At 63.1% G+C, this 56626-nt stretch carries 55 protein-coding genes, 1 tRNA gene and 1 pseudogene (1 of these 57 cut by a window edge); 21 read left to right on the forward strand and 36 right to left on the reverse strand.

Going from position 1 to position 56626, the window contains the following annotated elements:
• Positions 1 to 388: UDP binding domain-containing protein (locus tag ASE85_RS00005; protein WP_327196601.1), on the forward strand; the 388-nt coding region annotated here is incomplete at its 5' end.
• Entirely contained in the window at positions 385 to 513 is a 129-nt protein-coding gene (locus ASE85_RS24165) for a hypothetical protein (protein ID WP_268795109.1), read from the forward strand. The genes ASE85_RS00005 and ASE85_RS24165, both read left to right, overlap by 4 nt.
• Before the next feature lie 39 nt (positions 514 to 552).
• On the opposite strand, the gene ASE85_RS00010 is transcribed toward ASE85_RS24165, so the two are convergent.
• Positions 553 to 1413 (reverse strand): ABC transporter permease, encoded by an 861-nt coding sequence (locus ASE85_RS00010; protein WP_056681656.1) that lies wholly within the window; start codon positions 1411 to 1413, stop codon positions 553 to 555.
• 117 nt (positions 1414 to 1530) lie between these two features.
• On the opposite strand from ASE85_RS00010, the gene ASE85_RS00015 reads away from it, so the two are divergent.
• Positions 1531 to 2223 (forward strand): GcrA family cell cycle regulator, encoded by a 693-nt coding sequence (locus ASE85_RS00015; protein ID WP_056681659.1) that lies wholly within the window; start codon positions 1531 to 1533, stop codon positions 2221 to 2223.
• Between the two features lie 68 nt (positions 2224 to 2291).
• Here the strand turns inward: ASE85_RS00015 and ASE85_RS00020 are convergent, their stop codons facing one another.
• Positions 2292 to 3131: an outer membrane protein gene (locus ASE85_RS00020; RefSeq protein ID WP_056681662.1), complete on the reverse strand. Its 840-nt coding sequence runs from the start codon at positions 3129 to 3131 to the stop codon at positions 2292 to 2294.
• A 159-nt stretch (positions 3132 to 3290) separates the two neighbouring features.
• Between ASE85_RS00020 and parE the strand changes: the two genes are divergently transcribed.
• Together parE and ASE85_RS00030 are read left to right on the forward strand one after the other, a co-directional pair.
• Positions 3291 to 5267, forward strand: a complete 1977-nt coding sequence (gene parE, locus ASE85_RS00025; protein ID WP_056681665.1) for a DNA topoisomerase IV subunit B — start codon at positions 3291 to 3293, stop codon at positions 5265 to 5267.
• 25 nt (positions 5268 to 5292) lie between these two features.
• Complete coding sequence (locus tag ASE85_RS00030; protein WP_056681667.1) at positions 5293 to 6567, forward strand: serine hydrolase; 1275 nt, start codon at positions 5293 to 5295, stop codon at positions 6565 to 6567.
• Here the strand turns inward: ASE85_RS00030 and ASE85_RS00035 are convergent.
• The 9 genes from ASE85_RS00035 to ASE85_RS00075 form a co-directional block, all read right to left on the reverse strand.
• Complete coding sequence (locus ASE85_RS00035; protein ID WP_056681670.1) at positions 6548 to 6937, reverse strand: hypothetical protein; 390 nt, start codon at positions 6935 to 6937, stop codon at positions 6548 to 6550. The two genes, ASE85_RS00030 and ASE85_RS00035, sit on opposite strands and share 20 nt — an antisense overlap.
• 53 nt (positions 6938 to 6990) lie before the next feature.
• Entirely contained in the window at positions 6991 to 7782 is a 792-nt protein-coding gene (locus ASE85_RS00040) for a LysR family transcriptional regulator (protein ID WP_056681673.1), read from the reverse strand.
• Complete coding sequence (apaG, locus tag ASE85_RS00045) at positions 7779 to 8177, reverse strand: Co2+/Mg2+ efflux protein ApaG (protein WP_056684077.1); 399 nt, start codon at positions 8175 to 8177, stop codon at positions 7779 to 7781. Before apaG ends, ASE85_RS00040 begins: the two co-directional genes overlap by 4 nt.
• A 38-nt stretch (positions 8178 to 8215) precedes the next feature.
• The gene (locus ASE85_RS00050) at positions 8216 to 9424 is read right to left on the reverse strand and encodes a trans-sulfuration enzyme family protein (RefSeq protein ID WP_056681675.1); all 1209 of its coding nucleotides are present in this window, start codon (positions 9422 to 9424) and stop codon (positions 8216 to 8218) included.
• A complete protein-coding gene (locus tag ASE85_RS00055) occupies positions 9421 to 10413 on the reverse strand; it encodes a threonine dehydratase (protein ID WP_056681677.1) in 993 nt (330 codons plus the stop codon). Before ASE85_RS00055 ends, ASE85_RS00050 begins: the two co-directional genes overlap by 4 nt.
• Before the next feature lie 61 nt (positions 10414 to 10474).
• Entirely contained in the window at positions 10475 to 10894 is a 420-nt protein-coding gene (locus ASE85_RS00060; protein ID WP_056681680.1) for a hypothetical protein, read from the reverse strand.
• Positions 10895 to 10977: 83 nt separating this feature from the next.
• Positions 10978 to 12021, reverse strand: coding sequence for a 3-isopropylmalate dehydrogenase (gene leuB / locus ASE85_RS00065; protein ID WP_056681683.1), 1044 nt, complete (start codon positions 12019 to 12021; stop codon positions 10978 to 10980).
• 49 nt (positions 12022 to 12070) lie between these two features.
• Complete coding sequence (gene recO / locus ASE85_RS00070; RefSeq protein ID WP_056681685.1) at positions 12071 to 12805, reverse strand: DNA repair protein RecO; 735 nt, start codon at positions 12803 to 12805, stop codon at positions 12071 to 12073.
• Positions 12806 to 12966: 161 nt separating this feature from the next.
• Positions 12967 to 14328 (reverse strand): NAD-dependent succinate-semialdehyde dehydrogenase, encoded by a 1362-nt coding sequence (locus tag ASE85_RS00075; protein WP_156358194.1) that lies wholly within the window; start codon positions 14326 to 14328, stop codon positions 12967 to 12969.
• Positions 14329 to 14851: 523 nt separating this feature from the next.
• Here ASE85_RS00075 and ASE85_RS00080 point away from each other — a divergent pair.
• Positions 14852 to 15598, forward strand: coding sequence for a Bax inhibitor-1/YccA family protein (locus tag ASE85_RS00080; RefSeq protein WP_056684084.1), 747 nt, complete (start codon positions 14852 to 14854; stop codon positions 15596 to 15598).
• 124 nt (positions 15599 to 15722) lie between these two features.
• On the opposite strand, the gene ASE85_RS00085 is transcribed toward ASE85_RS00080, so the two are convergent.
• The 4 genes from ASE85_RS00085 to uvrC all read right to left on the reverse strand — a co-directional run bounded on the left by ASE85_RS00085 (position 15723) and on the right by uvrC (position 20571).
• A complete protein-coding gene (locus tag ASE85_RS00085; protein WP_056681689.1) occupies positions 15723 to 16355 on the reverse strand; it encodes a glutathione S-transferase family protein in 633 nt (210 codons plus the stop codon).
• 187 nt (positions 16356 to 16542) lie between these two features.
• The gene (locus tag ASE85_RS00090) at positions 16543 to 17781 is read right to left on the reverse strand and encodes a hypothetical protein (protein WP_056681693.1); all 1239 of its coding nucleotides are present in this window, start codon (positions 17779 to 17781) and stop codon (positions 16543 to 16545) included.
• Positions 17782 to 17850: 69 nt separating this feature from the next.
• Positions 17851 to 18513, reverse strand: a complete 663-nt coding sequence (locus ASE85_RS00095) for an alpha/beta fold hydrolase (protein WP_056684087.1) — start codon at positions 18511 to 18513, stop codon at positions 17851 to 17853.
• Positions 18514 to 18657: 144 nt separating this feature from the next.
• Complete coding sequence (uvrC, locus tag ASE85_RS00100; RefSeq protein WP_056681696.1) at positions 18658 to 20571, reverse strand: excinuclease ABC subunit UvrC; 1914 nt, start codon at positions 20569 to 20571, stop codon at positions 18658 to 18660.
• A gap of 141 nt (positions 20572 to 20712) precedes the next feature.
• Between uvrC and ASE85_RS00105 the strand changes: the two genes are divergently transcribed.
• A complete protein-coding gene (locus ASE85_RS00105) occupies positions 20713 to 21765 on the forward strand; it encodes an NAD(P)-dependent alcohol dehydrogenase (protein WP_056681698.1) in 1053 nt (350 codons plus the stop codon).
• A 205-nt stretch (positions 21766 to 21970) separates the two neighbouring features.
• On the opposite strand, the gene ASE85_RS00110 is transcribed toward ASE85_RS00105, so the two are convergent.
• From ASE85_RS00110 to ASE85_RS00130, 5 genes are all read right to left on the reverse strand, one after another.
• On the reverse strand, positions 21971 to 22582 hold the full coding sequence (locus ASE85_RS00110) for a F0F1 ATP synthase subunit B family protein (RefSeq protein ID WP_056681701.1): 612 nt from the start codon (positions 22580 to 22582) through the stop codon (positions 21971 to 21973).
• Positions 22575 to 23069 carry a F0F1 ATP synthase subunit B family protein gene (locus tag ASE85_RS00115; protein WP_056681704.1) on the reverse strand — a complete coding sequence of 165 codons (495 nt, stop codon included), beginning with the start codon at positions 23067 to 23069 and terminating at the stop codon, positions 22575 to 22577. The genes ASE85_RS00110 and ASE85_RS00115 overlap by 8 nt, the downstream gene beginning before the upstream one ends.
• Positions 23070 to 23159: 90 nt before the next feature.
• Positions 23160 to 23387 carry a F0F1 ATP synthase subunit C gene (locus ASE85_RS00120; protein WP_006961951.1) on the reverse strand — a complete coding sequence of 76 codons (228 nt, stop codon included), beginning with the start codon at positions 23385 to 23387 and terminating at the stop codon, positions 23160 to 23162.
• A gap of 53 nt (positions 23388 to 23440) precedes the next feature.
• Positions 23441 to 24226 (reverse strand): F0F1 ATP synthase subunit A, encoded by a 786-nt coding sequence (locus tag ASE85_RS00125; protein ID WP_056681706.1) that lies wholly within the window; start codon positions 24224 to 24226, stop codon positions 23441 to 23443.
• Between the two features lie 59 nt (positions 24227 to 24285).
• The gene (locus ASE85_RS00130) at positions 24286 to 24609 is read right to left on the reverse strand and encodes an AtpZ/AtpI family protein (RefSeq protein ID WP_056681709.1); all 324 of its coding nucleotides are present in this window, start codon (positions 24607 to 24609) and stop codon (positions 24286 to 24288) included.
• A gap of 191 nt (positions 24610 to 24800) precedes the next feature.
• On the opposite strand from ASE85_RS00130, the gene ASE85_RS00135 reads away from it, so the two are divergent.
• On the forward strand, positions 24801 to 25106 hold the full coding sequence (locus tag ASE85_RS00135) for a metalloregulator ArsR/SmtB family transcription factor (protein ID WP_056681712.1): 306 nt from the start codon (positions 24801 to 24803) through the stop codon (positions 25104 to 25106).
• Positions 25107 to 25378: 272 nt separating this feature from the next.
• On the opposite strand, the gene ASE85_RS00140 is transcribed toward ASE85_RS00135, so the two are convergent.
• Genes ASE85_RS00140 through ASE85_RS00150 form a run of 3 tightly spaced genes read right to left on the reverse strand, consistent with a single transcriptional unit; the run spans position 25379 to position 29192 of the window.
• Positions 25379 to 25780 (reverse strand): YdbL family protein, encoded by a 402-nt coding sequence (locus ASE85_RS00140; RefSeq protein ID WP_056681716.1) that lies wholly within the window; start codon positions 25778 to 25780, stop codon positions 25379 to 25381.
• The gene (locus ASE85_RS00145; protein ID WP_056681718.1) at positions 25777 to 25965 is read right to left on the reverse strand and encodes a YnbE family lipoprotein; all 189 of its coding nucleotides are present in this window, start codon (positions 25963 to 25965) and stop codon (positions 25777 to 25779) included. Before ASE85_RS00145 ends, ASE85_RS00140 begins: the two co-directional genes overlap by 4 nt.
• Entirely contained in the window at positions 25962 to 29192 is a 3231-nt protein-coding gene (locus tag ASE85_RS00150; protein WP_056681721.1) for an intermembrane phospholipid transport protein YdbH family protein, read from the reverse strand. Before ASE85_RS00150 ends, ASE85_RS00145 begins: the two co-directional genes overlap by 4 nt.
• 132 nt (positions 29193 to 29324) lie before the next feature.
• Here ASE85_RS00150 and radC point away from each other — a divergent pair, with 132 nt between their 5' ends.
• Positions 29325 to 30020, forward strand: a complete 696-nt coding sequence (radC, locus tag ASE85_RS00155; RefSeq protein ID WP_056681724.1) for a RadC family protein — start codon at positions 29325 to 29327, stop codon at positions 30018 to 30020.
• Between the two features lie 164 nt (positions 30021 to 30184).
• Here the strand turns inward: radC and ASE85_RS00160 are convergent, their stop codons facing one another.
• Together ASE85_RS00160 and ASE85_RS00165 are read right to left on the reverse strand one after the other, a co-directional pair.
• Positions 30185 to 31705 (reverse strand): DEAD/DEAH box helicase, encoded by a 1521-nt coding sequence (locus ASE85_RS00160; protein WP_056681728.1) that lies wholly within the window; start codon positions 31703 to 31705, stop codon positions 30185 to 30187.
• A gap of 124 nt (positions 31706 to 31829) precedes the next feature.
• Positions 31830 to 32264 (reverse strand): hypothetical protein, encoded by a 435-nt coding sequence (locus ASE85_RS00165; protein WP_056681731.1) that lies wholly within the window; start codon positions 32262 to 32264, stop codon positions 31830 to 31832.
• A gap of 79 nt (positions 32265 to 32343) precedes the next feature.
• On the opposite strand from ASE85_RS00165, the gene ASE85_RS00170 reads away from it, so the two are divergent.
• The 3 genes from ASE85_RS00170 to ASE85_RS00180 all read left to right on the forward strand — a co-directional run bounded on the left by ASE85_RS00170 (position 32344) and on the right by ASE85_RS00180 (position 35070).
• The gene (locus ASE85_RS00170) at positions 32344 to 33783 is read left to right on the forward strand and encodes an FAD-binding oxidoreductase (protein WP_056681732.1); all 1440 of its coding nucleotides are present in this window, start codon (positions 32344 to 32346) and stop codon (positions 33781 to 33783) included.
• A gap of 117 nt (positions 33784 to 33900) precedes the next feature.
• Positions 33901 to 34701: a SapC family protein gene (locus tag ASE85_RS00175; RefSeq protein WP_056681736.1), complete on the forward strand. Its 801-nt coding sequence runs from the start codon at positions 33901 to 33903 to the stop codon at positions 34699 to 34701.
• A 294-nt stretch (positions 34702 to 34995) separates the two neighbouring features.
• Positions 34996 to 35070: transfer RNA gene (locus tag ASE85_RS00180), tRNA-Glu, on the forward strand.
• 212 nt (positions 35071 to 35282) lie between these two features.
• On the opposite strand, the gene ASE85_RS22750 is transcribed toward ASE85_RS00180, so the two are convergent.
• Positions 35283 to 35429, reverse strand: coding sequence for a hypothetical protein (locus ASE85_RS22750; protein ID WP_156358143.1), 147 nt, complete (start codon positions 35427 to 35429; stop codon positions 35283 to 35285).
• A gap of 185 nt (positions 35430 to 35614) precedes the next feature.
• On the opposite strand from ASE85_RS22750, the gene ASE85_RS00185 reads away from it, so the two are divergent.
• Positions 35615 to 37492, forward strand: a complete 1878-nt coding sequence (locus ASE85_RS00185; protein WP_056681739.1) for a potassium transporter Kup — start codon at positions 35615 to 35617, stop codon at positions 37490 to 37492.
• A gap of 165 nt (positions 37493 to 37657) precedes the next feature.
• Here the strand turns inward: ASE85_RS00185 and ASE85_RS00190 are convergent, their stop codons facing one another.
• The 7 genes from ASE85_RS00190 to nhaA all read right to left on the reverse strand — a co-directional run bounded on the left by ASE85_RS00190 (position 37658) and on the right by nhaA (position 47366).
• Positions 37658 to 38383 (reverse strand): response regulator, encoded by a 726-nt coding sequence (locus ASE85_RS00190; RefSeq protein ID WP_056681742.1) that lies wholly within the window; start codon positions 38381 to 38383, stop codon positions 37658 to 37660.
• Positions 38380 to 41049: a sensor histidine kinase gene (locus ASE85_RS00195; RefSeq protein WP_056681745.1), complete on the reverse strand. Its 2670-nt coding sequence runs from the start codon at positions 41047 to 41049 to the stop codon at positions 38380 to 38382. The genes ASE85_RS00190 and ASE85_RS00195 overlap by 4 nt, the downstream gene beginning before the upstream one ends.
• Positions 41046 to 41636, reverse strand: coding sequence for a potassium-transporting ATPase subunit KdpC (kdpC, locus tag ASE85_RS00200; RefSeq protein WP_056681748.1), 591 nt, complete (start codon positions 41634 to 41636; stop codon positions 41046 to 41048). The genes ASE85_RS00195 and kdpC overlap by 4 nt, the downstream gene beginning before the upstream one ends.
• An 11-nt stretch (positions 41637 to 41647) precedes the next feature.
• Positions 41648 to 43684: a potassium-transporting ATPase subunit KdpB gene (gene kdpB / locus ASE85_RS00205; protein WP_056681751.1), complete on the reverse strand. Its 2037-nt coding sequence runs from the start codon at positions 43682 to 43684 to the stop codon at positions 41648 to 41650.
• Between the two features lie 16 nt (positions 43685 to 43700).
• Positions 43701 to 45404, reverse strand: coding sequence for a potassium-transporting ATPase subunit KdpA (gene kdpA / locus ASE85_RS00210; protein WP_056681754.1), 1704 nt, complete (start codon positions 45402 to 45404; stop codon positions 43701 to 43703).
• A 13-nt stretch (positions 45405 to 45417) separates the two neighbouring features.
• Positions 45418 to 45507: a potassium-transporting ATPase subunit F gene (locus ASE85_RS00215; protein ID WP_056681757.1), complete on the reverse strand. Its 90-nt coding sequence runs from the start codon at positions 45505 to 45507 to the stop codon at positions 45418 to 45420.
• Positions 45508 to 45908: 401 nt separating this feature from the next.
• Positions 45909 to 47366 (reverse strand): Na+/H+ antiporter NhaA, encoded by a 1458-nt coding sequence (gene nhaA, locus ASE85_RS00220; RefSeq protein WP_327196602.1) that lies wholly within the window; start codon positions 47364 to 47366, stop codon positions 45909 to 45911.
• Between the two features lie 532 nt (positions 47367 to 47898).
• On the opposite strand from nhaA, the pseudogene ASE85_RS00230 reads away from it, so the two are divergent.
• A pseudogene (locus tag ASE85_RS00230) lies at positions 47899 to 48321 on the forward strand (transposase); the annotation flags it as partial.
• Positions 48322 to 48389: 68 nt separating this feature from the next.
• On the opposite strand, the gene ASE85_RS00235 reads toward ASE85_RS00230, so the two are convergent.
• Positions 48390 to 49961, reverse strand: coding sequence for a DHA2 family efflux MFS transporter permease subunit (locus tag ASE85_RS00235; protein WP_056681763.1), 1572 nt, complete (start codon positions 49959 to 49961; stop codon positions 48390 to 48392).
• Between ASE85_RS00235 and ASE85_RS00240 the strand changes: the two genes are divergently transcribed.
• The gene (locus tag ASE85_RS00240; protein WP_235523112.1) at positions 49925 to 51142 is read left to right on the forward strand and encodes a type III polyketide synthase; all 1218 of its coding nucleotides are present in this window, start codon (positions 49925 to 49927) and stop codon (positions 51140 to 51142) included. The two genes, ASE85_RS00235 and ASE85_RS00240, sit on opposite strands and share 37 nt — an antisense overlap.
• Positions 51139 to 51639 (forward strand): isoprenylcysteine carboxyl methyltransferase family protein, encoded by a 501-nt coding sequence (locus tag ASE85_RS00245; RefSeq protein WP_200928271.1) that lies wholly within the window; start codon positions 51139 to 51141, stop codon positions 51637 to 51639. The genes ASE85_RS00240 and ASE85_RS00245 overlap by 4 nt, the downstream gene beginning before the upstream one ends.
• Here ASE85_RS00245 and ASE85_RS00250 read toward each other — a convergent pair.
• The gene (locus ASE85_RS00250; protein ID WP_056681769.1) at positions 51636 to 51902 is read right to left on the reverse strand and encodes a hypothetical protein; all 267 of its coding nucleotides are present in this window, start codon (positions 51900 to 51902) and stop codon (positions 51636 to 51638) included. The two genes, ASE85_RS00245 and ASE85_RS00250, sit on opposite strands and share 4 nt — an antisense overlap.
• 621 nt (positions 51903 to 52523) lie before the next feature.
• Positions 52524 to 53012: a MarR family winged helix-turn-helix transcriptional regulator gene (locus tag ASE85_RS00255; protein ID WP_056681772.1), complete on the reverse strand. Its 489-nt coding sequence runs from the start codon at positions 53010 to 53012 to the stop codon at positions 52524 to 52526.
• 268 nt (positions 53013 to 53280) lie between these two features.
• Here ASE85_RS00255 and ectA point away from each other — a divergent pair, with 268 nt between their 5' ends.
• The 5 genes in view from ectA to ASE85_RS00280 are tightly spaced (at most 30 nt apart) and all read left to right on the forward strand, a layout consistent with a single transcriptional unit that may run on beyond the window.
• Positions 53281 to 53769, forward strand: a complete 489-nt coding sequence (gene ectA / locus ASE85_RS00260; protein WP_056681775.1) for a diaminobutyrate acetyltransferase — start codon at positions 53281 to 53283, stop codon at positions 53767 to 53769.
• A gap of 10 nt (positions 53770 to 53779) precedes the next feature.
• The gene (gene ectB, locus ASE85_RS00265) at positions 53780 to 55090 is read left to right on the forward strand and encodes a diaminobutyrate--2-oxoglutarate transaminase (RefSeq protein WP_056681778.1); all 1311 of its coding nucleotides are present in this window, start codon (positions 53780 to 53782) and stop codon (positions 55088 to 55090) included.
• A 13-nt stretch (positions 55091 to 55103) separates the two neighbouring features.
• Positions 55104 to 55532 carry an ectoine synthase gene (locus ASE85_RS00270; protein ID WP_056684099.1) on the forward strand — a complete coding sequence of 143 codons (429 nt, stop codon included), beginning with the start codon at positions 55104 to 55106 and terminating at the stop codon, positions 55530 to 55532.
• 30 nt (positions 55533 to 55562) lie between these two features.
• On the forward strand, positions 55563 to 56483 hold the full coding sequence (thpD, locus tag ASE85_RS00275) for an ectoine hydroxylase (RefSeq protein WP_056681781.1): 921 nt from the start codon (positions 55563 to 55565) through the stop codon (positions 56481 to 56483).
• Positions 56480 to 56626: the 5' end (the start) of an aspartate kinase gene (locus tag ASE85_RS00280; protein ID WP_056681784.1), read on the forward strand. It continues 1293 nt past the right edge of the window; the window shows 147 of its 1440 coding nt (coding positions 1-147); its start codon is at positions 56480 to 56482; its stop codon lies beyond the right edge, outside the window. Before thpD ends, ASE85_RS00280 begins: the two co-directional genes overlap by 4 nt.

The raw sequence follows: 56626 nt of genomic DNA on the forward strand, positions 1-56626 counted from the left end.
CGGCGACGCGCGCGGCAAGACGGTCGCGCTGCTGGGCCTGACCTTCAAGCCCAATACCGACGACATGCGCGATGCGCCGAGCCTTGCCATCGTGCAGGCGCTGGAGGATGCCGGCGCGAAGGTCGTCGCCTATGACCCCGAAGGCGCGGAAGTGGCGGCCCCGCTGATGCCCAAAGTCGTGATGGCCAAGGATGCCTATGAAGCCGCCGACGGCGCCGACGCGCTGGTRCTGGTCACCGAATGGGATATCTTCCGCGCCCTCGACCTCAAGCGCATCGCCGACAGCATGAACGGCAAGGCGCTCGTCGACCTGCGCAACATCTATCCCGTCGATGAGGCGCAGGCCGCTGGCTTCTCCATCTCCCGCGTCGGCGGAAAGGCCGATTGAGCGACACGCAAAAGCAGGAAGGGCGTCGAACTGACGTCCTTCCCCGGCTGCATCACTGGATGATCGCGGCCATCATTCTGTTCATGACGGGAATTGTCGTTCCCCTTTTTGCCGCCTTCATCTGAAGATCGGCGATCCGCGCCTTCAGGCGCGACGATATCCTATTACGCCTTGATCTTCCAACCGCGCTTGAGCAGCCCATAGCAGAGGCCGCCCAGCACGAGGTTGAGGCCCAGCAGCACGCTGCTGCCAACCAACACATTCACATCCGCCGCCGCGACGAACCCATAGCGGAAGCCGGAAATGATGTAGAAGAAGGGGTTGGCGTGACTGATCGCCTGGAACAGCGGCGGCAGACGGTCGATCGAATAGAAGGTGCCCGACAGCAGGGCCAGCGGACTGATCACGAAATTGGTGATCGCCGCGCCATGATCGAATTTTTCCGCCCAGATCGAGGTCAGCACACCCAGGAAGGCGATGAAGCTGGTACCGAGCAGGCCGAACCAGACGACCGCCCACAGATGCGCTGGCGTCACATGCACGCCCGGCCACAGCGCCATCGCGCCCCACAGGGCAAAACCGACGAACACCGCTCGCGTCACAGAGGAGGCGACCAGCGCGAACAGCAATTCCCCGACCGCAATCGGCGGCATCAGATAATCGACCAGCGTGCCCTGCACCTTGCCCACCATCAGCGCGAAGCTGGCATTGGCGAAACAGGCGTTGATCATGCCCATGATGATGAGGCCCGGCGCGATGAAGTCGGCGAAATGCACGGCCTCCCCACGCAGCATCACCGTCCGCCCGCTGCCGCCCAGCGCCACGATGAAGATGATGAGAAACATGAGGGTGGTGATAGCCGGCGCCCACACCGTCTGGAGTTGCACCTTCATGAAGCGGCGCACTTCCTTGGCATAAAGTGCCCATGTACCCGCCCAGTTGATGTTGCGGATCTGCGGCACACCCGGTTCGGCAAAAGGCGGCCGGACCGCAGGGGCGGGATGAATTTTTGGCTGGTCGTTCATGGTCGGATCGACTATCGGCTGGTCCGTTGTGCTGCAAGGGGGAAGATCCAAGGATTTGAACCTGTGCGGTGTGCTTCCCATATAGGAAGCCAGACGAGATTTGTGAGGAGTTTTTCATTGTCCTGGACCGACGAGCGTATCGACCAGCTCAAGGGGATGTGGGAGCGCGGCCTGACCGCCAGCCAGATCGCCGACGAACTGGGCGGGGTCAGCCGTAATGCGGTGATCGGCAAAGCCCATCGCCTGGGCCTGCAATCCCGCCCTTCACCGGTGAAGGCGAACGAGACACCCAAGAAAGCGGCCGCCCCCGCACCACGCAAGCCTGCGCCTCCCTTGGAAGCAGACCCGCCGCGTGCCGCCGCACCTGCGCCGGCCGCTCCGGTGCGCGCGCCTGCTGCTGCGCCAGCCGCACCCGCTGCCCCGGCGCCCGCCCCGGCCGCCGCTGCTGACGACGCGCCGGCTCCCACACCGCAACCCCGCATCATCTCGGTTGGCCCCGGCGGTTTCCTGCGCCAGGGTCCGGGCGACCAGCAGGCGCCGATCCCGCCTGCGCCGCCGCGCCGTCTGGTACCGGCCAAGCCGAGCGCCGAGATTGCAGACAAGACCAGCCTTCTCGACCTGACCGAACGGATCTGTAAATGGCCGATGGGTCATCCGGGCGAACCGGACTTCCATTTCTGCGGCGAAGCGGTGAACCCCGGCTTCCCCTATTGCGTCGAGCATTGCGGCCGCGCCTATCAGGCGCAATTGCCGCGCGGTACGCGCCGCCCGCCCCCGCCACTGCCCTTCGGCGGTCCGCGGGTACGCTGATCGATTCTAGCAGATAGTAAAAAGGCCCGGTTTCCTTCTTGGAAACCGGGCCTTTTTTTTGTTTCACATCAGAAGCGGAAGCTGGTCGTCACCATCACGCTTTGCGTGTCGAACTTGTCGCCACGATTGATGCTGGCGCCGCCCGATGGCGTGATGCGGAAAGGGTTGGTCGCGGGCGCCGTACCCGCGCCTACATCGACGCGATAATCGCCGACATTATAGCGGGTCCACAGATAGCGGGCACCTATCGAGAAATTGTCCGACACCTTGGCCTCGATACCGCCGCCCATGGTGTAGCCCCAGCCATCTTCCTTGCGATCGACTTCGGTAAAGCTGTTGGCCCCATTGCTGGTGCTGAAGCTGTTCTTCACCTTCGCATAGGCAAGACCACCCGTGATATAGGGCATGATACCGCCGGGCGTCGTATAGCCCAGGCGAGCGCGCAGGTTAGCGTTATAGTCGATCCGCCGGGTCATGGTATAGAAGGCCGGGGTCGTCGAATATTCAGTTACGCTGTCGCTGATATAAGCCTTGCCGGCTTCCGCGACAACGCCCGCGACGATGCTGCCGAACTGGCGATCATAGCCGACATGGCCCATCCAGCCGATCGCATCCTTGTCGCCATCGCAGCCGCGCGCCGGGGTCGATCCGCGCGCCGCACCGCCGCAGGTGCCCGGAGAAAAGGCATTGGCTCCCGCCGAGGTCCGGATCGCATCGTCATAATTGCCGTCGGCATCGGCATCGAAACGCAGATGCTCGCCACCATCCTTTTTCTGCCAGTTATAACCGAAAGAACCACCAATATAGGGACCGGTCCAATCGGCGGGGGCGCTGTCCTGCGCAACGGCCGGCATTGCCATGGCCAGCGCCAGGGTGGCGCCAAGCGGCGCGATCAGGGTCAACTTCATCGATACGTCTCCTACCTGATGCGGAGAGTCGCTCCCCACATTCCCGCCGCCAACGAACCGCTCGCCCATTTTGTTGCGGCGCACTTTGTTACATATGATTGCCGCTGTGTTCATTGTGCAACGCTTGCACCCGCCGTCCGTCCGCCTATAGCTTGCTGCATGTCCGAAGACCTGTTCGCCGCCAACACGCCCGCCACACAACAATATGACGCCTCCACCATCGAGGTGCTGGAGGGGCTGGAACCCGTCCGCCGCCGTCCCGGCATGTATATCGGCGGCACCGACGAGCGCGCGCTGCATCATCTGGCCAGCGAAGTGCTGGACAACAGCATGGACGAAGCGGTTGCGGGACATGCCACCCGGATCGAGGTGACGCTGGAGGTCGGCAACAAGTTGACCATCGTAGACAACGGCCGTGGCATGCCGATCGACGAGCATCCCAAATTTCCAGGCAAGTCGGCGCTGGAAATCATCATGACCACGCTGCATTCGGGCGGCAAGTTCGAGGGCAAGGCCTATGCGACGTCAGGCGGCCTGCATGGCGTGGGCGCCAGCGTGGTCAACGCGCTGTCGACCGAAACGATCGTTGAAGTGGCACGCAACAAGGAATTGTTCCGTCAGAGCTTTTCAAGGGGCCTGCCACAAACCGAGTTGCTGAAGATCGGCGCCGCCCCCAATCGCCGCGGCACCTCCGTCAGCTTCACCCCTGATACGGAGATTTTCGGCGAACAGAAGTTCAAGCCGGCCCGCCTTCATCGCCTGGCTCGATCCAAAGCCTATCTGTTCGCAGGCGTCGAGATCCGGTGGAAATGCGCGCCTGAACTGATCAGCGACGACACACCCGCCGAAGCCGTGTTCCAGTTCCCCGGCGGGTTGGCCGATCATCTGAAGGAACAGGTGGGCGATCGCGATTGCGCGACCAGCGTCTTCTTTTCCGGCAATCAGGATTTCCCCGGCGAAGCGGGGCGCGTCGAATGGGCCGTCGCCTGGCCGCTATGGTCGGACGGCAGTTATAGCTGGTATTGCAACACCATCCCGACCCCCGACGGAGGCACCCATGAAGCGGGCCTTCGCACTGCATTGGTAAAAGGCATCCGCGCCTTTGCCGAACTGGTGGGCCAGAAGAAGGGGAAAGATATCACCGCCGACGACATCATGACGTCATCGGAAATCATGTTGTCGGTCTTTATCCGGGAACCGCAATTCCAGAGCCAGACCAAGGACCGGCTTACCAGCCCGGACGCCGCGCGACTGGTGGAGAATGCGGTAAGAGACCATTTCGACCATTATCTGACCGATCATATGGACCGGGGCAAGGCGCTGCTCGCCTATGTGCTGGACCGGATGGACGAGCGGTTGAAACGCAAGCAGGAAAAGGAGGTCAAGCGCAAGACTGCTACCAACAGCCGCAAGCTGCGCCTGCCCGGCAAGCTGACAGATTGTTCGAATGATGATCCGGAAGGCGCTGAGATCTTTCTGGTCGAAGGCGATTCGGCGGGTGGTTCGGCCAAGCAGGCGCGCGATCGCAAGACGCAGGCGATCCTGCCCTTGCGTGGCAAGATCCTCAACGTCGCCTCAGCAAACACCGCCAAGATATTGGCGAACCAGGAAATTGCCGACATGATCCTGGCGCTGGGCTGCGGCACGCGCAAGGATTGCAACCCGGATCATCTGCGTTACGAGCGCATCGTCATCATGACCGACGCCGACGTCGATGGGGCGCATATCGCCACGCTGCTGATGACCTTCTTCTTTCAGGAAATGCCGGAACTGGTGCGGCGCGGGCATCTCTATCTGGCGCAGCCGCCGCTGTACCGTCTGGTTGCCGGTGGCAAGAGCCTGTACGCCAAGGACGACGCCCATCGCGAGGAACTGCTCCGCAAGGAGTTCAAGGGCAAGAAGGTCGATATCAGCCGCTTCAAGGGGCTGGGCGAAATGAACCCCATGCAGCTCCGCGAAACCACCATGGACCCCAAGACCCGCATGCTGATCCGCATCACCCTGCCCGACGATATCGAGGACCGGCAACAGGTCCGCGACCTGGTCGATCGGCTCATGGGCACCAACCCGGCGCACCGCTTCGCCTTCATCCAGGAGAATGCGGCCGCGGTGGATGAGGAAGCGATCGACGCATGAAGATCATCGCCGAACGGATGTAAATATGCGGCTCTGGTCGATCCTGCTCAGCCTGATCCTGACGGCACTTCCTATGCAAATATTCGCCAACACCACCTCCGCCTATCAAAGCCGCGCCGAACAATTGGTGCGCATCCTCGCCACACCCGGCGGGGAGAGCGCATTTTTCTCCACTCTATTCCTCGACGCGGTACCGGTCGATCGCTGGCGCGCCATTGCAGCCGACCTACGCAACCAGCATGGCGAGCCGCTAAGCATGGGTGCGGTACGAACCGACAGCGCGACCGCCGGACAGGTGGAAATACGGTATGAACGGGCTACTGTGGGCTTTACCATGGTGGTCGCGCCGCAAGCGCCCAATCTGGTCGTCGGCCTGCATATCGTGGGTGCCCGCACGGCCAATGACAGCCTGGACAAGATAATGGCGGAAATCGCCGCTTTGCCCGGCGCGACGGCCTTTGCGGTTGCACGACTAGGCGACGATCCACCGGTATGGCTGCACAGCCATCGCACCGACGCACAGATGGCGATCGGGTCCAGTTTCAAACTCTACATTCTGGCCGAACTGGCCCGTGCGACGTCGGCCCAAGAACGGCGATGGACCGATGTCGTACCGTTAGGTCCGAAAAGTTTTTCCGGGCGGCTGATGGGATGGCCCGACCACGCGCCGATGACCCTGCACAGTCTGGCCACGGCGATGATCGCCGAAAGCGACAATAGCGCCAGCGACACGTTACTGGCGACGGTAGGGCGGGGGAAGGTCGATGCGATGCTGGCAGCGAGCGGTCATGCGGAAGCAGACAAGGCGTTGCCGATCCTGAGCACTGCGGAGGCCTTCGCGCTGAAGATGCCGGCCAATGCCGACCTGCGGCGGCGCTATGAAGGGGCAAACCCTGCCGCTCGCCGGACGATGCTACGGGATGCGGCTGCGCGCCTGACAGCCGACAAGGTGGATGTGGGGAGTGTTGCGGAGATCCCGACGGCGATCGACAGCATCGAATGGTTTGCCTCGCCAAGGGACATGATCAGCCTGCTCGACTGGCTGCGTCGCCGTGGCGGCGAGGCGCTACCGATCCTGGCGGTCAATCCCGGCATTGCGCCGGCCGATGCGAAACGCTGGCGCTATCTGGGATATAAAGGCGGAAGCGAACCCGGCGTCATGGCGATGAATATGCTGGCGCAGGGGCACGGCGGCGCGTGGTATGCGGTGAGTGGCAGTTGGAACAATCCCGCCGCGCGGGTGGACGAAGGTCGTTTCGTTGCGCTGATGACGCGGGCTCTCAACCTGCTGACGGAATGACAGGGGCTTGCGGCGCGTCAAGCCACAGCAGTGCCTCTTCCATCGTCATGAAGACACGCACTCGGGGATGCACCAAAGTTCTTTCCGCCTGCGCCCGGTTCAACTGGCTGCCCACGACGACCGCCGTACGCCCGCTGGTGAAGGTCATACCTCCTCGCATGATGTTGGCGAGCAGGTCGGCCACGTCATTGGCCTGCACCGGAAAATCGAACGATTCGACGACGACGTTGAAATCATCGCGGATGGCGCTGGCCTGACGGGCTTTCGATCCAACCTCCGTTGCAAGTGCGACAACATCGTCCGCTGTCCAGAAACCCGCGACTTTGATGGTCAGCCGATTGTCGAAGCGATCATAATCTACGTGAAACATCAATGTCCCGACTTGCGGATGTGGCCGTGCCTTACGTACGAACCGGAAACCTCTTACGCCGTCAGCGCTTCCACCAGCGCCTTGACCTTCTTCTGTCGCCATTGGGGTAGCGGGGCGATCAGCCAGTAGGCGAGCAGGGTTGGGACGGTGTCGCCCACCTGCCGTATCCGGCCAGCCGCCAGATCAGCCTGCGCCAGCAACATCGGCACGCGGGCACGGCCAAAGCCGTTTGCCGCCGCCTCGATCGCCAGGCCGCCATCCGCGACGCGGATGATGGCCGGTTTGTCGCCCGCCGGGCAGCCGGGCCAGTCGATGCGATGATCGGGACCACCTGCCGCAGCCTCGACCGTGACATAGGCCGCTTCACCGATCTTGATGCCCTCATGTTCGCCGGCGCCATCGCTCAAACGCACGGCGATATCCAGATTGGCCTCCGTGAAATCGAGCGCCTCGTCAGCGGATATGATCTGGAAAGTCAGGTCCGACTGGCTGGCGGCATAGGTGGCGAGACGTGGCTGGAGCCACTTGGCGGTGATATCGCGCGGGGCGGCGATGGTCAGCGCGTTGCTGGACTGGCCCGCCTGCATGGCGCGAACGGCTTCTTCAAATTCGAGGAAGCCGGCGCGCAGGGCGTCGAGGCCCGCTTCGGTTTCCGGCGTCAGTTCCAGCCCCTTGGGCGTGCGGCGGAACAGGACGACGCCCAACATATCCTCCAGCGCGCGAATCTGCTGGCCCACTGCTGCTGGCGTCACCGCCAGTTCGTCGGCCGCGCGGGTGAAGGACAGGTGCCGCGCCGCCGCATCCAGCACACGCAGGCCATTCAATGGCAAATGAGTCCGCTTCATTCGGCCACCGCCGGCGCGATCAGGGCGAAATGGGGAATGGCGACCTCGAACGTCTCACCGCCCACATCGATCATGCGATAGCTGCCCTTCATCGAGCCGTTCGGCGTATTAAGGGGGCAACCCGATACATAGTCATAGCTTTTCCCCGGCTGAACCACAGGCTGTTCGCCGACCACGCCGTCGCCATCCACCATATGCTGCGCGCCGCGCCCATCGGTGATGATCCAGTGGCGGGTCAGGAGTTGCACCGGCTGGTCGCCCTGATTTTCGATGCGAATATGATAGGCCCAGAACCAGCGGCCCCGGTCCGGCTCCGACTGTTCGGGCAGGAAAGTGACCGCGGCATGAACGGTAACGTCCCGCGTGGTCGCATGAAAGGGGAAGAGCGCAAGCACCGTCATGTCTCAGAAATGCGCCCTAACCCCCTCTTTCGTCAACGCCCTATCGTACGAAGGGCCTGATCGAGATCGGCAATGACATCGTCCGCATCCTCCAGCCCGACATTGAGGCGCAGCATGTCCTCGGTAATGCCGACCTCCAGCCGCGCCGCTTCCGCCATGCCATAGTGGGTGGTGGAGGCAGGATGGGTCATGAGCGAGCGCGAATCGCCGATATTGTTGCTGATATCGACCAGTTCCAGCCCGTTGAGCAGGCCATGCGCCTCCGCCCGGCCGCCGCCGACATAGAGGGAAAAGATCGGCCCGGCGGCCTCCATCTGCCGCATCGCCAAGGTGTGTTGCGGATGGCTTTCCAGGCCAGGATACTTGACCTTCGCCACACGCCCTTCGAGGAATTTCGCGACCTTCAGCGCATTTTCGCTCTGGCGGCGGATGCGCAGGTCCAGCGTCTCCAGCCCCTTGAGCACGACCCAGGCATTGAAGGCGCTGAGCGTCGGGCCGGTATTGCGATGGAAAGGCAGCAGGACATTGTCGATCCAGTCGCGCGTGCCGCAGATGGCGCCGGCGAGCACACGGCCCTGCCCATCCATCATCTTGGTCGCGCTATAGGCGACGACATCCGCGCCGAACTCCATCGGCCGCTGGAGCGCGGGAGAGGCGAAGGCATTGTCGACGACGGTGGTGATGCCGTGCGCCTTCGCAATGGCGCAGACCGCCGCCAGATCCACGATGTCCATGGTCGGGTTGGCCGGGGTTTCGAAGAAGAAGACCTTCGTATTCGGGCGAACGGCCGCTTCCCAGGCAGCGGTGTCGCTACCGTCGATGGTCGTCGTTTCGATACCGAAGCGCGGCAGCAACGTGTCGGTCAACCAACGGCACGATCCGAAGGCGGCCTTGGCACCGACGACATGGTCACCGGCCGACAACTGACACAGCAGGGCAGCGGTCATCGCAGCCATGCCGGTGGCGGTGGCGCGGCAAGCCTCCGCGCCTTCGAGCAGCGCAATGCGCTGTTCCAGCATTTCCACGGTCGGATTCTGGAGCCGCGAATAGGTCATGCCGATCTGATCGCCGGCAAAGCGCGCCGCGGCATCCTCGGCCCGATCATAGCTGTAGCCGCTGGTCAGGAAGAGTGCTTCGGACGTCTCGCCATATTCGCTGCGGGCCGTGCCGCCGCGAATGGCCAGCGTTGCCGGCTTCCAGCGCTTCGTGATTTCCGGGTTCTGACCGCTCTTACGCTTCATATCGCTTTCCGCAATTCCACCTGCGGCGTGGCGCCGCCCAATATCTCGGCCATCTGGCTCATATCGCCATTACCGCCCGAGAGGATAACCGCAACCTTCTTACCTTGCATTCGCGCCTTTTCCTGCAAACATGCGGCCAATGCCACGGCGCCGGCGCCTTCGGCGAGATTGTGTGTGTCCTGCCAATAGATGCGAATCGCCTCCGCCACTTCATCGTCGGTGACTGAGACGAAGCGGTCGGCGCGCGGCCCGAAATAGTCGAGCGCGGCCTGAACCGGGGTGCAGACCGCCACCCCATCGGCAAAAGTATGGGCGGTGGGCGATGCGATCAGACGGCCCGCTTCGAAACTGCGCTTGGCCGCATCGACATGAGCGGAGACGACACCGACCACCTTGGTCTTCAGCCCGAGCGCGTCGCGAGCGGCAATCGTGCCGCATAGACCCGACCCGCAACCGACCGGAACGTAGACGGTGTCGAGGTCCGGCACGGCGTCGAACAGTTCCAGCCCATAGCTGGCGACCCCGCGCACCAGTTCGTCATGATAGGCGGGGACCATGAACAACCCCTGCTCTTGTGCCATGCGGATCGCCTCCGCCTTGGCGCTGTCGAAATCATGGCCATGTTCGATAAGTGTCGCGCCGAAAGCGCGCATCGCGGCATTTTTTTCGAGCGCATTTCCATGGGGGACGATGATGGTGGCGGACAGACCGGCGATCGTGGCGGCACGGACCTGCGCCTGGCCGTGATTGCCACGGGTAGCGGTAATGATGCCGGTGACGTCCGGATGCGTGCGACGTAGCCAGTCGATATAGGTAATCGCGCCCCGCACCTTGAAGGCACCGGTTGGCGTGTGGTTCTCATGCTTGACCCACAGGTTGCAACCGCTGCGCCGACCCAGGAGCGGCCAGGCATATTGCGGGGTCGGCGGCACCTGCGCATGGACCATGGCGGCGGCGGCACGGAGGGAAGCGAGGGTGAAATCGGTCATGGTCCGCCCTTATCCGCCGGATGCAGAGTAGGACAGGACCGATGCCGGCAAATTGGACCCTTCAGGCTGCCCGCAGGCTGGGGCCGGTGAAGAGCGGGTGGAGATGCTGTTCTTCCCACTCCATCCGGTCGTAGAGCGCGTTTTGCAGGACCAGCACTGCGTCGCGATATCCCGGCCAGTCCTGACCGATCTGGGCTGGCGTCCAATATTTGATATGGTCGCTGTAGCGCAGGAACAAGGCGACCACCGCCCGACCATGGTCACGCACGATGCTGTCCGCTTGCGGCGTGAGCGAGCGGCGGCGCAGCGCCGTAACCATCGCATCCTCCTGCCCCATATGTTCCCGGAACAGTTGCGAGAAACGGATGCGGCGGCGGGCGACTTCCGGTAAGTCGTCGGCATTGGCCGCCTGCATGATATACGCGAAATCGCGCATCGCCACACGCAGGTCGTTATGCCCCTGAGTCAATTCCATGTGCATTTGTGCGTCCCCATTTCCCAATTAGATCGGCATGGGGACGCAAAGCTTAAATCTTTCCGCCGTTTATGCGACGAACCGAGCGATCAGAGCACCGCCAGAACGGCATCGCCCATGTCCACCGTGTTCATCGTACCGCCCAGATCGGGCGAGCGTGCGCCATTGGCCAGCGCCTTCGCCACCGCCGTTTCGATGCGGTCGGCCTGTTCGGGCAGGTTCAGCGAGTAGCGCAGCATCATCGCAGCAGACAGGATGGTGGCCAGCGGATTGGCCTTGCCCTGACCGGCGATATCGGGCGCGGAACCGTGGATCGGCTCATACAGCCCTTGCCCACTGCCGTTCAGCGTGGCCGACGCCAGCATGCCGATCGAACCGACGCACATGCTGGCCTGATCGGAGAGGATGTCGCCGAACAGGTTGCCGGTGACGATGACGTCGAACTGGCCGGGATTGCGGACCAGTTGCATCGCGGCATTGTCCACATACATGTGGGTCAGGGCGACGTCGGGATAGTCGGCCGATACTTCGATCACCACGTCGCGCCAGAGCTGGCTGGTCTCCAGCACATTGGCCTTGTCCACCGAACAGAGCTTGCCGCGACGGGCGCGGGCGGCCTGAAAACCGGCATGGGCGATACGGCGCACTTCGGCTTCGTTGTACGACATGATGTCATAGCCTTCGCGCAGGCCATCGGCGGTCTGACGGAAGCCCTTTTCGCCGAAATAGACGTCGCCATTGGTTTCGCGGACGATCAGCAGGTCGATCGACCCGGCAACTTCGGGTTTCAATGCGCTTTCATGGGCCAGTTCCGGGAAGACCTTGGCCGGGCGCAGGTTGGAGAAGAGGCCCAGTTCCTTGCGCAGGCCCAGGATCGCCTGTTCCGGGCGCAAATGCCGTTCCAGTGAGTCGCAGTCGGGATCGCCGACCGCGCCGAACAGGACGGCGTCTGCGCGCTTCGCGATCTCCAGCGTTTCGGGCGGCAGGGGATGGCCGACCGCCTTGTACGCCGCGCCGCCGACCAGGCCGTCTTCATAGGTGATGCCGTCGATCGCCAGTGCATCCAGCACGCGCTTCGCCTGAGCGACGATTTCTGGACCGATACCGTCTCCGGGGAACAGGGCGATCAACATGGCGAGACTCCTTATATTGCGTGGCTGCCCCTTATGGAGACAGGAGGTTTCACGCAACCGCCCTTTTGAGCCGCTCGACCAGTCTTTCCCGCGCCGCCAGCACATCGGCGCGCCGGTCGGTGAGGACGGAGCGCTCCAGAAAGAAGCCGGTGAGGCGCAGGCCGTCCTCTATCTGCGTCCAGTCGCCCATGCCGCCCTCCAGCAGGAAAGGCGGCAGCGGGAGCAGGCGATTTTCATAACCCGCTGCCGCGGATCGGCTGACGGCGGCGGCGCTGCGCGGGCTGACATAGGCGAGGTCGTCCGTGTCGCCCTGCGCGGCGCAGCGGGTGAGGTCGAGGCCGAAGCCGAGTTCGGCGAGGAGCAGCAGTTCGTAGCGCACCAGCGCCACGGCCCAACCTCGCGCCGCCGGGGCTGCCTCCACCGCACCCAGCACGCCTTCCAGCGCCTGATGCAGCGCGGGATAGGGCGTGCCCTCCGGCAGGGCAGCGGCGGTCAGGGCGCAACTCCAGTCGATCGCCACGGCGGGGAGCGGTTCGGCGTGGAGCGGCGCCCGGCTGCGGATCAGTTCGACGGTCAGGCCCGCCAGTTGATCTTCCGTGCGGGCGCGGAAGTCGGCCTTCACGATATTGCCGGGCAGCAATGTCGGACGCATCGTCCGGGACCGCCCGCCCCGGACATAGCCCGGCAGCAATCCGTCGTCCGGCGTCAGCAACCGCGCAATCGCGCCATGTTCGCCATGATGGCGCACGGCGCAGACGATCGCGGTGGTGGTGAGGCTGGGCATGGGTCATGTCTCTAGTCGAGCAGCGTCTTTCTGCGAAGCTGCATCACCGATTAATCCGTTCGGGCTGAGCCTGTCGAAGCTTCATTGTCCTTCTCGGAGGCGATGGAAAAGAAGGGAAGCCCTTCGACAAACTCAGGGCGAACGGGACGAGAGGGAACCACTCATTTTCGATAGACGCTCTTCAAATTCATGAATTCGTGCAGGCCATAGGGACCGAGTTCGCGGCCATGGCCGGAGCGCTTCACGCCGCCGAAGGGGGCTTCGGGGGCGGAGGACAGCATCTGGTTGACCGCCGTCATGCCGGCCTGCACGTCGCGGATGAAGCGGGCCTGTTCGTCCGGATCGTTGGTCCACACCGAGGAACCGAGGCCGAAGGGGATGGCGTTGGCGATGGCGATCGCATCGTCGATATCGGTCGCCTTGAAAAGCATGGCGATGGGACCGAAAATCTCTTCCCCCATCAGCGCCGGGTCGGTCGGCACGTCGATCAGGATGCCCGCGTTGATATAGGCACCCGGCCCCGGCAGGGCTTCGCCACCGATCAGGGTCGCGCCGGCGGCCTTCATCTTCCATATCTGTTCCTGCACGGTGCGGCGCTGCTCCTCGCTGGAGAGCGGCCCCATGTCGGAGGCGGGATCGAGGGGATCGCCCGCCTTCACCGCAGCCATCGCCGCCGTGAAGCGCTCCAGAAAGGCGTCGTAGATGTCGGTATGCACGATCATGCGCTTGCCGCAGATGCAGGACTGGCCCGTATTCTGGATGCGCGCAGTAACGGCGTGCCTGACCGCCGCGTCGAGATCGGCCGAGGGCATGACGATGAAGGGATCGGCCCCGCCCAGTTCCAGAACGACCTTCTTGAGCGCCCTGCCCGCCTGTTCCGCCACGGCGCGGCCGGCATCCTCGCTGCCGGTGAGCGTCACCGCCGCCACGCGATCGTCGGCGATTATCGCGGCGACAGCGCCTGAGCGGATGGAAAGGTTCTGGAACAGGCCATCTGGTGCGCCGACGAGGCCCATCATCTCCTGCATCAATCCGCCGACGCCCTGCACATTGCTGGCATGTTTGAGCAGGCCGACATTGCCGGCGAGGATGCAGGGGGCCAGGAAGCGGGCGACCTGCCAATAGGGGAAATTCCACGGCATCACGGCCAGCACAGGGCCGATCGGCAGCCAGACCAGATCGGCCGTCCCGCCCGATGCCAGCGGGATAGTGCCGCCGTCCAGCATCGCCGGACCTTCCCTGGCATAGTGACGGAAGACGGCGACGCATTTGTCGACTTCGGCCAGCGCCGATTTGAGCGTCTTGCCCATTTCCAGCACCGCCATGCGGGCGAGCCGATCACGATGGTCATGATAGGCATCGGCGAGGTCGGAGAGGAGCGCGGTGCGTTCCGCGATATCCGTTTCCCGCCAGGTCGCGAACGTCGCGGTCGCCCGGTCGAGCGCGGCGTCGATCTGCGCTTCGGTCAGTTCGGCGTGGGTGGCGATCTCTTGTCCGGTGGCGGGGTTGATGCTTTTCATGATCGGCTCCGGATGGGGTGATTCTGGATTGGACGGCATATGGGGATGGGCTTGCCGGGTCACAACGAAGTCACGGGGCCGAAGTTCACACCGTCACTGGGTACGCAGAATCGGGGAAAAATGGGCGTGAAGCGACGGAGACGCGACGGGCAGGTCATGGGCAGGCGCCCGCGACGCGCCACCAAAGCGACGGGTCGGACGCAGGGACGCGCCGGGTGGGTCACTGTCAGGTGCCTGTTTTAGCGTGACGGACGGGATTGGGAGCGGTGCGGAGCGGGTCATCTGACAGGATAGATCAGAGATTATCCTACATTGGTAGTGGCGTGACGGGTGGACCGAATGGCTGTGGGTCGCGCCGGGCATGGGGAGAAGATGAACGGCCGCATGTCCTGCCGCGGCGACCATGACATTTGCTGTCCGGATGATGTCGAAGCGTCCATGTGTGCGGGTTTGGCTTGAAGTCGGGGGCGGTTGGGCCGATAATAGATGTGCACCGGCACCGATGCCGGCAAAGGAGATGATTTCCATGGCCAATTGGTCCGATCCCCGTTCCGACAGCCCTGCCGGCATGGCGGGCTTTGGCGGCGCGACGGCAGCGCGTGGCGAGGCGTTCGACGCCGGGCTGCGCAAATATATGCTGTCCGTCTATAATTATATGGCGAGCGGCGTACTGCTGACCGGCATCGTGGCGCTGCTCTTTGCCAATAGCGGCATGGCCTACAGCGTGTTCGCTGGCCCCGGCATCCTTAAATATATCGTGATGTTCGCGCCGCTGGCCTTCGTCATGGTGCTCAGTTTCGGCATCAATCGCCTGTCGACCGGCGCAGCGCAGGCGCTCTACTGGGCCTATGCGGCGGTGATGGGCGTGTCGCTCTCCTATATTTTCCTGGCCTATACCGGCACGTCGATCGCGCAGACCTTCTTCGCGACGGCCGCCGCTTTTGCTGGCCTCAGCCTGTGGGGCTATACCACCAAGAAGGATCTGTCGGGTTTCGGCACCTTCCTGATCATGGGCGTTGTCGGCCTGTTCGTCGCCAGCCTGATCAACATCTTCATGAAGTCGAACGCGATGAGCCTGGTCATCAGCGGCGTCGGCGTGCTGCTGTTCGCGGGCCTGACCGCGTATGACACGCAGAAGATCAAGGGCATCTATGCCCATGTCGCGGGCACGGACATGATGGGCAAGTCGGTAGTGATGGGGGCGCTGAACCTCTATCTCGACTTCATCAACATGTTCCTGTTCCTGCTGCGCTTGTTCGGCGATCGCCGCTGATCGCATCGCGGATTTGATATGAGAAAGGCCCGGTGGAGCGATCCGCCGGGCCTTTTTTTGTTGGAAGCTCGCTTTGCTCGCTACCCCCTCCCCCCTCTCTGGGAGGGAGGGGGGACGCTGGCGTTCAGTCCTGTTTCTGCATTTGCGCGATGAGGGCGCCGTCGATTTCCTTCTGCCTCTTGTAACCGGGGCGTGTTCGCAAGCGGGCGGCATAGGCTTCCAGCGCGGGGCTGGAGGGTATGGACTTAAAGTTAAGGCCCCAGTCGATCTGCGAGCCGACATAGACGTCGGCGGCGGTGAACTGGTCGCCGCAAATCCAGGCTTCGCCCGCGACGGCTGTTTCCAGCGCGGCGATGGTGTCCTCGAACCTGCCATAGCCGGCGGTGCGTTCCCGGCCTTCGGGCAGGGTGAAGCCCATGGCTTTGTTGGTGACGGCGGCCTCGACCGGGCCTGCGGCGAAGAAGAGCCAGCGATAATAATCATGGCGGTCGGCGGCTGGCGGAGCGAGGTTCGCGTCCGGGAAGGCGTCGGCCAGATAGGCGCAGATGGCGGCGCATTCGGTGACGGTGCGACCGTTATGGACGATCGCGGGCACCTTGCCCATCGGGTTGATGGCGCGATAATCTGCGGCCTTCATGCCATCGTCGCCATAGTCGAGGATCACCGTGTCATAGGGCGCGCCGACCTCCTCCAGCATCCAGCGGACGATCTGTCCGCGCGACATGGGGTTGGTGTAGAAGATGAGGTCAGAGGGCATCGGTGTCTCTCCTGAATCGGGATGCCGCGAGGGTGACGCAAGCGTGGGGGCGGCGCCAGCCTGTTTCGGGCTGGGACAAGGCAGAATTGACCGGTGAAACGTCATTGCGGGCGGAGCGGAGCGATCCATATGACGCGGCCACGGATTGCCGGGCTGCGTTCGCAATAACGCAACGGGTCGCCTGTTTCTAGCAGCCCACGCCCATGGCGCCGCCGAGCATCCCACCAAGGCCGCCGCCGCATTTCTTCTTTTTCTTTGGCACCTGCCGGGCGGGGGCATCATCCTCGTCATCGGCGGCCTGGCTCATCATGCTGCCCATGTCGGGGCCATTCAGCATCCACATGGTGTTGGCGCGATAGCGGACGCGGGCGATCCATTCGGGCTTCCATGCCATCTTGGGATCGGCGGGGCGCGGCGGATAGGCGAAGTCGGCTTCCGGGCCATAGGCGTAGAGGCTGCCCATCAGCATCTCGCCGCCCGCCTGGGTGACGGCGGCGGGGACGGTGCAACTGGTCTGGCTGGGCGGCATCACGATCTTCTGCGCGATCATCTTCTGCACGGCGGCAGGCGACATCCAGTCCCATACCGGGCCGCCAAAGGCCTGGCTGGCGGACGAGGCCCACCAGACCATGTCGCCATTTTCCTGCGCGCCGAAGGTCCAGGCATAATAGCCGGTCGCCTGAGGCAGGCTGTTCCAGCTAAGGATCGTCGCCCCGCCGGCGATCTGGCGCGCAGAGCCGGTGATGGCGGGCATGAAATCCTGTTTCAGGTTGAACGCGATGTCGGGGCTGTAATTGCCGGCGATGCGATGGTCGCCAAGCAGGGAACTGTTGGCGGAGACGGTTTTGCGAGTCTGGCCATTGGGCCAGTCGCCATAGGTCTTGCTGTTCGACGCGCGGACCTGCCATTCCTGCGGGATGGACGCGCCGGTCATGTAGAGGCCGGGCGGCATCTGGCCCCTGGCGACCTTCGCGAAGTCGATGACGACCGGCTGGCCCGCGCCGACCGTGGCGCTGCAACCCCAATAGATGAGCAGGCGGCCCTTGGGCCGTTCGCCGGGCATGGGCTGGTCCTCGCTGGAGGCGATGCGCGGCGTGACGAGCGGGACCGAGGCGCCAAGGCCGGCGCCGGCGGGCATGAAATGTTCGGCGGCCGGGGCGCCGCTGGCAGGCGCGCGGGTGGAGCCGAGGCGCAGGACGAGTTCGTGCATCGGCTTGTTGCCGCCCCCCATCATCATGCTCATGGCCGCGCCCATGCCGCCGCCGCCGCCAGCCATGGCGGCCATGCCTGACATGGTGCCGGCGTCGATCGTGTAGCGGGCAATGGGACCGGACCCCTGCTGGCTGGAGCCGGGGGCGGCGAGAAAGGCGAGGGATGCGAGAAGAAGCGCGCCGCGAGCGGGGCGAGACGTCAGAAATGTGCGCACAACATCTATTCCTTGATCGTTACGGAAGAGATGCGACCTTTTTTCTGGATGCGGCTGTGTAGCAGAAATTCAGGGGCGCTTGAAGCGGCCTTCGCGCAGGAAATGGGCGACCTGATCGGCGACCGGGCGGTTGTAGATCATCGCGGTGTGGGCGACGGGCAGGATCAGATGGTCGCTCTGGCCGGGCAGGTGGGTGGCGGCGACGCTGACCTTGCCGTCATTGGGGGCGCGGAAGACGAAATCGGGCAGCGCGCCGATCATCGGACGGTCGCCGGCGATGATGCCGAGGGGATAATCGACGGCGCCGAAGAGCGCCTGCGTCGTGGCGTCGCGTTGGGTGCGGAGCAGGATACCGGCATGGTTCAGGACCGGGCGGTCGAGGCGCAGGCGATAGCAGAGATCAGCCAGTTCGCTGCCGCCGTTGGGCGTGCCGAGCATGACGACGCGGCCGAGTTGGACGGGGCGATGGCGGGCGAGATAGGCGCGCAGCAGCAGGCCGCCCATGGAGTGGCCGACGAAGTGGAGTGGACGCGAGTCATGGGCCGGTCTGGTGGTGATGTGCTGGTGGAGGTGGGCCAGCACCCGGTCGATCGGCCAGCGCCAGCTTGGGTAGCCGATGTTCGCCACGGTGTAGCCGGCTGCGCGCAAACGGCGGGCGAGAAGCGCGGTCTGAAGTGGATGGCCGCCGAAGCCGTGAAGCAGGATGACGGTTTCCGGGTTCGCCCCAATCATGACAGGGATGTCATAGAGGGGCTGGTCGGGCAAGGCGGCGGAATGGACGCGACCAGCGCGGATGCTCCGATCCCTCGCCCGGAAGCGGGGAAAGGATATATAGCGCCGCTCCCGCCCTCGACCATGCCCTTTGGCCGTCCCCCATCAGCCGTGAAAATAGTCATAGACCTGCTGCGCCACCGCCTTCGACACGCCCGGCGCCTTGGCGAGGTCGTCGAGCGCCGCGTCGCGGACTGCCCGCGCCGTGCCGAAGTGCATCAGCAGCGCTTTCTTGCGGGCGGGGCCGATGCCGGGGACTTCGTCCAGCGAACTGACCGTGATCGCCTTGCTGCGCTTGGCGCGGTGAGCGCCGATGGCGAAGCGGTGGGCTTCGTCGCGCAGGCGTTGCAAATAGAAGAGGACCGGATGGTTGATCGGGAAACTGATTTCCCGTCCGTCGAGCATATGGAAGACTTCGCGCCCGTCGCGGCCATGGTGCGGCCCCTTGGCAACGCCGATCATGGTCACATCTTCTATGCCCATTTCCTCCAGCATGGTGCGCGCCGCCGATAGCTGGCCCTTGCCGCCGTCGATCAGAACGAGGTCGGGCCATTCGCCGCTGTCGCGATCCGGGTCTTCTTTTTGCGCGCGGCCGAAACGGCGTTCGAACATTTCGCGCATCATCGCGAAATCGTCGTTGCTGATCGCCGGGTCTTTCATGTTGAACTTGCGATAGGCGTTCTTGCGGAAACCCTCCGGCCCGGCGACCACCATCGCGCCCAGCGCATGGGCACCCTGAATATGGCTGTTGTCGTAGATTTCGATGCGGTCGGGCACGCCCTCCAGCCCGAACGCCTCGACCATGTCGTCCATGATCCGGCCCTGGCTGGTGGTTTCGGCAAGACGGCGGTCGAGCGCCTCCACCGCATTGCGCTGCGCCTGCTTGATGAGGCGGGTGCGGTCGCCGCGCTGGGGGACTTCGATGCGGACCTTGCCCCCTGCCCGCTCGGCCAGCGCCAGTGCCATCAGTTCGCATTCGGCCGGTTCGCGGTCGGTGAGGATGAGGCGCGGCGGCGGCACTTCCTCGTAAAATTGCGCCATGAAGCTTTCCAGCACCTCCTCCGTCGCGACGTCGGCGGTGTGGACCGGAAAGAAGCTCCGATGGCCCCAATTCTGGTCGCCGCGAATGAAGAAGGCCTGGATGCACATCGCCCCGCCCTTTTCCGCCAGCGCGAATATGTCTGCGTCGCCCAGTCCTTCGGCATTGATCGCCTGCGACCCCTGAATGAAGGTCAGCGCTTTCAGGCGATCGCGGATCACCGCCGCCTGCTCGAAATCCATCGCATCCGACGCCGCCTGCATGGAGGCGCCCAGTTTCTTCTGCACGGCGGTGGATTTGCCGCCAAGGAAGTCCTGCGCGTCCTTCACCAGTTCGGCATAGCCGTCCGGGTCGATACGATCGACGCAGGGGGCCGAACAGCGCTTGATTTGATAGAGCAGGCAGGGGCGCGAGCGGTTGGCAAAGAAGCTGTCGGTACAGGAGCGCAGCAGGAACAGCTTTTGCAGCGCGTTGATCGTGCGCGTCACCGACCCGGCGCTGGCGAAGGGGCCGTAATAGCGGCCCTTATATTTGCGCGCGCCGCGATGCTTCTGAACGCGGGGGAAGGCGTGATCGTCGCGCAGCAGGATGAAGGGGAAGCTTTTGTCGTCCCGCAGCAGGACGTTGTAGGGCGGGCGATAGCGCTTGATCAGTTGCGCCTCCAGCAACAGCGCTTCGGCTTCGCTGTTGGTGGTGACGATGGTCATGCTGCGCGTCTGGGCGACCATGCGCTGGAGCCGGCGCGGCAGGCGATCGACCTGGGTATAGTTAGCGACGCGATTCTTGAGCGCGCGGGCCTTGCCGACATAGAGCACGTCGCCGCGCGCATCGTGCATGCGATAGACGCCGGGACGGATCGGCAAGGTCTTGAGCGTCGTGCGGATCGCTTCCACGCCGGTGTCGATATCCGGCTGGCTGCCGGTGATGGTGAAGCTCGCCTTGTCTTCGTTGAAACGATCGGGGGATTGCGGGCCGGACATGAGCGCAGAGATAGCGTGCGCGCCATCTTTCGCAATGGTCGGGGTTGATCGGAGCGGTTTTCGCTCTATCTATACCGGACCGTACAGAAAGACACGGCCTCTCCATAATATTCGACCCACCAGCATCAAAGGGATCACCCAATGAGCGTAAAAGCCTATGGCGCTTATGCGGCCGACAAGCCGTTGGAAGCCATCGACATCGAACGCCGCGCCGTCGGCGCGCATGACGTGCAGATCGCCATCGCCTATTGCGGCGTCTGCCATTCGGACCTGCACCAGGTCCGTTCCGAATGGGACGGCACACATTATCCCTGCGTACCCGGCCATGAAATCGTCGGTCATGTCACCGCCGTCGGCGACCATGTGAGCAAGTTCAAGGTCGGCGACACGGTCGGCGTCGGCTGCATGGTCGATAGCTGCCAGAGTTGCGCCTCCTGCGAAGAGGGGCTGGAGCAATATTGCGAGACAGGCTTCACCGGCACCTATAATGGCCCGACCGCCGACGCCCCCGGCCATACGCTGGGCGGCTATTCGCAGAGCATCGTCGTCAAGGACGATTTCGTCCTGAAGGTCAGCCATGCGCCGGAACAACTGGCGGCGGTCGCCCCCCTGCTGTGCGCTGGCATCACCACCTGGTCGCCGCTGCGCCACTGGCAGGCCGGCCCCGGCAAGAAGGTCGGCATCGTCGGCATCGGCGGCCTTGGTCATATGGGCGTGAAGCTGGCCCATGCGCTGGGCGCGCATGTGGTGGCGTTCACGACATCCGAGAGCAAGCGGCAGGACGCGCTGGCGCTGGGGGCTGACGAGGTGATCGTGTCGCGCAATGCGGACGAGATGGCGGCGCATGCGGCCAGCTTCGACTTCATCCTGAATACGGTCGCGGCGAGCCATGACCTGGACGCCTTTACCGCGCTGCTGAAGCGGAACGGGACGATGACGCTGGTGGGCGTACCGGAACATGCGCACCCGTCGCCCAATATCGCGGCGCTGATCTTCAAGCGTCGGTCCATCGCCGGGTCGCTGATCGGTGGGATCGCAGAGACGCAGGAGATGCTCGATTTCTGTGCCGAAAAGGGCATCGTCGCCGAGATCGAGACGATCGCGATCCAGGAGATCGAGACCGCTTATGCGCGGATGCAGAAGAGCGACGTCAAATATCGCTTCGTGATCGACAACGCCACGCTGGCGGGATGAGGCAAGGAACGGGCGGCTTGAAAGGGCCGCCCGGTGTTCTGCACGCATTGCCCTAATCCGTTCCCCGGCGAAGGCGGGGGTCGATCGGGCCTTGCAGGACTGGACCCCGGCCTTCGCCGGGGAACGATATGTGAGCAATATGCCGAAAACATAAAAGGGCCGGTGCGACGTGCGCACCGGCCCTTTTATGTTCCGTCCGATCCGATCAGTTGATCGTGCCGAGACCCGATATCGCGCTGTCGACCAATTCCTTGTCGGCCTTGGCGTCATGGCCCTGGGCGATCAAGGTGGCGGCAGCGGCGGTCGCTGCGTTCACAGCCTTGGCCCGGATGCCGGCGATGGCGGCGCGTTCGGCTGCGCCGATCTTGTCTTCCGCCATCTTCTGACGACGGGCGACCAGATCTTCGGCGTGGACCTTTGCGTCGGCGATCAGCCCTTCGGCTTCATGCTCGGCCGCCTTGCGCATGGCGTCGGCTTCGCCGGCCGCAGCGGCCAGCCTGGCTTCATATTCGCGCTTGAGCGTTTCGGCTTCGGCGCGCAGTTTCGACGCTTCGGCAAGCTGTGCCTTGATCTGGGCGATCCGGCCGTCCAGCGCGCCACCGATCAGGGCGGGCACCTTCTTGATCAGCAGAATGACGATGAACGCGGCCATCGCCAGACTGACCCAGGCCGTCGCGTCCATGCCGACCGCCTTGGGATCAGTGTGCGGCTCGACTCCTTCATGGGCGACGGTGCCGACCGGCTCCATGCCTTCTGCGTGAATTGCCTGGTTCAAGTGCGGAACCTCCGCTGCGCTGTGGGATGCTGCCTCAGCCATGGGCCAATGCCGCCTTTACTGCGTTGCGGGCTGCATCGTCCGAGGCTTCCACGCCGGAAATGCGAGCCACCATGTCGCGCGCCGCATCGGCGGCGACGGTTTCGATTTGTGTCATGGCCGCGTCGCTGGCACCCTTGATACGGGCTTCGGCGGCGGCGATCTTTTCAGCGACCACCGCATCGGCGGCGGCGAGACGGACTTCGGAAGCCTTGGCGGCTTCGCTCTTGGCCTTGGCCAGCGTCGCTTGGGCAGCGGCGCGGCTTGCGGCGTCGCGGGTGCGATAATCCGCTTCCGCTTCGTCGGCGCGGGCGAAGGCGGCCTTGGCCGCGTCCAGATCACCGCTGATCTTCGCATCGCGCGCATCCGCCGTGCCCTGCACCTTGGGCACCATGCCAAGGCCGATGACGAAGAAGACGAGGCCGAAGGTCAGCAGCAACCAGAAAATCTGGCTGGAGTAAGTATCGGCAATTTGCGCGATTTGAGGCATTTTACGGTCCGTCCGATCAGAGGGCGGTCAAATAAAGGAAGCGGGCAGGATATGGCATGAAGCCGCCCTGCCCGCTCCAAATTTCGTGTGTCAGGCCACGAACACCAGGATCATGGCGATAACGAACGCCAGCAGACCCAGAAGTTCCGCCGCGGCGAAACCGATGAACAGACGACCCTGCTGGCCGTCGGCAGCGCCCGGATTGCGCAGCGCGCCTTCGAGGAACGCGCTGAACACGTTGCCCACACCGAGGGCGGCGATGCCCGCACCGATTGCGGCCAGGCCAGCACCGAGCAGCTTTGCGGCTTCTGCGTCCATGTCGTAAACTCCCTTGTTAAATCAAAGTAATAGTTGAAGAAATTGGCGAAATCTTAGTGCAGGTTCTCGGCATCGTTCAGATAGACCGAGGTCAGCAGCGCGAACACATAGGCCTGGATGACCGCGACCAGCATTTCCAGCGCGCTGATGCCGATCATCAGGATGAAGCTGGCGGTGCCGACCGTGAAGCCCAGCGCCGGCGAGGCGTTGGCGCTGTTGATGACGAAGCCCGCCAGCACCTTCAGCAATACGTGGCCAGCGGTCATCGCGACAAACAGTCGCAGGCCAAGGCTGAACGGACGCACCATGAAGGAGACGAGTTCGATGAAGAAGAGCGGGACCACCATCGCGATCGGCGTGCCGTGCGGCACGAACAGCGAGAAGAAGTGGAAGCCATGCTTATAGAAGCCGACGATCAGGACGATCGAGAAGCTCATGATCGCCAACACGCCGGTTGCGGTGAAGTGGCTGGTGAAGGTGAAGGGGTGCATCCCGATCAGGCCCAGCGGCAACAGGCCGAGCAGGTTCGCCAACAGGATGAACATGAAGAGCGAGAAGACGTAAGGGATATATTTCCGACCCTTGTCGCCGATATTGGCGACCAGCAGGTTCTTGATGAAACCGGTCATATATTCGACCGCCATCTGCCAGCGACCCGGCACCAGTTCACGCTTCATCCCGCCGATCACGAAGACCCACAGCACCACAGCGGCGAGCACCATATAGAGCGCGCTGTTGGTGAAGGCGATGTTGAAGCCGCCCAGCGACCAGTGATCCGTACCGAACAGGGGTTCGATAGCGAACTGGTGCATCGGATCGATCTTGCCGGATTCTGCCACGTTGACCCCTGTAACGTCTATGTAACGCTTAATGTCTTCGGACTAGGAGCGATGCGGCCTTATTGTTCGGGCGGCTTCGTCGTCGTCAATCTGATGATGTTCCTGAAGGCCGCCACGATCCCAAGACCGAGGAAAACCAGCAGGAGCCAGGGTGTCGTGTCGAACAGCCGGTCAAGAACCCAGCCGATCAACGCACCACCGACAAGACCGCCGATCAGTTCCGCCAGCACCCGGTTCCCCAGCCGCGATCCATCGTCCGCTGCCTGTTCCGTGGCGCCCTGCCTGACCTTCTCGACATGCTCGGCCTTCGCGATCCGCTCCTCAAGGGAAGCGATCCGCGAGTCCTCGCCCGCCTGGTCCTGTCCGGGTGTATCCGCTGCCATACATCGTCTCCATCAGGCTTTACGGCCAGTGTGTTCGGCATGGCGCTTGCGGCTGCACCCGTCAAGGCGAGGCCCCTCTAGGAAGGGTTGGGCGGAGTGTCAACCCCGACAAAAGCGGCTAAAACCGGCCTTTCGGACAATAGAGGTTCGCGGGGTTGCGCGGACGTAATTTGCTATTTAGCTAAATAGGAATGGACAAGATCTTCAAGGCGCTGGCATCCGAACCGCGCCGCCGCATCCTGGAATATCTGGCGGTCGAACCAATGACCGTGGGCGAGATCGCCGACAATTTCGAGATGGCGATGCCGTCCATTTCCAAGCATCTGGCGGTGCTGAAAGAGGCCGGCGTGGTGCGCGAACAGAAGCGCGGGCAATATGTGCTCTATACGCTGATGACAGAGGCGCTGACGGGGCAGTTGTACGGGTTTCTGGCGCCTTATTGCGGGGAGGCGCGAAGGATCGTGGAGGCGCGTCCGAAGCGAAGGGGGCGGGATTGAGGGGATGATGAGTGCGCAAATGCCGGGCTTGACGCGGCATCCCGCTATTTGTTTGCCGGAGAAGAAGCGGGATCCCGGCTCAAGGCCGGGATGACGTGGGGGTGAGTGGCAATTTCAGGTGGAGAGCGGACGGTCGGCTTCGAGGTTTAAGGCTCGGAATACCGTCATCCCAGCGATTATCACCCCATCTAAAAGGGGAGTATCCTTCATAAGAAAAAAAGGCGCGGTAGCCGGGCCACCGCGCCTTTTTTGTTTCCTAAAACCCGCTGCGATCACCCAGCCGTCGCGCAATAAGGCGGCAGCGCGATCGCGCCTGCGCCCTTGGTCTGCCAGGCGCCGGCGCCGATGCGGTAGACCTGGCCCTGCTTCACCCGGCTGCTCAGCGTCTGGCAGCCGGTGGCGGCGGCGACATCCTGTACCGTCACCCCGCGCTGGCCGGCCAACTGGGTGTAGGCGGCGCGGCGCTTGATGTTGATCGCTTCCACTCCGGAGCGAACGTCCGCTCCGACCGTGCCGGCGATGCCGAGATAGCCGTCCGCCTGCTCGCCGACCGTGCCGGCCGTCATGGCGGCGGCCACGGCGCCGGACTGGGCGCGTGCGGGGGCAGTCATGAGGAGACCGCTGGCCAGCGCAACTGCGGCGCTAGCGGCCAAGATCAGTAGCTTGCGTGTCATTGCGGGAACAACTCCGGATTATTCTGGATAAGATCCTGCGCGTCGCGTTGCAGCTTCACAACCACTTCCTGCTGGACCTTGACGTTCAGGTTGATTTCGATGGGCTTGTCCGGGGCCTTCACCTGGATACAGCCGGTGAGGGCCAGCCCGGCGAAACCCGCCATCATGATCGTTCGCTTTTTCATTTCGGTTCCCCGTTTCGCACCTTGTCGCTTTCCACAGGCTGAACCGCAAGATTTTGTTGCGCGCCCGTGCGCATTTCGCCCTGCACCTGATCGCCGATGCTGTTCTGGATCAGTTGCGACGGGTCGATGAAGGATTGGGCGGTGCCCATCAGGCCACGGAAAGGCGCGGAAATGCGGACGTTGAAGATGAAGGGCAAGCCGATGAAACTGCGGCTGATGCCCGACGGCGCATCGCCCAATTTTCCGCGATTGACGCCGTTGAAGACGACATTCGTCACCATTTCGCCGTCCAGCGCGCCGTCCATCAATATGGTCAGACATTTATATTGCAGATTCTTGAGCGCGTCGAAGGCCATCTTGCCCATGACGCCGACCTGCTCGTTGGACACCGGGCCGACATAGGAGAGGACGCCCGACTGGCGCGTGGGATCGCAGGGGATGGTGGGCAGCACGCCTTCGGGCATGATGAGCGGAGGCATGCCCTGCTGTCGCGCGACCAGCACGCCGCCCGCGACCCGTCCGCCCTTGGCGTTGAAGATCAACGGCATGATGCCATCGAACGTGCCGGTGGCGGAGACATTGTCCAGTTCCATCGCCTGAATGAAGGCGCCCGCGTCCAGCCCGATGACGCGGAAGGTCAGATAACGGTCGACATCCTCGCCGAAATTCATTGTGGTGGGCAGCAGGTCCAGTTTGCCGCCGGAGAAGGGCCAGCCGCCGCCCTCGATGCGAACCTTCTGTCCGGCTTCGAGACGATAGCGGACGATGCCGTCCTGCACCTCGACGCCGGGATTGACCTTCGCGATGCGCACTTCCTGGCCCGGCGCGGAGACGAGGCCGATGAGGTCTGTGAAGTGGATTTCGCCCGACAGCCCCTCGACCGGGCCAAAGGCGGCGGCGAGATTGGCGTTGTCGGTGCGGAAGGTGCCGCTGCTGGTGACGTTGGAGCCGGTCCAGTCGATCCGGCCCTGCCCCGTCACTTTCGCATTCACATTGGCGACGACGCCGAGCGTGAGCGGCGTGATGTCTTCGGGTTGGAGGCTGGGACCGAAATTGAGGTCGGAGACGATGAGATCGGCATGGCCCTTCGCGCTCGACAGGTCATGGACGATGTCGGTGCGGGCGACCAGTGCGCCGCCGCGCGGGGCGGTGAGCGAGCCGCTGGCGGTGATGCGGCCATCCTTCATCGCCAGCCTGAAGTCTGGGGAGAGCAAGGGCACGAAGCGGGCGGGCGTTTGTGAATCGCGCACGGTGACGGCGGCGCGGAAGGCGAGCGCGCCCCTGGCGAAGCTCCAGTCGCCCGCGCCCTGTTCCATGATGAGCGGCACCGCGCCGATCTGCCCCCCTGCCCCGCCGACCTTGCCGGCAAAGCCGTCCTTCGTCGCGATCCCGTCCAGCGTGGCGGCGGCGAGGCGAACGGCGGGGGCTTCGGGCGGGCCGATGATGAGCGCCGGGTTGGCGAGCGCAAAGCCGGTGCGGCCCAGGATCATGCGGGCATGATCGGCGGTCAGGCGCATGGGGTTGTCGCCATTGCGGCCGGACAGAGCGAGGTCGCGGATTTCCGCGCCGCCGCTGGTGCCGGCGGGGCCGGTCGCGAACATCGCGCCGCCGACCGGGCACAGGGTCTGGCGGGTCTGGCCAAGGGCGAAGGCGCCGTAGCGCGCCTCGACCAGTGAGACGGGGACGCAGGACGGGTTGATCGCCAGCGCGCCATTGGCAGCCATGCGGCCTTCGATCGGCAGGCTGAGGCCGCGCAGCCGGCCGTCGGGCAGCGGTCCGTCGAGCCGCAGGGCGGTGGAGAAATGGGTGGTGCCGTTCGAGTCGGCGGTGAAGCGGACGCGGTCGAGGCTGAGGCGGGCGTCGCCGGCGGCATAGGGATCGACGAACAATTCGCCGCCGAAACCGCCGCTCGGCCGCCGCGCCAGCCGCAACGCGGCGTTGGGCAGGCCGCCGCCGCCGGTCTTGAGCGCGCCGTCAAGCGACCAGTCGAGGCCGCCCTTCCTGCCGGGCCAGGCGAGCGTGACGCGGCTGTCCGGGGCGAGGCCGATGCGAGCGCCGCTGCGGGCATCCAGAGCGGCGTCGGTGACGATTACGCTGCCGCCGGATGGCTTTTGTACCAGTGCAAAACGGGTGCGCAGGTGATTGGCCCTGCCCGCCCGGTCGACAGCATCGGACAGTTGCATGGCGAGCGGGCCGACCGGTGTGCCTGTGCCGGCCGTGCGCAGGCCGGCGAGCGGATCGCGGCCGCCCATGTGAAGATCATGGCCCGACAATTCGCCCTTGAGGCTGTTGCCTTCCGTGCCGAACAGGAAGTCGCCAGACAGGCTGGCGTCGCGTAGCAACGCCCCTTGCGCCGTCAGCGCCTTTGCGCCGATGCGCAGTTTACCGCCAGTGCGGGCAGCGGCGCCATCGAAATCGACCCGACCGGAGGGGGCGGCCATGACCAGACCATTGGCCTTGAGCGCTTCGCCCGACAGATCGACACGGCCTTTCCAGCGGTCGAGCGTCTGACTGAGATTGAGGTCGATGACGGCAGCGGGCCGGGCGATCGCCGCGCCGGCATCGCGGCAGGCGAGAGCGTCTGCGCGAAGCGGGCCGGACAGATAGGGCTGACCCTGCTGCATCGCGATATCGACCATGGCGGTGGCGCGCGTCAGGCCGCAGCCTGCAAGCGAGGCACGCGGCATGGCGGCGGCCAAGCGGCCGCGGAAACCCGATTGCAGATTGCCGTTGCCGTCCAATTGCATGCCGACCCGCCCCGCATCGGTGTCCAGCGTCAGGCGCGCATCCGCGATCGAGACGAGCATGTCGGGCAGGCTGAACGGCGCGGTCGAATCGGGATCACGAAACTTGTCCAGTTCGCCCAGCCGCAACACACCGTCATGATAGGAGCCGCGCATGCGCACGCCGCCGGCGCGGACCGCCGCGACCTGTGGCGTCAGGCCGACAAAGGCGATGTCGACCTCTACCCAACGCGCAGTCAGATCCGGCCGGGCGGGATTGCCGAGGACGATATTCTCGATTCGCTGGGTGCGAATACCGACATCGACCAGATCATAATTGGCCTGAACCCCGCGCCGGTTGAGTTCGCGGCTGACGAAATTCTCCGCGATCGGCGCACGCTGGGTCCAGAGCGCGACCAGCACCAGCGCGAGCGACCCCGTGCCGACGCCCAGCCAACGCAGCCATGCCCGGCGAACCCTGTCTTCGCCGCCCTGTTCTTCCATGCCTATGGCCAACCCCGGCTTGATATGACGTCACCGTCCGTAACGGGAGCATAACGTCCCTGCACTCTTAAATATCCTTGCCCGTCGATTCCGCAACGCATAGCGTCAGGATCAAGGGCGAAGGGGGCGAGATTGGCGGATCAGGATGCAAAAGCCCCGCAGGATGGCGCCGGTCATCGCGCCCGGTTGCGGCAAAAGCTGGCGGACAGCGGCGGCGAGGCGCTGCATGACCATGAATTGATCGAATATCTGCTGGCGTTGGCTATTCCCCGGCGCGACACGAAGCCGCTGGCCAAGGCTTTGCTACGCGAGTTCGGCGGGATCGGCGGGCTGATGACCGCCGACTGGCCCGCGATCGCGCGGGTGCCGGGCATGGGCGACACCAGCATCGCGGCGATCAAGATCGTGCAGGCGACCGCGCTGCGGATGTTACGCAATGATGTGGCGGCGCGGCCGGTGCTGGCAAGCTGGCAGGCGCTGCTCGACTATCTGCGCGCCGACATGGCGTATCTCAGCGTCGAGCGGGTGCGGGTGTTGCACCTCAACAGTCGCAACATGTTGATCCGTGACGATCATATGGGCGACGGGTCGATCGATCAGGCCGCCATCTATGTGCGCGAGGTGATCAAACGCGCGATGGAACTGGGGTCGGCGGCGCTGATACTGGTCCACAACCATCCTTCGGGCGATCCGTCGCCCAGCCGGCAGGATATCGACATAACCCGGCAGATCGTGGAGGCCGGCAAGCGGCTGGGCATTGCCGTGCACGACCATATCATCATGGCTGCGACCGGGCATACCAGCCTGCGGGCGCAGGGGTTGTTGTAGGAATATCTGCGCTTAACTTCGCACATTTCCCGCAGATCACGACATTTTATTACGGAAGGGCGATCCTATCGGAACGCCTTTGGCAAACAGCGGCGACAACGAGCGCAGCATGACCGGAAATGGGCGGATAGGACATATGTCCCGATCCGCCCATTTCGATATTGTCAGTTGTTGAAGCCGAAATTCAGGAATTCGGGCAGCGGGCCGTTCCAGCCATCGTCCGGGCCGTCATCGACCTGTTCGTTACGGCGGCGCGGCGGCGGGGCCGAGGCGGTGCGATCGGGCTGCGCATAGCGCGGGCGGTCGTCGCGGGGACGATCCTCACGCTGGCCATTGTCTCGCTGGCCATTGTCGCGCGGGCGATCCTGACGCGGACGTTCCGTGCGGGGCTGGTCTTCGCGGGGTCTGTTTTCGCGCGGTTTGTCTTCGCGCGGCTTTTCTTCGCGAGGCGCGGGCGACGGCGTGTCTTCGCGCGGGGCGTCCTCGACCTGTGCGGGGCGAGCCGCCTTGCCACGGCTGCGCGGGGCACGACGCGGTTCATCCTGCGTCGGTTCGACCGATGCGACGACTTGCGCGGCGGCGACCAGTTCGATCTTTGTCCCGATCAGCTTCTGGATATTGTCGATCGCCTCCGCGTCCGCTTCGGTAACGAACGTGTAGGCGACGCCGGATGCGCCGGCACGACCGGTGCGGCCGATGCGGTGGACATAATCGTCCGGGTGCCAGGGCGCGTCATAGTTGAACACATGGCTGACGCCCTTGATGTCCAGCCCGCGCGCCGCGACGTCCGACGCGACCAGAATATTGACGGTGCCGGCGCGGAACCGTTCCAGTTCGGCGATGCGCGAACCCTGGTCGATATCGCCATGGATTTCGCCCGACTTGAAGCCGTCGCGTTGCAGGCTCTTGTTCAAGTCCCGCACCGTCGTCTTGCGGTTGCAGAAGATGACTGCGCTGGTGACGTCGGTTTCCCGGAGCATCTTGCAAAGGACGTCGCGCTTCTTGCGCGAATCGACCTTCACCAGCCGCTGGGTGATGTTGATCGAGGCGCTGGCGGGCCGCGCGACTTCGATCGACTTGGGGTTGGACAGGAATTTGTCCGCCAGCTTCTTGATGACCGGCGGCATGGTCGCGGAAAACAGCAGGGTCTGCCGCTGCGTCGGCAGCTTGGTGCAGATTTCCTCGATATCCGGGATGAAGCCCATGTCGAGCATGCGGTCGGCTTCGTCGATGACCAGCAGCGAGCAGCCGTTCAGCAAAATCTTGCCCCGGCCGAACAGGTCCATCAGGCGACCCGGCGTCGCGATCAGCACGTCGACGCCCTTTTCCAGCGCCTTGAGCTGGTCGCCCATCTGCACGCCGCCGATCAGCAGCGCCATGTTGAGCTTGTGATATTTGCCGTATTTCTCGAAATTCTCGGCCACCTGGGCCGCCAGTTCGCGGGTCGGCTCCAGAATGAGCGATCGCGGCATCAGCGCACGGGCGCGGCCATGGGCGAGAATGTCGATCATCGGCAGCACGAAGCTGGCCGTCTTGCCCGTGCCCGTTTGGGCGATGCCGATAATATCCCGCATCATCAGGACGGACGGAATCGCCTGCTCCTGGATTGGGGTCGGCGTGTCGTAACCCGATTCGGTTACGGCCTTGAGCAATTCGTCGGAAAGGCCGAGATCGGCAAAAGTCATTCAATAGTCCGGCACAGGAGGTCTATCCGTCCTGCGCGGATGCGAGACGGAAATCGGGCGGCCATTGCGAAAATATCGGCCTCTTGTCAAGAAAATCGCGCAAATGAACGGCTATGGCGCGGGATCAATCATCGTCATCGACCGGAATGAGGCGGCGGAAACTGTCGATCCCACAGCTAAGGCCGCTGCGCGCCTGCAATTCGTCGCGCCCCGAACAGAGCGAACCGTCGGCGTCCGGCTCCACATAGAAGCCCGAATAGAAGCCGGTCGAGTCGCAGCCGCGTTCGAGCCGCGCCCGATAGCGATGATCGTCGGCGAGAATCAGGTCGACGCCATTGTCCACGACGATGCTGGCGCCGCGAATGGAGCGCAGCGCGACGCAGCGCGGCCCCTTTTTTTCCTGCCAGCGATTGCGCGCATCAGGTACGATTCGGGCGGGCGCACGGCCTTTCTTCACCATCGGCACGCGGATGATGACACGCTGCTGGATGGACAATTGCGCCCATTGGACCGGGTCGCCGGTCGATGCGGAAAGCAGCAGCAATATGGAATGAACCAAGACGGACCCCTTTATGGGACGGATACGCTATCGGCCAATGGTTGAACCGTCGATGAATTCCGAGGCATAAGCCCGTCCCATGATTGGACAAGATAGTATCGACCGCTTCGTCGCCCTGCTCGGCCCCAAGGGGGTCGTGACCGATCCCGACGATATCGCCCCCTGGGTCAGCGACTGGCGCGGCCGATATCATGGGGCCGCCGTCGCGATCCTGTCGCCGGCGTCGACGCAGGAGGTCGCCGCGACCGTGGCGCTGGCGGCGGAACTGGGTGTCGCGCTGGTGCCGCAGGGGGGCAATACGTCGATGGTGGGCGGCGCGACACCTCCCGCCGATGGATCGGCCCTGATCCTGTCGCTGCGACGGATGAACCGCATACGCAGCCTGTCGCCCGACGACAATCTGGCCGTGTGCGAGGCCGGGGTGATCCTGAGCATATTACATGACGCCGCCGAGGAAGCCGGGCGGCGCTTTCCGCTGAGTTTGGGGGCGAAGGGTTCCGCGACGATCGGCGGGCTGGTGTCCACCAACGCCGGCGGGACGCAGGTGCTGCGCCACGGCACGATGCGCGCGCTGGTCGAGGGGATCGAAGCGGTGCTGCCCGATGGCAGCATCTTCGACGGGCTGGACGCGCTGAAGAAGGATAATCGCGGGTACGACATCAAACAGTTGCTGATCGGCGCGGAAGGCACGTTGGGCGTCGTCACCGCTGCGTCGCTAAGGCTGGCGCCGGCGATCGCCGCGCGGGCTGTGGGATGGGTGGGCGTGCAGACGCCTGCCGATGCGCTGGCGCTGCTGCGACTGGCCGAAACTATGCTTGGCGACAGCATCGAGGGGTTCGAGGTGATCGCGGACGAGACGCTGGGATTCGTGCTGGGCCATATTCCCGGCACGCGATCGCCGATCGAGACGCGCACGCCCTGGCATGTGCTGATCGAGGTGGACCATGCCGACCTGTCCGAACCCGGCCCGTCGGACCGGCTGGAGACGGCGCTGGCGGAAGCGTTCGAGCGCGGTATTGCGGTCGACGCCGCCATTGCCGCCAATGAAGCGCAGGCCGAAGCCTTCTGGCGCATTCGCGAATCGCTTTCGGAATCAGAGAAGGCGCAGGGACCGGCGCTGCAATATGACATCAGCGTGCCGGTGGCCAAGATGCCCGCCTTCATGATCGAGGCGGCGCAGGCGGCCGAGCGCGCCTTTCCCGGCACCACCGCCTCCTCCTTCGGGCATCTGGGCGACGGCAATGTCCATTTCCATGTCCGCGCGCCCAAGGGCACGAGCGACAGCCCGGCCTGGATCGCGGCGCAGGGACAGGCGATCAACGCCTTCGTTCATGACGCCGTCGTTGCCGCCGGCGGCTCCATTTCCGCCGAACATGGCATCGGCCAGATGAAGCGGGCGGAACTGGGCCGGCTCGCCAGCCCGGCGCGGATCAGCGCCCTGCGCGCGATCAAGGCGGCGTTCGACCCCATGGGGCTGTTCAATCCGGGCAAGCTGATCCCGCTGCCCGGTGAAGGTTGAAGGCGCGCCATCGACAAACAGATTGCCTCTGTCGGGCAAGACCATTATCGCCCTGCCCCAATATCAAGCCCGCGGTCCGCATCGAATTAGCGGTCGCACGTAACAGGATGACCCGAAATGGCCAGTGCGCCCGCGAACAATCTGCCGATCTTCTACAATGACCTGCTGCCGCTCAGCAGCGTGGACCATGTCGACTATCGCACCAAGCCCGCCGATTCGGCGCCGTTCCTGGTCACGCAGCACGCCATCCCGCTGACCGTGGACGAATTCGTCCCGGCGCAGCGTTTTGCGCCGATCATCTTTTCGGCCGGCAATGACGCCGTACCGCTGCTGCTGATGGGCCTCAATGAAGGCGTCAACGTCTTCGTCGACGACGAAGGCAAGCTGCGCGGTCCGGCTTACGTCCCGGCCTATGTCCGCCGCTATCCCTGGATGCTGGCCAAGCTGCGCCCCGACAGCGAAGACCTGTCGCTTTGTTTCGACCCCACCACGCCCACGATCGGCGCGTTCGAGGACGGCCAGCCGCTGTTCGAGGATGGCAAGCCCAGCGAACTGACCCAGGGCGTGATGAAATTCTGCGAGGATTTCGAGCAGGCGGCGGCCCGTACCGGCCAGTTCGTCCGCGACCTTCAGGAAATGGACCTGTTGATGGACGGCGAAGTCGCCATCCAGACCCCGGTGGCCGACCAGCCTTTCGTCTATCGTGGCTTCCGCATGATCAACGAGGACAAGCTGCGCGACCTGCGCGGTGACCAGCTTCGCAAAATCAACCAGAACGGCATGCTGCCGCTGATCCACGCCCACCTCTTCTCGCTCCAGTTGATGCGCGAAGTGTTCGAGGCACAGGTGTCGCAGGGCAAGGGGCCGATCGCCGTTCCCGCCGCCGTGGAAGCCGCGCCCGAGGCCGCCAACGCCTGAATGAGAAATTAACCCGAAAGGGTTTGAAAAATTGATGGAAAGGGCATCGCATCTCCCCTTGAAAGGCGATGCGACCTGCCCTATCTATCAATCATGCGATGCACCTGTCCCCCTTTCGGGTGTGTCGTATGGGCGTCTCCCCCTTTGGAGACGTCTCCTCCCTGAACCTTGGCCACCCCATGCTTGCATGGGGTGGTTTTTTATGAGGCATAGCAGGAGGCGGTGGGTTTCGCTTGACGCGGTCCCGCCCCCTTCCTAAAGGCCACCCCCTACCGGTCGCCAAGCGCGACACGTGGCCCCTTCGTCTAGCGGTTAGGACGCGGCCCTCTCACGGCTGAAACACGGGTTCGATTCCCGTAGGGGTCACCAAAATCCTCTCCCAGAGAGTATCAGAATGTGCCGGGAACGGCGGAATTCTGGGGTTTCCATGGTATAGCTATCCCATACGGAGCGGTCTTGGACCACCGGATACCAGCAGCTTTATGGTATGTCTGTTGGTAGCGCGGCCCTCCTCGAAAAGGAGATACCATCATGGCGCTCACCGCCGCTGCGATCGAAAACCCGCAGGGCCGGACCAAGCCCTATATCTCACCGATCGCGATGGCCTGTTTCTCTATATTACGGCCATAGATGATGTCCGTCACCCAGGCGCAATCGGCCTGCGCCATGTCGCAATGGCGATCGAGCGTGATGGCCGCGACGGCTGAATTTTCGTCTCCTGTCCTCAAAATCAGGATCCAGGGCGCCCGGAAAACCAAGGGCTATTCAGTGCATTTCATCGCAATCCGGCCAAATCATATGGAATTCATATGCAAATGCCGAAAAGCCCATATGGAAACATAATGCGGCTTTGTGCGATGGCGGGTTTCCAACAAGGCGAGCATGGATATTGAAGAAGGACCAACCGTGCGACTTGCCGGGACAGGAAGTCGGATCGCAAGGCAATCTGCCCGTCCTGGCCTTGGGCGCGCTCGGCGTCGTGTTCGGCGACATCGGCACTTCCCCGCTCTATGCGCTCAAGGAAAGCTTCGTCGGCCATCACCCGCTGGCTGTCGACAGGGACCATATTTTCGGCGTTCTCTCGCTCATATTCTGGACGATGACGCTGCTCGTCACGCTCAAATATGTGTTCATCGTCATGCGGGCGGACAACAAGGGCGAAGGCGGCAGCATGGCGCTGCTGGCGCTGATCTCGCGCAAGCTCGGCGACACCAGATGGACGCCGGCCATCGCGATCCTGGGAGTGCTGGCGACTGCCCTGTTCTATGGTGACGCGATCATCACCCCGGCCATGTCGGTGCTTTCCGCAGTGGAAGGTCTGACGGTCGTGAACAGCGGCTTCGAAGCCTATGTCCTGCCCATCGCAACCGTCATCCTCATCGGCCTGTTCCTGATTCAGAAACATGGCACGGCCAGGGTCGGCCTGCTGTTCGGTCCGATCATGGCTGTCTACTTCCTTGTGTTGGCGGGGCTTGGCATCATCAATCTTGTCGATCACCCGTCGATCATCGGCATCATCAATCCCTATTGGGCTGCCCATTTCTTCCTGATCGATCCCAAGCTCGCCTTTCTGGCCCTTGGTTCCGTCGTGCTGGCGGTGACGGGCGCCGAGGCCCTATATGCCGACATGGGCCATTTCGGTCGCAAGGCGATCAGTATTTCCTGGCTGTACGCCGCCTTTCCCTGCCTGCTGCTCAACTATATGGGCCAAGGTGCATTGCTGCTCGATCATCCGGCAGCGGCTGCCAATCCTTTCTTCCTGCTGGCGCCGGAATGGGCGCGCCTCCCGCTCGTCATCCTGGCAACGATGGCGACCGTAATCGCCAGCCAGGCGGTTATTTCAGGCGCCTTTTCGGTCACACAGCAGGCCGTCCAGCTTGGCTTCCTGCCTCGTATCCACATCGCCCATACCAGTGCGTCGGCCGCCGGCCAGATTTATGTGCCGCTGGTCAACTGGACGCTGCTGATCCTCGTGCTGCTGCTCGTGATCGGTTTCCAGTCATCCAGCAATCTTGCAGCCGCTTACGGCATCGCCGTCACCGGCACGATGGTCATCACTGCCTGCATGATGGGCGTGCTCACCTTCAGCGTCTGGCGCTGGAACCCTTGGCTGGCCGGGGCGACGACGGGCCTGTTCCTGCTGATCGATGGCGCATATTTCGCATCGAACGCCACGAAAATCCCAGATGGTGGCTGGTTCCCGCTACTGGTCGCGGCCGTGACCTTCGTGGCGCTCACCACCTGGTCGAAAGGGCGCGCCATCATGCGGCACCATATGAACGAGGGCGCCATGGAGGTGCCCTTGTTCATCCAGTCGGTGTCCCATTCGCTGAAACGTGTGCCGGGAACGGCCATCTTCCTGTCATCGCGGGTCGAGGGCGTACCGCCGGCTTTGCTCCACAATGTGAAGCATAACAAGATATTGCATGAACGCATCATCGTCCTGACCATAGTCACAGAAGCCGTGCCGCATCTGCCGCTCACGGGCCGGGAAGAGATCACCGACTGGGGCGAAGACTTCTATCGGATCGTGTGGCGCCACGGTTTCATGGAAGAGGTGGACGTGCCTGCCGCGATGAAGACGGTGAAAGGCTGCGGCGGCCCGATCAACATCAGCGATACGAGCTATTTTCTCAGCCGCCAGACCCTGATCGCATCCGCAAAACCGGGCATGGCGATCTGGCGCGAGAAGTTGTTCGCCTGGATGATCCGCAACGCGGAAACGCCGATGGAATTCTTCAAACTGCCGACCAACCGCGTGGTGGAACTGGGGTCTCAGGTCGAGATTTGAACTGCTGTCACAGCCCAGTGACGGTGAAGCCGCCCATGGCGATAGTAAAAACCCTATGGAGGGTGTGGTTGCCCCTCCCTGCCCGCCCGGACAGTCGACCAGCCGGGCGCCTGTACCTCGACACACACGGTGCGTCGGCGCCCCGATCATGCCGTCGGACTCGCATCAGGCTCCCGAAGCAAACTCCTCTGTCTCGCCTTCGACGTTGAAGCGCAGGCGATAGCCGATGCCAAGTTCATTGCCGATGATGCGCGGCCGTTGTGGATCGGCCTCCAGCTTCTGTCGAAGGGTGCGGACCAGCACACGCAGATATTCGACATGATGCTCTTTCTCGTTAGGCCAGACATGCCCCATGATCTGGTCATGGGTAATGACCCGGCCGGGGAATTTGGCGAGCTGCACGAGGACCGCATATTCTTTGGGGGTCAGATGGACCTCCTTGCCGGCCTTGAGCACGGTGCGGGCGATCAGATCGATCTCGACGTCTCCTGCACGGACCATCGACACGCCGCCCCCCTTCGTCATGCGGTTGCGCAGCGCCACGCGGACGCGCGCCAGCAGTTCTTCGGTGTCGAAAGGCTTGGTCAGATAATCGTCCGCCCCCAGGTCCAGCGCGGCCACCTTCTGATCGGTCGCATCGCGCGCCGATATGATGATCAGGGTCGTGTCGGATTGTTGCTTGAAGAGCGGCACCAGTTCGAGGCCATCGCGATCCGGCAAACCAAGATCGAGCAGGCTGATGTCGGGCCGCTCCTCCTTCAGCTTGTCCAGCGCCTCGCGCGCATTCCCCGCCTCGACCGTCGCATAGTCGGCGCGACCAAGCGCGACCTGGATCAGCTTGCGGATATGCGGTTCGTCATCGACGATCAGCACCTTGTGACGCATGTTCATGGGATATCCTCTTGGGGAAGCTCGGTGATGATCAACGCCTGCGGGATGGTTATGGTAAAGCAGGCGCCGAAAGGTTCGTGATTGTTGGTCGCCGATACCTTCAGGCCCATCGCTTCCGCAAAACCCTTGACGATGGCGAGGCCAAGGCCGGTGCCATGCTTGATCCGGTCGGACCCCTCCAGCCGTGTGAAGGTGTCGAACACCCGCGTTTCAGCGCCGGTCGGGATACCAGGCCCTTCATCCAGAACGGACAGGGCGATCGCATCGGGCAGACGCAGCCCGCGTACGACGACAGGCGTTCCGGGGTCGCCATAGCGCCCGGCATTGTCGAGCAGGTTGATAAGGCAATGGTGCAGCAGGATCGGGTCTACCCTGACCAGAGGGATATCGGGCAGGATATCCACCTTCACCTCATGCCCGATCAGGGACTGGCGGGTATCGTGAACCGCACCCGCAACGGCATCGAACAGATCGGTCGGCTCGACCTTCAGCGGCAAGGCGCCCGCCTCTACGCGGGCCATGTCGAGCAGGTTGGCGACGAAGCGATTGAGACGCCGGGCTTCGGCATCGACGGTATCGAGCAGGTCCGAAGGCTGTTGCCGCTTCAGTTCATGGATGGCGGACATGATGGTCGTAAGCGGGGTGCGCAGGTCATGGCTGACCGATGACAGCAGCGCGGAACGCAGCCGGTCACGCTCGCGGATCTGGCGGGCGTCCAGCATTTCCTCCTCAAGCGCCATGCGGTCGAAGGCGATGGACGCCTGATCGAGCAAGCTCATCAGCAGGGGTATCTGATCGGAGCGGAGCGGCGCCCCTGCGTCCTCGCGCGCAAGTCCCAGCACGCCCAATACGCCCCGCGTCGTGCGCAGGGGGTGAAACAGCCAGTCCGATGCGGTCAGCGTGGATGAACCGCGCCCTGCCGGCTGTTCATTGTCCATCGCCCATTGCGCGGCCGCCTTTTCGATCTGCTCCATGCGATCCTCCGGCGGGAAGGCCGCGCGCAGTGCGGGACCGTCGCGGGACGGTAGCAGCAACACGGTCCGTACGGAGAGCAGCCGCGACACTTCCGCGCAGATCGCCTGCATCAATTCTTCCTGGCTCGCCGAAGCCGTCAACTGGCGCGAGAAGCCTGCCAGCGCCGCATTCTGGCGCGCGCTGGATTGGGCAAGGTCCGCCTGTGCCCGCACCCGCGCGGCAAATTGGCTGGTCACGATTGCCACGCCGAGCAGCACCAGGATGCTGATGACATTTTCCGGGTTGTTGACGGTCAGCGTGCCCGTGGGTGGAAGAAAGAAGAAATTATAGGCCAGGCTGGACAACAGCCCCGCGAACAGGCCGGCGCGCAACCCGAACGTCGCGGCCGCGAACATGACCGGGATCAAATAGAGCAAGGCGATATTGCCCAGGTCGATGATCTCGATCAGAAGCCGGCCGAGCGCCGTCATCCCGACGATCATCAACGTCGACCATATATAGTCGATCGGGTTGCCCCAGCCTTGCCCGATGATCTTGCGGGCGCTGGCCGTCCTGCGAGCAGGGTCGTCGCCGGGCAGCACATGGACGGCGACATCGCCGACCTCTCGCACCAGCCGATCGACGACCGACCCGTGGCGCATTTCGAACCACCAGGGCCGGGCCGATTTACCGATGACAATCTGCGTCGCGCGGGCATCGCCGATATAATGCCGCAGCCCATCGATGACGGAGGGCGCGGGGATGGTGGCTGTCGTCGCGCCCAGGCGGGATGCCAGCGCCATAGTATCGGCCAGTTGCGCGCGTTCCTGCGGCGTAAAGGCCAGGCTGCGCTGCGTTTCGATATGGACGGCAGACCATGGCGCCTTGAGCGCGTCCGCCAGCCGCTTGGCGGCACGGACCAGCCCCTGCGCGCTCGGTACCTCGCTGATCGCCACCAGAATTCGCTCGCCCGCCGCGAAACTGCCCGCCAGCGCGTGCGCCCGGACATAGTCCAGCATCTGCGCATCGACGGCCTGCGCGGCCCGCCGCAGCGCCATTTCACGCAAGGCCGTCAGATTGGACTTGGAGAAGAAGTGGTTGAGCGCCCGCGTCGCTTCCTGCGGGATATAGACCTTGCCCTCCTTCAGCCGCTCGATCAGTTCATCCGGTGGGATGTCGACCATCTCGATCTCGGCCATCTCAAGGATGGAATCCGGCACCGTCTCGCGCACACGGATGCGGGTGAAGGACGCGACGACGTCGTTAAGGCTTTCCACATGCTGGATATTGACGGTGGAATAGACGTCGATGCCGGCGTCGAGCAATTCCTCGACATCCTGATACCGCTTGGGATGACGGCTGCCGACGGCATTGCTGTGGGCCAGTTCATCGACCAGTACCAGCGCAGGCCGACGCTCCAGAATGGCGTCGATATCCATCTCGCCCAGTTGCTGGCCCATATGGTCCATGCTTCGTCGCGCGATGATCTCATGACCGATCAGCAGCGCTTCGGTCTCCTTGCGGCCGTGGGTTTCCACGACGCCGACGACAACGTCGATCCCGGCCTTGCGCCGCTGCATGCCGTCGGTCAGCATCTCATAGGTCTTGCCGACCCCCGGCGCCGCACCCAGGAATATCTTGAGGCGGCCACGCCCTTCCTGCGCGGCTACACGCAGGAAGGCTTCGGGATCTCTGCGATCGGGATCGTTCATTCTGTCTTGCTAGCGCCAATCCGATCCAGGCGTCGATTGATTTCCAGCACATTGACGCGCGGTTCGCCAAGGATGCCGAACAAAGGCCTTTCGATGGTCTGGTCGACCAGAGACTTGACCCTGCCGACATCCATGCTCCGCACCCGCGCGATCCGATCGACCTGATAATAGGCGGCGTCGGGCGAAATGTCGGGATCGAGGCCGGAACCCGATGCGGTCACCAGATCGACGGGGATCGGCCTGCCCGGGTTGGCCCTGGTCAGCGCGTCCCTGTCCGCCTTCACCCGCGCGATCAAAGCCTGGCTCGTAGGGCCAAGGTTGGAACCGGAAGAGGCCAGCCCGTCATAGCCACCGCCCGCCGCCGAAGGACGCGAACTGAAATAGCGGTCGGACGAGAAACCCTGACCGATCAATGCCGATCCGACAAACCTGCCGTCCTGCTGGATCAGGCTGCCATTGGCCTGCGACGGGAAGACGAGTTGGCCGATGCCGGTGAGCGCCAGCGGATAGGCAAGGCCCAGCAGGATGGCGAAGAGGATCGTCATGACCAGCGCCGGCCGGAGAGACGTCAATATGTCCTTGTTCATGATCTTGTTCCTCAGGCAAGGCCGAGGCCGTTAACGGCCAGGTCGATGATCTTGATGCCGACAAAGGGCGCGATCAGGCCGCCCAGACCATAGATTGCGAGATTGCGCGCCAGCAACGGTCCGGCCCCGATCGGGCGGTAGGTGACACCTTTCAGGGCGAGGGGCACCAGAAACGGAATGATCAGCGCGTTGAAGATGATCGCTGAAAGGATGGCGCTTTGTGGCGTAGCCAGGCCCATGACGTTGAGCACGCCCAGCCCCGGATAAAGCACAACGAACATGGCCGGGATGATCGCGAAATATTTGGCCACGTCATTGGCAACCGAAAAGGTCGTCAGCGCACCGCGTGTCATCAGCAATTGCTTGCCCAGACCCACAACCTCGATCAGCTTGGTCGGATCGCTGTCGAGATCGACCATATTGCCTGCCTCACGGGCCGCCTGCGTGCCGGTATTCATGGCGACGCCGACGTCAGCCTGCGCCAGCGCGGGCGCGTCGTTGGTGCCGTCGCCGCACATGGCTACCAGGCGACCGCCTTCCTGTTCCTTGCGGATCAGGGCCAGCTTGTCCTCCGGCGTCGCCTGGGCGAGGAAATCGTCCACGCCTGCTTCTGCCGCGATGGAGGCGGCGGTCAGCGGATTGTCGCCGGTGATCATCACCGTGCGGATGCCCATCTGCCGCAATTCACCGAAACGCTCCCGGATGCCGGCCTTGACGATATCCTTCAGGAAAATGCAGCCGAGCAGTTCGCCATCCCTCGCCACGGCCAGCGGCGTGCCGCCCGCGCGGGCGATCTCATCGCTGATGCGGCGCAATTCGCTCGCAGAGGCGGTCCTGGCCGCGTCGGGACAGGCGCGCAGGATGGAATCCACGGCGCCCTTCCGGATCGTGGAGCCGTTGAAGGTGACACCGGACACGCGGGTCTGCGCGGTGAAGGGAATGACCTCCGCGCCTTCCGGCAGCGCGTTGGCGGTCTGGCCGAACTTTTCGCGGGCGAGCAGGACGATCGAACGGCCCTCCGGCGTCTCGTCGGCCAGGCTGGCGAGCAGCGCCGCTTCGGCCAGGCCTGTCTGCGACGTCCCCCCGACGGTGCGGAACTCCGTCGCCTGCCGGTCGCCGACCGTGATCGTGCCGGTCTTGTCGAGCAGCAGGACATCGATATCGCCTGCCGCCTCGACCGCGCGGCCCGACTTGGCGAGCACGTTGAAGCGTACCAGACGGTCCATGCCGGCAATGCCGATGGCCGACAGCAGGGCCGCGATGGTGGTCGGGATCAGCGTGATCAACAGCGCGGCGAGGATCGCCACCGGGATGGAGCCGCCGGCATAGCTTGCAAAACCCGGAATGGTGCCGACCGCGATCAGGAAGATGATGGTGAGGCCCACCAGCAGCAGCGTCAGCGCGATCTCGTTCGGCGTCTTCTGCCGCTCGGCGCCTTCCACCAGCGCGATCATACGGTCCAGGAAGCCCTGCCCCGGATTCACGGTCACGCGCACCTTTATCTCGTCTGAAATGACGCGGGTGCCCGCCGTCACGGCGGAACGGTCGCCGCCAGCCTCGCGGATCACCGGCGCGGACTCGCCGGTGATGGCTGCTTCGTTGACGGACGCGACGCCCGATACGACCTCGCCGTCGGCCGGGATCAGGTCGCCGGTTTCGACCAGCACGATATCGCCGAGTTTCAGGGCGCTGGCTGGGACGGTCTCGACCTCGCGGCCATCACCGTTCAGGCGCCTGGCGATCAGTTCCGCCTTGGTGGCGCGCAGCGAAGCGGCCTGCGCCTTGCCGCGCCCTTCGGCAAGCGCCTCGGCAAAGGTGCCGAACAGCACCGTCAGCCAGAGCCAGATGACCAGTTGGAGCTTGAAGCCCACGGCCAGCCCGTCCTGCCCGACGACGAGCAGGACGGTCAGCAGCACCGCCACGACCGCCGTCGTGAACATCACCGGGTTGCGGATCAACTCCCTGGGATTAAGTTTGCGGAATGCGTCGCCGATCGCGGGAACGATCAGGTCGGCGGTGAAGAGCGATTTGGACGCTGTGCGTGCCATTGATATGCTCCGATCCTTAGAAGAGCTGGCCGTTGATCATCGCGACATGGTCGGCGATGGGGCCAAGGGCGAGGCTGGGCAGGAAGGTAAGGCCGCCGACGATCAGGATGAGGCCGATCAGGAGGCCGGTCCACAAAGGCCCGGTCGTCGGGAAGCTGCCGGCGGTTTCCGGCGTATATTTCTTTGCGGCCAGGCCACCGGCAATCGCCAGCATCGGCACGATGACGCAGAAACGGCCGACCCACATCGCCACGCCCAGCATGCCGTTGTAGAAGGGCGTGTTGGCGGTAAGGCCCGCAAAGGCCGACCCGTTATTGCCGACCGCCGATGTGAAGGCATAGAGGATCTCGGAGAAGCCGTGCGGTCCCTTGTTGAGCGGGCCGGCAAGGCCTGCGGGCAGGACCGACGCCAGCGCCGAAAAGCCCAGGATCATCAACGGCAGCACGGCGATGGCGAGCACCGCCAGCTTGACCTCCCGGCCTTCGATCTTCTTGCCGACATATTCCGGCGTGCGGCCGACCATCAGGCCCGCAACGAAGACGGCCAGGATGGCAAACAGCAGGAAGCCGTAGATGCCCGCGCCGACGCCGCCGACCACGACCTCGCCAAGCTGGATGTTGAGCAGCGGGATCATGCCGCCCAGCGCGGTGAAGCTGTCGTGCATGGCGTTGACCGCGCCGCAACTCGCGGCCGTTGTGACGACCGAGAAAAGGGCGGAGGCGGCGATGCCGAAGCGGACTTCCTTCCCCTCCATATTGCCCCCGGCGATGCCCAGTTGGTGCAGCACCGGGTTGCCCGCCGCCTCCTGCCAGTAAGTGACGGCCGTGCCCAGGAGGAACAAAAACGTCATGGCCGCCAGTATCGCCCAGCCCTGTCGCACATTGCCGACCGCCTTGCCGAACGTATAGGTCAGGCCGACGCCAATGAGGAAGATGGACAGCATCTGGACGAAATTGGTGAGCGCGCTCGGATTCTCGAACGGGTGCGCGCTATTGGTGTTGAAGAAACCGCCGCCATTGGTGCCCAGCATCTTGATCGCTTCCTGGCTTGCCACCGGCCCCAGCGCCAGAGTCTGCCTCGCCCCTTCCAGCGTGGTCACATCGACCGAACCGGCAAGCGTCTGCGGAACGCCGCTTGCGATCAGAAACAGGGCGTAGAGGAAGCAGGCGGGCAGCAGCAGATACAGCGTGATGCGGGTCAGGTCGGCCCAGAAATTGCCGATGCCCTTCGTCTCCCGTCCGGCAAATCCGCGGAACAGGGCGAAGGCCAGTGCGATGCCGGTGGCTGCCGACAGGAAATTATGGATGGTGAGGCCAAGCATCTGGCTGAGGTTCGACATGGTCGATTCCCCGCCATAGCTTTGCCAGTTGGTGTTGGTCGTGAAGCTGACCGCCGTGTTGAACGACAGATGTTCGCTCAGCCCCGCATAGCCCAGCGGGTTGAGCGGCAGCACGCCCTGAAGCCGCAGCACCGCATAGGTGAACAGCAACAGCGCCGCATTGAAGATCAGCATGTGCACTGCATAGCGGCGCCAGCCCTGCTCCGCGTTCGGGTCGATGCCGGCCAGCTTGTAGAAGCCGCTCTCGATCGGTCCGAAGACCATGTGCAACGGCGTGCGTCGCCCTTCATAGAGCGCGAAGAGCCACAGGCCCATCGGCTTGGCCAGCATCAGCAGGATGCCGACGAAGCCCAGGATCAATATCCATCCCTGAAATGTCATGAGTGCCTCCCGATCAGAAGCGTTCGGGGCGTGCGAGCACGGCCACCAGATAGAGAAGAAGGCCTGCCGCTGTGATCGCGGCCAGCCAAAGGTCGATGGTCATGGCCTCGCCCCCTTACGCATTGTCGCACAGGGCCGCATAGCCGAGCGTCGCCGCCAGCAAGCCCAGGGTGAGGCCGATCCAGAGGATGTCCTGCATATGAAATCTCCCGCACGGCGTCGGGGTCGCAGGAAGCGCGGCACCGAGTCGTGTGCAGCGCTTCAACTAGGGCAGAGCGGCATTTGAATTCGAGAGCAGGACAGTAACAAACACATAGTATTTGCATATGATCGGCAGAATTGCGCGGCGAAAGTCGCCCCTGCAAGGCATCGGGGACGGCGGATCTTGGCAGCGCCGCACGACGTCATGCTGATCGGTCGAACCTCAGTTACGCGCCCAAGACAGAAGAGTCCGCGCCTCGGCGAGGGCGGCGCCTCCGAGTGCGCGCACGCTCCTGTCGGACCTTACGCCTCCGGGCAGATCCGGGCGCCAGCAGCCCGGACACCGGGCCGACGAGACAGGCGCAGAACCATAAAGCCGAGCAGGCCCGCCAGGAAAGAGCCGGCCAGCACCCCGATTTTCGCTTCGGCCTGAAGCAAGGGATCATTCGGATAGGCAAGCGGCGTGATGAAGAAACTCATGGTGAAACCGATCCCGCAGAGCAGGGAGATGCCGAACAGTTGCCACGGCCGGGCATGGGCCGGCATACTCGCGAACTTGCACCGGATCGCAACCATCGCGAAGCCGAAGACACCGATCGCCTTTCCGAGCAACAGGCCCAGCCCGACGCCAAGCGTGACCGGCGCAGCCAGCGCGGCAGCGGGCAGCCCGATCAGCGTCACCCCGGCATTGGCAAAACCGAAGATGGGAAGGACCAGAAAGCCGACCGGCTTGTGCAGCCAATGTTCGAGTTGATGCAAAGGGCTGGTGGCCTCGTTATCAGGAATAGCGGGACTGGTCCGCATCGGAATTGTCAGCGCCAGAACAACCCCCGCGATGGTCGCGTGGACGCCGGATTTCAGCAGGCAAATCCACAGCACCACGCCGACAAGCAGATAGGGCGCCAGCTTCAACAGCCGAAACCGGTTCATCAGGATCAGCAGGAAAGTGAGGGCGCCGGCTGCAAGCAGGTAAGCGCTATTCAACTCGGCCGTGTAGAATAATGCTATTATGAGGACGGCTGCCAGATCGTCGAGAATGGCCAATGCCGTGAGGAAGATACGCAGCGACGCCGGTACCCGTTCGCCCAGCAGCGACAGGACGCCGAGCGCGAAAGCGATGTCCGTCGCGGCGGGTATGGCCCAACCATCTGCCATGCCTCCCCTGTTGAACGTCAGAAAGATGATAGCGGGAACGACCATGCCGCCAAAGGCGGCGATACCGGGGAGAATACGGCGCGACCAGCTTGACAGTTGCCCGTCCAGCATCTCCCGCTTTATCTCCAGTCCGACCAGCAGAAAGAAGATCGCCATCAGGCCGTCATTGACCCAATGTTCGACGGACATCGGTCCGACATAGCTGCGAAGCATATGTTCATACCCCTCACGCAGGGGCGAATTGGCCACGACAAGCGCCAGAAACGCGGTGCCCATCAGCACCAGGCCGGCGGACGATTGATGGGTCAGGAATTGACGCAGGGCACTGGGGCCGACGGGAAGTTTGATGGCCAAGCGGGTCTCCGGGTGCAAATGATCCCGCTGGCGGCCCGACCAGCGCATCAACCTGCCAAGGCTCGTCGAACCATGGCACCCACGCACCCTATTACATCTTCGCCATTTTGAGGCAACCGCGATGTAAATAGGATCGCGATCGGCATTTCCTCGCGCTAATCCCCTTGCGCCGCCGGTCAGAATGATGGCGGCGATAATTTGACCGAATACATGCCATGCCGTTGAAATTGCGCCTGATGCTGGCGCCTGCATCCTTTGCGACATGCTATGGGTTTCGCGGGTTACTGACGATGGTGGAATGCAGGCGGCATTTGGTGCGCCTGTCTTCGCGCCGGGAAGCGCATCCCCAGGTGGTTTCGGGGGCTATCGACGCCTGGTCGTACCTCGACAGACCCTTTAGCTTCAGCTCGGGTCGCGAATCCTGCCCGCCATGATTTCCGTAGCGACAGCGCGTGAGGCGTTCGACGAAGGGAACAGGCTCCGCTCGCCGCGCCTGGCGGCAACGCTCGAACGCATCGCAGCGCAGTTGATCACGGCAACCTGGACATGAGCACCTTCCGCCGCTGGCAGAGCGCTAACGGCATGCTGTGCCATTTCTTCGAATATCACCGATGAAAGCATGGGTAAGATAGCCATGTGTAATAATCACGAAACCAACATCGCTCATCCACATGCCGTTGCGGCGACGTCCGGCGAAGAACATATCGCCGTGCTTCTGGGAAGCGCCGGGCATAGCCGGCATGAGCGCAAGACCGGACCCATGCCGCAGGCGTCAGGTCAGGCCGGTCAGCGCATCCTGATCAAAAACGGCCATGTTCTGACACTCGCCCGCATGACCGGCATGGTCGCGCCGATGGTGCTCGATGGCCCGATCAACGGCGACTGGTTCGAAGCCTACGTCACCCGAATCCTCGTCCCCGATTTCAAGCCGGGTGATGTGGTGATCATGGACAATTTGTCGAGCCACAAGCGCGCTTCAGTGCGCGACCTGATTGAAGCCGCGGGCGCAACGCTGCTGTTCCTGCCGCCATACAGCCCGGACTTCAATCCGATCGAGAAGGCCTTTTCCAAACTCAAAACCATGCTGCGAAAGGCGGAAGAAAGAACCGTCAGTGGCCTGTGGGGCCTGATCAGCAAACTCGTCGATATCTTCCAGCCAACGGAATGCGCCAACTCCTTTAGAGCGTGCGGATATGACCCAGAATGATCGGAAAACGCTCTAACGCCCGGAAAAATGCAGGAGCCAAGTAATTATGAGCGAGCGCGAACGTCAGCTCAACCCTCTGATGTCAAATCCTCGCCAGAGGGCGTTCGCTTCACGAACAGCAGCGTCACCAGAATGAGGGCCATCAAGACTCCGCACATAAGCCACGCTGCGTTTACGGCCGGGACGAGCGACGCCTTCTCCACCAGAGGCCGGATCATTTCCGTCGCAAATTCGTCGAGCGGCTGGCCGCGTTGTTCCAGAAAGGCGTCTCTTGGTATGCCGATCCTCACCGCTGTCGCCACGTCGCCAGCCCGCAATTTTGCCACTATCTGGCCGACTTCGGTCGCTGCTTTGCTAAAGATGGTGGTGTCGATCAGCGCGAGGCCGACCGCACCGCCCAGATTGCGCATCAGGTTGAACAACCCGCTGCCGTCCGCCACCATGGCGGCAGGCAGTCGCCCCAGCGCCATCCGCGTCGGCGGCAACAGGCAGAACATGATCGCCGCACCGCGCACCATCTGGGGTATCAGCATCTCAGCAAAATCAGTTTGGGCGGTTTGCTGCGCGCTCAGCAACAGGCCGATCGCGAACAGTACGAACCCGAACGCTGTGAGCCACCGGGGATCGACCCGACGTTCGGCCCACACCGCCAGAGGTGCCGTCGCCAACTGGGTCAGACCCGTCACCAGCATGACCTCGCCGATGCGCAACGGACCATGGTCGCGCACCAGACCCAGGAAGAAGGGCATCAGATAGGTCGATCCGAACAGGCCGAACCCCAGCACGAAACTCAGCATGCAGCCGATGGTGAAGTGGCGATCCGCAAAGCAGCGCAACTGGACCAGCGGCGTGTCCGACATCCATGTCCGCCTGATAAAAGCCGCCGCACATATCGCGGACACACCCAGCAGCAACATCACATGCGGCGCGCTCCACCCCAGCGACGGCGCATCCTTCAGCCCGATCTGCAATGCGACCAGGCTGGTGGCGAGCAGCAGGAGCGCAAACATGTCGATCGGTCTGGCCCCATGCTGTTCGGCCACCTTGCCGCGCAGGAAAATCGCTACCCCTAACGCCGCGACGATACCGGGCAGGATGTTCACCCGGAACAGCCAATGCCAGGAATAATATTGCGTGATCCAGCCGCCCACGATCGGTCCGATCGTCGGCGCCAGAACGGCGGCGACCCCCGCGATCGTCGTCGCCAGCGCCTGCGAACGGGGTGGAAACAGCAGGAATACCGCAGCGAACACAGCCGGGATCAACGTGCCGCCGGAAAAGCCCTGAACGATGCGCCAGGCAATCAGTTCGCCGAAGTTGTTGCTCATGGCGCAACCGAAGGAAGCGATGGTGAACAGGCTGACCGCCCCCACGAACAGCCAGCGCATACCAAGCCTGGCGGTCAAATAGCCGGTCAGCGGTATGGCGACGATCTCGGCCGTCAGATAGGCCGTCTGCACCCATATCATCCGGTCTGGCGCGATGCCCAATGCGGTCTGGATAGTTGGTAGCGACGTGGCGACGATCTGGATGTCCAGGATCGCCATGAACATCCCCAGGCACATCAGGATGAAGCCAGTCCATTCGCGATATCCGGCGGCCTGTGTTCCGCGAGCATTCAGGTCAGACCCATTATCCATTTCGTGCCTATCCCAAACGCCAACTCTGGCATACCCACCTGGCTGTTGGACACAAGGAACTCGCACAGGTCCAAGTCGTTGCGTACAAGAACCTTTTTTACCGGTCCGCCGGTCACGTCAGGCGGCCCTATTTGAATCCGGTGTCCATACTCTCGCTGGTAACGGAAACCCCGCAGCATCGGCTTTCGCAAAGCGAAGCACTCGACACGGCGCGTGATCTGATCGGCAAGGATTTCGCCGATTTCGAGCGCCTGTCCTCGGTCTATGCCAATGCCGGAGTCGCGTATCGCCAACTGGCCATGCCGGTCGACTGGTATCGCAGCCCGCGTTCCTTCCCCGAACGGTCCGCCGCCTATCTCGATGTGGCGCTCGACCTGTTCGTGGCCGCCGCACAGAAAGCTATCGCGCAGGCGGATCTTCGCCCGCAGGACGTGGATATGATCGTCACCGTCTCCTCGACAGGCATCGCCACGCCCAGCCTTGAAGCACGCGCCATGGCGCACCTCCCCTTCCGCAACGATGTTCAGCGGATTCCAATCTTCGGCCTTGGTTGCGCGGGCGGGGCTACTGGCCTCGGCGTTGCGAGCAAACTGGCTCGCGGCGCGCCGGGATCGGTCATACTGTTCGTCACGGTCGAACTGTGCAGCCTGGCCCTGCGCACTGACAAGGCCGACAAGGCGGACATTATTTCCACTGCGCTGTTCGGCGATGGCGCGGCGGCCTGCGTGCTGCGAACAGGAGAGGATGGCTTCGTGCAGATCACCGGCAGCGCAGAAAAAACATGGAGCGACACGCTCGACATCATGGGCTGGCGCGCGGAACCCACCGGTCTTGGCGTCGTCCTCAACCGCGCCATCCCGGCTTTCGCGCGGCGAGAAATGCGGCAGGCCATGACGGAAATGCTCGCGCCGCAAGGGCTTGGCATGAACGATATCGACCAGTTCATATGCCATCCCGGCGGCGCCAAAGTCATCGATGCGCTCGAAGGGGCGCTATCTTTGAATCAGGGCTCGCTCGTCAACGAACGCGATGTGCTGCGCGATCATGGCAATATGTCGGCGCCGACCGTGCTGTTCGTGTTGGAGCGCTACCGTCAGGCAGGATTGCCCCCCTTATCCGTCCTCAACGCGTTGGGCCCCGGCTTCACCGCGTCTTCGCTCACGCTAAGGTGCTCGGCGTGACCCTGCCCTATGCGATCATGCTGTTCGTCACGCTGCAACGGCTGAGCGAGCTGATAATCGCCCGCCGCAATACCTCCAGGCTGCTAGCTGCCGGAGCGCATGAAGTCGGGGCGAGCCATTATCCGGTCATGGTGGCGATGCACACGGCCTGGCTCGCTGCCCTGTGGTTCACAGTTGGCGATCGTCCTGTCTCCATGCCACTGCTGCTCCTTTTTGCTGTTCTGCAACTGATGCGGATATGGGTGCTGGCAACCCTGGGTTCGCGCTGGACCACCCGGATCATCGTGACGCAGGACGCCCCCCTCGTGAAGAAAGGGCCATTCCGTTTCCTGCGCCATCCCAATTATGCGGTGGTGACCGCCGAAATAGCCGTCCTGCCGCTGACATTCGGTCTGATATGGATTGCCGCCCTGTTCACCCTTTTCAACGCGGCCATGCTCTACGTTCGGATCGGCGCTGAAAATCGCGCGCTTTACGACCCCGCCGCACGGCTTTAGTTCTTGGCGGCAGCCTCGCGCTCAGCCTTGATGCGCAGCATCGCCGCATGGCAGACAGGGGACGTCTGCCCGATCTTGGCGATCATACAGGCTTCCACCTTCTTCCGGCTCATCGACTTCATTTCCGCCGGGCAGAGCCGTCGCGCTTCCTTTGCGCAGGCTTTCTTGCCGGGATCGGATTGCGCCTGACCAACGGGCGCAATCGCGCACAAAGATAGCAAAATGCCTACACTCGCGAATTTGCGAAGATTGCGATTCTGCATGAATTACGGCCTCTTGATCGTCAAATTGCTTTCAGCCGGGCATCGCAGGCCGGTGGTGAACCTTTGATGAAAGCGGAGAAGGCAAATGACTATATTACCCAGGTTCGATGCTCGGCCATCCGGCCTTTCAAGATATCATCGCTTCATGGATAGAAGCGGACGGAGAACATGGTGATCAGCTATCGCCCTCCACGCACGAAAACAAAGCCCTTGCGTGCTTTTGCCAATCTATGTTGCCCTGCTCGCGATAAGCCGACCGCGACATCGGATTTCGAAAGATCCCGGTCCTTGGGCGGAAGATTGATCATGGAGGTGCCGGTAGCAACTTCCACACCCAGTTCAGCGCGCAATCGCCGCAATCGCGTTAATCTGGTCGCAGGCACAGGCAGCATCCTTTTTGTCGAAGAGTACCCATGTAGCGCGCCATGGGCAGGACAGGTGCGAATGCCTCACATTCACAGATTTTTAGCGTGCTTCGAACGCTCAAAATTCAACCTTCAGGTCCCAACGAACAGCAAATGCCCGATACGTGCGTCGCTTGCGGGATCAAGATCGCAACCTGCCGTAGAATCTGTCCACTGGTTTCTGCGTCTTGAACTACACTCGGCATGTCAATCGATATCATTGCGGCTCTGCGCGATCGATCTGCCCACCGTCGAGCAACGGTGCCGCATCAATATTTTGCGCATCCATCAACATGGCCAGCCGTTCGGTCGCCGCTAATATCATGGCCTGCTCCCACACGGGCAGGGCTTCAAAACGGTCCGTAAAACGCATTTGCAGCGGGTCCGGCGCATCGGCCAGCGCCTTTATACCCTCTGGCAACAGGCTGAGGTGAAACTGGCGCTTGTCAGCTTCACTGCGCTGACGCTGGGCAAAGCCAAGAGACACAAGGCGATCCACGATCGCGGTAATCGTGGCCTGGCTGAACTGGAGCGCCTGCGCGATGGCCGAGGGCGTGGTTCTCCCGCGCAAGTCGATCTCGCGCAATGCCAGAAGTTGAGAGGGTGTCAGACCGGTGGTCGTGGCGAGCTGGCGACTGCCGATTTCGGTGGCGCGCAGTACGCGCCGCAATGCGCGCAGGGTAAGCGTTGAAAGTTCAGCGTCCATCGATTTGCGACATAGCCGGAAAGGCGGCGCACTGCCAATTTCCTTTTAAGGATGGATATATTACTTCACTAAATGAACCATAATTTTCCGATATGGGTTGAAGCACATGCTGCAATGCGTCATATAACCCCTATCTCACCGGGGCGCCTCTGCCGTTCCGTTTAAAATATAATTCGGGAGATGAACAATCTTTGATTCCCAAGCTACAGCGGCCACCGCGCCGCCACGGGCTTCTGCGCGCTCCGAAGAGAGCGAGGGGCAGCACATCATGTTTCGCAGGCCTGTTGCAACAGACGGGCCAGCCATCAGCGGATTGATCGCGGACTGCCCGCCGCTCGATCCTAATTCGGCCTATTGCAACCTGCTGCAATGCACCGACTTTGCCGACAGTTGCATCGTTGCGGAATATGGTGGTGCACTGGTCGGTTGGGTGTCGGGCTATCGTCCACCCGCCGCGCGGGAAAATTTCTTCGTCTGGCAGGTTGCCATATCGCCCGCCGCACGAGGCCAGCGCCTCGCTGGACGGATGATCCAGGCGCTGCTGGCACGCCCGCAACAGGCAGGCGTCACGCATCTGACCACCACCATCACCCCCGACAATCGCGCATCCTGGGCTTTGTTCGAAGGGTTGGCACGGCGCTGGAACGCCCCTTTCGCAAAAGCCGCCCGGTTCGAGCGCGACGCCCATTTCGCCGGTGCCCACGCCACCGAATGGCAGGCACAGATCGGCCCGCTGCCCCAGTCGGCACGCCCTTGAGGAGACATATATGACGATTACCACTCACCCCAAACCGACCGCCGCGATTCCAGACACTGCGATCTACGAACGCCGCGAATCCATCGTGCGCAGCTATGCCCGCGCCATGCCGCGCCAGTTCAACCGCGCGCAGGGCGTGTGGATGCACGACAATCAGGGGGGTCGTTATCTCGACTTCCTGTCGGGCTGCTCAACGTTGAACTACGGGCATAATCATCCGGTGCTCAAAAGCGCGCTGGTCGACTATATCGCAGGCGACGGCATCACCCATGGCCTGGATCTCCATACCGATGCCAAGGCCGATTTTCTGACCGCGCTGGAGGATGTGATCCTCAAGCCCCGTGGTCTCGACTATCGCGCCATGTTCACCGGGCCGACCGGCACCAATGCCGTCGAAGCCGCGATCAAACTGGCGCGCAAGATTACCGGTCGCGAGATGGTGATCGCCTTCACCAATGGTTTCCATGGTATGACGCTGGGCGCACTCGCCTGTACCGGCAATGCGGCCAAGCGCGGTGGCGCGGGCGTACCGCTCAGCCATGTGTCGCACGAACCCTATGATGGCTATCACGGACCCGACGTCGACACAGCCGAACTGCTGGAACGTCGCTTGTCCGATCCGTCGAGCGGCCTTGATGCACCGGCGGCCATCCTTGTCGAAACGGTGCAGGGCGAAGGCGGACTCAATGTCGCATCGCCCGAATGGCTCCGCAAGATTTCCGAGGTTGCAAAACGCCACGGCGCACTGATGATCGTGGATGATATTCAGGCCGGTTGTGGCCGGACCGGTAATTTCTTCAGCTTCGAAGGCATGGGGTTCACTCCCGACATTGTCACCATGGCAAAGTCGCTGTCGGGCATGGGTCTGCCGTTCGCCCTGACCCTGTTCCGACCGGAACTCGACCAATGGTCGCCAGGCGAACATAATGGCACCTTTCGCGGCAACAATCACGCTTTCGTGACCGCCACGGCCGCGTTGCGCCATTTCTGGAGCAATGACAGTTTCCAGCAGGACGTTGCCCGCCGGGGCGCATTGCTGGAACACAGGCTGGACGCGATGGCGGCCGAACATGGGCTGTCGACCCGTGGTCGCGGCATGATGCGCGGCCTGGACGTCGGCTCCGGCGACATCGCACAGAGCATCACCGCTGCCTGCTTCGCGCGGGGGCTGATCATAGAAACCAGCGGCGCGCATGACGAAATCGTCAAGATACTGGCGCCTCTCATAATCGAGGACGCCGTTCTGTCGGCCGGTCTCGACATTCTTGAAGACAGCGTCCGTTCCGCCCTGACCGTCACCTATGGCGTCGCCGCAGAATAAGGAGATACGACCGATGATCGTTCGCAAATTGCAGGATATCCGCACGTCAGACCACAATGTGAAGTCCAAGGGCTGGGAAAGCGCCCGCCTTCTGCTGAAGGACGACGATATGGGCTTTTCCTTCCACGTCACCAAAATGTACGCCGGTGAGGAATTGCACATGCACTATCAGAACCATCTGGAGGCGGTGCTGGTGCTCAAGGGCAAAGGTACGATCGAGGATCTGGGCACTGGCGTGACCCATCGACTGGCGCCCGGCGTCATGTATGCGCTCAATGCCCACGACCAGCATATCGTGCGCCCGGAAACGGAAATATTGTGCGCCTGCGTCTTCAATCCGCCGGTCAGCGGGCGCGAAGTGCATGACGAGAATGGTGCCTATCCTGCCGATACATCCAGCGCCGACAATGGTGCCACGCGCGAACCCGCGCTGACCGACTAAATTCCCCGAACAAGCAAAGGGGCATGTCCCTTGAAAGATCTCTACCCATCCCGCCACACACAGGTGGCGGAGTTTTCGCCGCGCCTCGACCCCGTCGTCCATAGCGACTGGAGCGAAGATGCCCCCATTACCCGCAGCCAGGCAGAGCAGTTCGACCGCGACGGCTATCTGGTGCTGGAGGATATGTTCTCCGACGCCGAAGTCGCTTTCCTCCAGCGGGAAGGCGGCGCGTTGTTGAGTAATCCCGATGCGCTGGAAGCGGAAACGGTGGTGACCGAACCGGGGAGCAAGGAAGTCCGCTCCATTTTCCGCATTCATGCCCAAAGTGGGGCGATCGAGCGGTTGGCCGCCGACGCGCGGCTGGCGGGGGTCGCCCGCTTCCTGCTGGGCGACGATGTGTACATGCACCAGTCGCGGCTCAACTATAAGCCAGGGTTCCAGGGCAAGGAATTCTACTGGCACAGCGATTTCGAAACCTGGCATGTCGAAGACGGGATGCCGCGCATGCGGGCTTTGTCCATGTCGGTGCTGCTAGCTGAAAATACCCCGCATAACGGCCCGCTGATGCTGATCCCCGGATCGCACCGCCAGTTCTTGACCTGCGTCGGCGAAACGCCGCACGATCACTATCGCCAGTCGCTCAAGAAGCAGGAATATGGCGTCCCGGACGAAGACAGCCTTGCTGAACTGGCACATAAATTCGGGATCGTCGCACCAACCGGCAAGCCCGGATCGGTGGTGATCTTCGATTGCAACATCATGCATGGGTCCAACGGCAACATCACGCCATTCCCACGCGCCAACGCCTTCCTGGTCTATAACGCCGTGTCGAACCGCCTGACTGCGCCCTTCGGCGTCGACACGCCACGTCCCGCCTTCATCGCCGCGCGCGGCGAGCCGGAAGCAATCACGCCTGTCACCGGGCCATTGATAGCGCAGGTGCCGGCATGAGCAATATCCATAGCGTCGAGAAAATCGGCGGCACGTCCATGGCCGCCACCGCGACCCTGTTCGACAATGTGCTGATCGGCGGGCGAAAGGATGCGGACCTCTACAACCGCATCTTCGTGGTGTCGGCCTATGCCGGCATGACC

The organism is Sphingobium sp. Leaf26, from assembly GCF_001421665.1.
In the GTDB taxonomy this organism is placed as follows: Bacteria; Pseudomonadota; Alphaproteobacteria; order Sphingomonadales; family Sphingomonadaceae; genus Sphingobium.

Bases quoted from the DNA above. Each gene is read 5' to 3' on its own strand.
- ASE85_RS00010 (WP_056681656.1), bottom strand. From the start codon at position 1,413: ATGAACGACCAGCCAAAAATTCATCCCGCCCCTGCGGTCCGGCCGCCT.
- ASE85_RS00020 (WP_056681662.1), bottom strand. From the start codon at position 3,131: ATGAAGTTGACCCTGATCGCGCCGCTTGGCGCCACCCTGGCGCTGGCC.
- parE (WP_056681665.1), top strand. From the start codon at position 3,291: ATGTCCGAAGACCTGTTCGCCGCCAACACGCCCGCCACACAACAATAT.
- ASE85_RS00030 (WP_056681667.1), top strand. From the start codon at position 5,293: ATGCGGCTCTGGTCGATCCTGCTCAGCCTGATCCTGACGGCACTTCCT.
- ASE85_RS00035 (WP_056681670.1), bottom strand. From the start codon at position 6,937: ATGTTTCACGTAGATTATGATCGCTTCGACAATCGGCTGACCATCAAA.
- ASE85_RS00040 (WP_056681673.1), bottom strand. From the start codon at position 7,782: ATGAAGCGGACTCATTTGCCATTGAATGGCCTGCGTGTGCTGGATGCG.
- ASE85_RS00050 (WP_056681675.1), bottom strand. From the start codon at position 9,424: ATGAAGCGTAAGAGCGGTCAGAACCCGGAAATCACGAAGCGCTGGAAG.
- ASE85_RS00055 (WP_056681677.1), bottom strand. From the start codon at position 10,413: ATGACCGATTTCACCCTCGCTTCCCTCCGTGCCGCCGCCGCCATGGTC.
- ASE85_RS00060 (WP_056681680.1), bottom strand. From the start codon at position 10,894: ATGCACATGGAATTGACTCAGGGGCATAACGACCTGCGTGTGGCGATG.
- leuB (WP_056681683.1), bottom strand. From the start codon at position 12,021: ATGTTGATCGCCCTGTTCCCCGGAGACGGTATCGGTCCAGAAATCGTC.
- recO (WP_056681685.1), bottom strand. From the start codon at position 12,805: ATGCCCAGCCTCACCACCACCGCGATCGTCTGCGCCGTGCGCCATCAT.
- ASE85_RS00080 (WP_056684084.1), top strand. From the start codon at position 14,852: ATGGCCAATTGGTCCGATCCCCGTTCCGACAGCCCTGCCGGCATGGCG.
- ASE85_RS00085 (WP_056681689.1), bottom strand. From the start codon at position 16,355: ATGCCCTCTGACCTCATCTTCTACACCAACCCCATGTCGCGCGGACAG.
- ASE85_RS00095 (WP_056684087.1), bottom strand. From the start codon at position 18,513: ATGATTGGGGCGAACCCGGAAACCGTCATCCTGCTTCACGGCTTCGGC.
- uvrC (WP_056681696.1), bottom strand. From the start codon at position 20,571: ATGTCCGGCCCGCAATCCCCCGATCGTTTCAACGAAGACAAGGCGAGC.
- ASE85_RS00105 (WP_056681698.1), top strand. From the start codon at position 20,713: ATGAGCGTAAAAGCCTATGGCGCTTATGCGGCCGACAAGCCGTTGGAA.
- ASE85_RS00110 (WP_056681701.1), bottom strand. From the start codon at position 22,582: ATGGCTGAGGCAGCATCCCACAGCGCAGCGGAGGTTCCGCACTTGAAC.
- ASE85_RS00115 (WP_056681704.1), bottom strand. From the start codon at position 23,069: ATGCCTCAAATCGCGCAAATTGCCGATACTTACTCCAGCCAGATTTTC.
- ASE85_RS00120 (WP_006961951.1), bottom strand. From the start codon at position 23,387: ATGGACGCAGAAGCCGCAAAGCTGCTCGGTGCTGGCCTGGCCGCAATC.
- ASE85_RS00130 (WP_056681709.1), bottom strand. From the start codon at position 24,609: ATGGCAGCGGATACACCCGGACAGGACCAGGCGGGCGAGGACTCGCGG.
- ASE85_RS00135 (WP_056681712.1), top strand. From the start codon at position 24,801: ATGGACAAGATCTTCAAGGCGCTGGCATCCGAACCGCGCCGCCGCATC.
- ASE85_RS00140 (WP_056681716.1), bottom strand. From the start codon at position 25,780: ATGACACGCAAGCTACTGATCTTGGCCGCTAGCGCCGCAGTTGCGCTG.
- ASE85_RS00145 (WP_056681718.1), bottom strand. From the start codon at position 25,965: ATGAAAAAGCGAACGATCATGATGGCGGGTTTCGCCGGGCTGGCCCTC.
- ASE85_RS00150 (WP_056681721.1), bottom strand. From the start codon at position 29,192: ATGGAAGAACAGGGCGGCGAAGACAGGGTTCGCCGGGCATGGCTGCGT.
- ASE85_RS00160 (WP_056681728.1), bottom strand. From the start codon at position 31,705: ATGACTTTTGCCGATCTCGGCCTTTCCGACGAATTGCTCAAGGCCGTA.
- ASE85_RS00170 (WP_056681732.1), top strand. From the start codon at position 32,344: ATGATTGGACAAGATAGTATCGACCGCTTCGTCGCCCTGCTCGGCCCC.
- ASE85_RS00175 (WP_056681736.1), top strand. From the start codon at position 33,901: ATGGCCAGTGCGCCCGCGAACAATCTGCCGATCTTCTACAATGACCTG.
- ASE85_RS00190 (WP_056681742.1), bottom strand. From the start codon at position 38,383: ATGAACATGCGTCACAAGGTGCTGATCGTCGATGACGAACCGCATATC.
- ASE85_RS00195 (WP_056681745.1), bottom strand. From the start codon at position 41,049: ATGAACGATCCCGATCGCAGAGATCCCGAAGCCTTCCTGCGTGTAGCC.
- kdpC (WP_056681748.1), bottom strand. From the start codon at position 41,636: ATGAACAAGGACATATTGACGTCTCTCCGGCCGGCGCTGGTCATGACG.
- kdpB (WP_056681751.1), bottom strand. From the start codon at position 43,684: ATGGCACGCACAGCGTCCAAATCGCTCTTCACCGCCGACCTGATCGTT.
- kdpA (WP_056681754.1), bottom strand. From the start codon at position 45,404: ATGACATTTCAGGGATGGATATTGATCCTGGGCTTCGTCGGCATCCTG.
- ASE85_RS00215 (WP_056681757.1), bottom strand. From the start codon at position 45,507: ATGACCATCGACCTTTGGCTGGCCGCGATCACAGCGGCAGGCCTTCTT.
- nhaA (WP_327196602.1), bottom strand. From the start codon at position 47,366: ATGCAGGCGCCAGCATCAGGCGCAATTTCAACGGCATGGCATGTATTC.
- ASE85_RS00235 (WP_056681763.1), bottom strand. From the start codon at position 49,961: ATGGATAATGGGTCTGACCTGAATGCTCGCGGAACACAGGCCGCCGGA.
- ASE85_RS00250 (WP_056681769.1), bottom strand. From the start codon at position 51,902: ATGCAGAATCGCAATCTTCGCAAATTCGCGAGTGTAGGCATTTTGCTA.
- ASE85_RS00255 (WP_056681772.1), bottom strand. From the start codon at position 53,012: ATGGACGCTGAACTTTCAACGCTTACCCTGCGCGCATTGCGGCGCGTA.
- ectA (WP_056681775.1), top strand. From the start codon at position 53,281: ATGTTTCGCAGGCCTGTTGCAACAGACGGGCCAGCCATCAGCGGATTG.
- ectB (WP_056681778.1), top strand. From the start codon at position 53,780: ATGACGATTACCACTCACCCCAAACCGACCGCCGCGATTCCAGACACT.
- ASE85_RS00270 (WP_056684099.1), top strand. From the start codon at position 55,104: ATGATCGTTCGCAAATTGCAGGATATCCGCACGTCAGACCACAATGTG.